The following is a 57671-nucleotide window of genomic DNA, read 5'->3' on the forward strand; positions in this document are numbered from 1 at the left end:
GATATCACCGCTGAAGAAATTGCCAACATGTATAAGTCACGTTGGGCGATTGAAAGTTTTTTCCGTTGGATTAAACAAAACTTGAACGTACCTGTTCTATTCGGGACAACAAAAAATGCTGTATTCAATCAGCTATTCGCAGCCCTTATTGCCTATGTTTGTTTGAAATTTCTTCATACTCAAGGGATTAAGAAAAATAATATCAAACCCTTATCATTCGTAGGTTTTACACGGATGTTTCTTTGTGCTGCCCTGCCAATAGAATGGCGAATCAGGGTGAAAGAAATCCTGGTGTTTCATTGGAACATAAATCATTCAATACTGTATAATTTTGGTTAATCAACACGCGTGATCTAGTTTTTTAGAATATTATCAACTAAAGTTTACAATAGGTCCTTTTCTCTTGTAGCTCTATACAACAATGTTCCACTACCATGCCATTACTTACTTGTGATCTATCTGCTTTCATATGACGAATGTAAATTTTTCCTATAAAATGAAATTGTATGGCTTTTCACTATAACGTGTGGTTGATTTCCGTTCCGGCTAAGCGCTTTTCCTGGGAGCATCCAGCCGGAACGAAAATCAACCTATATGGTATACGTTATAACAAATGTCATCCACAACTTTTGGTGATGAGCCAATTATATAAATCTTTCATAGAGATTTAAGAAAATTGTATATAGCTATATGGAGGCAGAGATGGATAATCAAAAAATCAAAGATATTTGTAGTCACTACAACGTTATCCCCAAAGATATAGAGATTTTAAGAATGGGTGAAAGGGTTTTAGCAAAAATTGAAGCGGAGTATACATATTTCTTAAAAGGAGAGCAAGCTAATAAAACCTATTGGGAACAATGTTGTCATTTTGCTAATACTCTGTCGCGAAAAGGGATGAATGTATCTCAATATGTAAAATCTAAAAGTGGTTATTATGTTGTAGAAATTGAGGATAAAGTATATTCATTAGAAAGAGAAGTAAAGGGCGAAATTATTGAGACTATAACAGATACAGAACTTGTTGAAATTGGCAGTTTGCTAGGTGTTCAGCATTATATCTCTCAACAACTATCAACTCCATTCAACACAGCTACATCGTGGAGTTTATTTGGTGGAAATCAAACTGATAACCTTGGGGATTACGATGAAAATGAGTTAAGCTTTTTAGACTTTAAAACTCATTTTAAAGCCTACTCTATCTTTTCTAAAATTGAATTTTTATATAATGAATATCGTCAAAGTTTAAAACAAGTCTGGAGTAGTTTACCTCAAGGGGCTGTTCAAGGCGATTTTTGTTATTACAACATGCTAAAACAACCCAATGGAAAATTAGCGATTTATGATTTTAATTTAGCTGGTAATGAAGTCTATTTAAATGAATGTATTGCAGTTGGTGTGTATCATGCATGGCATGTACCATACAAAGGAAACTTAAATGCGATAGAACGGTTTAAATTATTTTTTGAATCATATATTACCGAACGCCCATTAAACTCATTAGAACAAACTTATGCTGCTAAAACAAAAAGCATTATTCGAGCATTTCGTTTTGACCGTGTAGAAGACGGTATTTTATTAGAAAATAAAGAAGAACTAGATTTATTTTTACAAGAAACCCTTCATATACTTGAGGAAAAGGAACTTTACTAATATCAAATGTAAAATACTAAATCTTAATGCAGATCTGCAATTACTGAAGACCGCTATGTCCATTTAACTCAGAAGATGATAAGACATGCTTCTGATATTTTTGATAGCATTGCTGAGTATTTTTAAATTGGAGAGGAATATCTGATTTCCATGACGTTGTATTCCCTCTTTATTCCCTTAAATTGCTGAATTAATTCGTATCGTTCATCTTGACGAATTGCAATATTCAGGTGTATCTATTCGTATTTTAATATAGCCGATAAACCTTTGATATATTAAGGGTTTGTCGGTTATTTTCTTTAGTTTTATTCAGAGATTATTTGATTTTATCGAGCTATATTTTCTGGCTCATCACCAAAAGTTGTGGATGACATTTTTATAAATATATGCGCTGTATATTAGTTGATTGGAGTGAAGGCTGGGCGACTCCTTGGGGATCAGCGTCACAGATGAGACCCTGGAGCGAGCAACGCGAGTGAAGCGGCTCATCGGACGCCCCCAGGAAGCTCTGCTCTGCGCGAAAGCGAAGCGTCAGCGGCAAAGCGCCCAGTCGGAACGGAAATCAACCACACGTTTTGGTGAAGAGCCTATTTAAATGGTGGGATATGATGTGAAATTTAAAACAGGCAGACCCCCATAACTGGTCTTCTAAGAGCAACTCTACATTGTACAACTACTATATTAAAAATCACTCAACTAATTCTACAGAAAGTGTAGTAACCGTAAGTGGTGCTGTACCTTGAACTGTACCATCATATCCAACTTTCACCTTATCACCAACCTGAAATGTTTCGTCTAGATTCTTTGCAAGGTTTACATAAATTATTCCATAAACTGGACTGTCTTCTGTTTTATTTACATAAACAAAAGCTTCCCGATCATTTATCATCTCTTCAATCACCCCTATAAAAGTTGCTTTAACTTTACTATTTGAGTTACATGTAATTAATAAACCGCAGCATAGTAAAAATGTAATTATCAAACTATATTTCTTTTTCAAAATAGTCCCCCCTTGTAAATCTACTTCACAGACTACAACCTTCTTCTTTAGATTAACATTATCTCAAATTAACATTTATTGATATATTTATTTCATTTACCATTCCAGCCAATTCTCAAATTACAAGGTCTATTACTTATTCAAAAAAACCCAGGCTCAAAATTAATTGAGTACCTGGGTTTTACTATTATTATTTAGTTGTACCTGTTACCGTTGCACAAGAAATAACTGAAGTGGAAGCATCAGGGATATTACTTGCATCTTCTGAATCTCCTTTGATACCTGGGTCTTCTTTATCACCTTTAGGACCTTTTGATTGCTACTTTTTCTTATTATAGCGTTTGTTCTTATACTCCCAAATGTTTAAAACAAATCTTCGTTATGCATATATTAATTGTTATTAATTCTATCTAGTAATGCTGCGTGAATTAAATTTGTTTTTCGAACCTTTTAAGTGCCTCAGACATTCTGTTAATAATCTCTTCAACCTGTTGGCTTGTAATAATAAGCGGTGGAGCAAGAGCAACCGTATTTGTTCCCTTCCAATCGAAGTAACGCAATTGCAGCCCTAAGTCCATGCATATATCTGTATACAAAGCCGCGGCGTGTACCGACGGATCAAATGAGATGCCGTTTTCAGGATCTTTAACTAGCTCAATACCGGCAAGTAGACCAAGACCTCTTACATTCGTTATATATTTATGATTGCTTTCGAGATACTTAAGTCCTGTTAATAATTCTTCACCGCGAAGTCTACTATTCTCAACAATTTGATCTCTCTCTAATATCTCAAGTGTCTTCAAGCCAACTGCGCAAGCCATTGGATGTCCACTATATGTGAATCCATGGAACATCATTTCATCTGATTGAATAAATGCTTCTCTTACATGTTCTCTCATAATTACGGCACCCAGGTGAGCGTAGCCACTTGAGATTCCTTTTGCAACACATAGAAGATCCGGAACAATGTTCCAATTATCAACACCAAATGTCTTTCCGGTTCTCCCAAACCCACAAATCACCTCATCTGCAATAAGCAAAATGTTGTGTTCATCGCAAAGTTCGCGAACAGCTTGAAGATATCCGTCAGGTGGGAACCTTACCCCGCCTGCACCTTGGATTGGCTCCAGAATGACAGCGGCTATGGTGTCGGAGCCTTCTGATTCAATTATCCCACGAATAGAACGTGAGTAATTTGGATCAGTTTTGTCACCAAGTTCTGCATTCAAATCATGCGCTGCAGCTGTAAGGAAGTTAGGAGCATTGGAAGTCGTAAATTTGTTGAATCCCTCGATTCCGGTAGCACTTGTGGCTCCTACTGTAACCCCATGGAAAGATTGTTCAAGAGAAATAATTTTAGTTTTCTCTGGCTGACCTTTTACTTTCCAATAAAAACGGGCTAATTTAAAGGCTGTATCATTAGATTCCGAACCTCCCGATGTGAAGAAGCAAACATTCAAATCACCAGGTGCTAATGAGGCCACTTTCTGTGCTAAAAGGATAGCGGGTTCATTGGATTGTCCGCTGAATGAAGAGCTGTAAGAAAGTTTTAACATCTGCTGTTTTGCTACCTCAGCAAGCTCTTCATTCCCATAGCCAAGGTTAACATTCCAAAGCATCGAAACCCCATCAATACGCTCTTTCCCCTCTATGTCTTTCAGATAAATTCCTTTGCCTTCTGTAAAGATTGTTGATGGCCCTGATAAATAATGAGCTCTTGGTGGTGTAGTTGGATGCAAATAATGTTTTTTATCAAGTTCTGATAATTCCAATTTACTTAGGTTCTTCCGCTTTGTAACGTATTGCATATTTATTCCTCCTTTAATATTTAATAGACAAATATAATTAAGCATTGTTATTTTATTTAACTAATATTCCGCCCTTCTATATCTGTTAAGAGTTTCTTGGATTCTTTTGAATACAGGGATTGAATTGCGAAATAACAAACACCAACTCCCATCCAGGTAAATCCAACTATTTTTCCGGCTGTTGAAAGCCCCCACAAGATATAAAGACAAATTAACATTCCGATTAATGGAATAATCAAATATTTAACGATATTTTTTTGCTTATTTTTCAAATAGTAATGATTAATTACACAAATATTCACGAAGGCAAATCCTAATAATCCACCAAATGCAACTAAGTCGGATACAATTTGCAGATTCAAAGATACCGCACCGTTAATTCCAATTATTGACATTAGTAAAATATTATTAATCGGTGTTTTATACTTTGGATGGATATAGCTAAAAAATTTTTGAGGAACGACATTGTCACGTCCCATCCCCAAGAGCAGACGACTTGAAGCTGATTGGCTAGCTAAGGCGCTTGCAATTCCAGATGCGATAATCGTAAGTGTAATATAAGTCTGAAGAAACCCGCCCCCTATAGTCTCTAACACGTTGAAGAAGGCTGTGTCGGGATTATCAATAGCTAAATAATTTCCTACAAGAATCACTGCTAAATAAGTGACGGAAACATAAAATACCGTTTGAATGACACATGTAAACAAAATGGCCAAACCAATTTTATTCCCCCCTACGTTCGTCTCTTCAGCCAAGGTTGTAATAGCATCAAAACCTAGGTAAGCGACAATAACAATAGCTGCCCCGCCAATAACAGCTCCTATTGAAAATGAATCACCATCATAAATTGCCTTATAGTTTAGTAAATTTAAATCGCCCGTTATAATATAGTGACTTGCGCTGGAAACGAAGGCAATCACCGCGATAATCATGAGGAGCACTAAAACTGAATTCAACTTAGCTGCTATATCAATTCCAATTATATTTACAATCGTGATTGGGATAGCGAAAATGAGAACCCACCCCCAAACTGGAATGCTTGGTACAAGGGCGTTTGCAAAATTTGCACTGATCAAAAAAGTTAACATGGGTATCAACAGATAATCAAGGAGCATTCCCCATCCAGCTATAAATCCTATTTTAGGGTGTAACGCTTTATGGGCGTAGGTATAGGTTGAGCCTGCAACTGGGTAAGCTTCAACCATTTTACCGAAACTGTACGCCGTAAATAACATTGCAACAAAACCAAGAACATATGAGAGGACAGAATGGCCCTGCGATACCAATGTGATAATTCCAAACATTGACATCGCTGCAACTGGTGCCATAAAGCCAAGACCAAAAATAACTAAATCTCGCATCTTTAAACTTCTCTTTAGACTTTGCCCATCTGATAAAGTTTGAATGTTCTCTATTGATTTTTGTGTTTCTATATTCCCTACCCCCATTGGTGTTATTATCATTTTGTTATTTATAAAAAGCGTTACCCTTCTAAAGTTCTCCCCCTGAAAAGGTCCACATCTTCCGGTCCGGCCTCGGATAATATGGCGTTCACTTTCCAGTTCTAGAATTAACAGACTCAAATGTTCTGCCTGACACAGCCTCAACCCAATTACCATTAAACAGTTGGTATTTCGTCATTCATCTGACTCCCCCTCTTTTGTTTTGTTGATGTCAACTTTTTCTTTAAACTGTAGTAGGAAAAAGAAGCATTCTTTTATATTAATTACAGATTATCAAATTATGATAATTTGATATTGTAAAAATCGGAACATTCTAAATTTTCATTCATAAACTCTTCTAATATACGCATGCCAGGCGCACTTAAAAAAGCAATTACTCAAATAAGTAATTGCTTTAGCTATACAAACATTATTTTGCAGGTTTTTAGGCTACTCTTTTGCCCTGTTAATTGATAAGGTGTCATGCATCCAAAATTCCGAAACTCATGAATCAAATGGGCTTGGTCATAATAACCATTCTCATAAATAACATCATTTAACGTAAAGTGAGTTGCCCTCAGAAGCATATTTAGTGATGATTGAAATCTTACTATTTGGCTAAAAAATTTTGGGGAAATTCCAATATGGTCTTCAAATTGTTTTCTTAAATATCTAGTTGAATATCCTACTTCTTCTGCAAGTTGAGTTATGGTAATATTACCTCTTGTCGCGTATATATTATATAATGCTTGTTTTATTAGTTTTGTTGATTTATCAATCTCAAAAATTTGACTTTCCAATATTTCGTTGAATATATTGACTTTCTCCATAAAACTTTCTTCGGTTACTACCCTTTCTAAGATATTCGTATTTACAGGAAACATTTCATTTAAGGAAACTTCTTTATCTGTAAGGTCTTTTATATCGAATTTTATTTTCTTAATATCTAGGCATGGTAGAAAACGAATACCAAAGTATCTACTGTTTGGGAGAAGGTTAATCACTCTACTTTTAGTAACGCTTCCACAAATATTACCGTAATGCTGATCACAATTAATGAGAATATCGATACACCCATCCGGGATAACAGAAATTTAACTACTTCCCCCTCCCATTTTAAATTGGTAAAACAGAATAGGTGGTTGATTTGGTTTAATTCTAACTTTTTGTTCAGTATAGTACTCTGTCTGAAATTCAAAGGCAGGCTGAGACGGCAAGTAACTAATTATTTTCGAATTTAAAGGACTAATCAACTTTATACCCCCTGTAATACAAATTAGTAAACGCTTACAAATTAATACTTAATATGTGATTATTTCCTAGGTTAATTTAATAACAGCTAAATCAACGGTTTACTATTTTTCTTTACAGATTTTCCGAATGAGAAAGCCCATGCAGTGTGTAGCCCTTATTTAGACATGAGATGATGAAAGTAAGGTCAGACAAGAGATAGCTTTTGCTACCTTAATTGTCTGAAAGGGTGTTGTACTTCATGCATAGACAGTAAAAGTCTTAATGAAACTTTTAGAAAATTCTAATAATCAACCTTCTTCCCTCTGTGCTACTAATTTTTTATTTGATAAAGATGGTTATTTCTTTATTTTAGATCGAAAAAAGATGTAGGTAGACTCACTATTTATCCAAGGGAAATTAAAGAAGTTCTATATTCATATCCCAAGTTATTTGAAGCAAGTGTCATTGTAGTTCCTGATCCAATCATGGGCAAAGAATTAATGGCCTTAAAATCCAATAGATCCTATTGGTGAAGAAGAATTAAGAAACTATTGTAAATTACATTTGACTCCATATAAAATTCCTAAATTCTTTGAAAAAGTAGACGAGTTACTAAAAACGAAAAGTGGGAAAATTTGAAAACAGCAATTAAGAGCTCTTTCACATTCATAAACATTATCGGTAGCTATGTTTAAAGCCTGTATCCCTTGCCAACTCAAGGTTACAGGCTTTTCTAACAACAGGTTTATTAACGGTTCAATGTTTTATTGAGAAATATCTTCAAATCTATTAATATCCTCTTAATCGTATCAAGCTATAGTTACTTGAATTTCGCTGTAATCCTAAAACGGATAATCTAATTTACTCGTCTGTACAGATACCCATTTCGTAACAGTAAACTCATCTACAATCCATTCATATCCAAAACGCCCAATTCCACTTTGTTTCACTCCACCAAATGGAACATTTCCTTCTAGCACTGCAGGCATATCATTTATATGTGTTGTACCAGATTCAATCTCAAGAGCTAATTTTTCCCCTCTTTCTACGTCACTAGTTATAATAGCAGAGGATAATCCATATTCCGTATCATTGGCAAAACGAATGGCCTCTTCATCACTTTCAGCCTGAATAATTTGTGCAACAGGACCGAAGATTTCAAAAGATGCAAGACTTGAATCATTAGGTACATCAACAAATACAAATGGAGAAATAACATTCCCTGTACGTTCACCTTCTACAGCAACTGTTAATCCACTTTCCTTTGCTTTATTAACTAAATCCATGATTTTATCAGCTTGTTTTTCATTTATAACAGGTCCAATAATTGTGTTAGGATCCTTTGGGTCTCCTACTGTTAATCCCTTTACTTTTTCTACGTATCTAGCAATAAATTCATCATAAATATCTCTATTAACAATAATTCGGTTTGTAATCGCACAGATTTGGCCACTATGCAAAAATTTCCCGAAGATGGCGACTTTCACTGCTTGTTCAACGTCGGCATCTCTTAAAACTAATAAAGGATTATTGCCTCCAAGTTCTAATGCCATTTGTTTTAATGTTCCGCCTGTTACCTTATTAATATGTTTTCCTACTGCAGTTGATCCTGTAAAACTGATAAACGAAGAATTCGTATTTAACAGGAATTCATCTCCTGATTCTTGAAGATCGGTTAAAATGGAATTAAACACTCCAGCAGGAAGTCCAGCTTCTTCGAAAGCCTTTGCAAAAATTTGTCCACCAACTATTCCAACTTGGAGATCTGGTTTATGAACAACACTGTTCCCGAGAGCAATGGCAGGGAAAATTGTTCTTGTTGCCATGTTAAATGGAAAGTTAAAAGGTGTGATGGACGTAATAACACCTAAAGGTAATCGATATACACGGCTAACCTTTCCAGGTGTAGTAGATGCATAATTTTTGGGTGTGTATATTTCATCAACCATTTTAATCGAATCTTTTATGTCACTAACCCCAAAGCCAAACTCAATATGAGCTTTAAGTAGTGTTCCACCTGTTTCTCGTGTAATTAATTCCAAAATATGATCTTTATTTTCCTCTAAATAGTCTAATGCTCTCGTTAAAACTTCTCTTCTTTGTTCTGGCGTAGATTTAGCCCATTCCTTTTGTGCTGCTTTTGCTTTGTGATAAGCGTCTTTTATTTGCTCTACATTCGCTAATTCTACAGATGTAATAGTTGATTGATCATATGGATCCTTTATTGAATAAGTTCTTTTACTGCCACCATCTACCCATTGACCTCCAATATAACTTTTGTTTATTTTACTTGCCCATTCAATGCAGTTCACATCTACAGCCAGATTCTTTGTCATTTAAAGTCCCCTTCCTGAAATGAAAATCTATCTTTAACACGATGTAACCTAAATTGTAAGCGGAATTAATTATTTTTTATTGTAAAAAGCGGAACTATGCAAAAGTTCTAATCAATAACATAAATAGTGTTTATATAACTTCTGTTTTTGCTTTTGTTTCTGTTTCATTACAATCAATCTATTACCTTGAACGCAGATTGACTTTCAGCCCTCTTACTTTTTAAAACGCTTATGAATATTGTTATACTTGTAAGTACCTTCCTCACTGAATTCAATCAATTCCATAGATAATGCCAGATATCGCCTAGTAAATAGATCAGCAAAATGATCCTTGATTACTTCGAATAGTTCGTCACAAGTTTCTTTCTTATTTTCAGCCGATCTCCCCGCCCCTATTTTTAATATAGCATGAACAAATGCATCATCTTCCGCTCCATCTGCTACTCGGTAATCTTGAAGTTCAACTGCTCTTGATCGAATTCCTCCAGTCGGAAAAAGATTACTACGGCTAATCAAAACATCATTCACTTTTTTAAGCAAATTCGGAATGTCTGCTTCTTTCTTTATGTTTTCGGTATACTCAACAATAAAATGCGGCATGTTTTCATCCCTTTCACTAACTAAAAATGGCGTTATCACTTTCCGTTCTTAAGAAATATTTTTCACTAATAACGGTATTTACTAGTCGTCCCACTCCTTCAATTTCAGTAATGACTTCATCTCCTTCCTTTGTATCAACTAAGCCCTCAGGCGTACCAGTAAGGATAATATCGTTTTTATTTAATGTCATAAAACTACTTAAATACTCAATTAATTGCGGAATACTAAAAATCATATCTTTCGTTGTGCCTTCCTGCGTAATTTTTCCATTTACATAAGTACGCAATGTAAGATTCATAGGATCTTCAATATCTTTTGCATCGACTAGCCATGGACCGATCGGTGTGCAAGTATCTCTATTCTTTACTTTTAAGTTCGGACGATAATAGTTTTCTAAATAATCACGGATGGCATAGTCATTTGCAACGGTATATCCTGCTACATAATCATAAGCATCTTCTCGTTTAATGTTAGTCCCTGAACGCCCAATGACAACTGCAAGTTCACATTCATAATGCATATTGGTAGCCTCAGCCGGTCGGTAAGTCTGACCTCGATGACCAATAAAAGTATTAGGACCTTTTAGAAATACTAAAGGTTCTGTTGGTGCTTCAAAAGCAAGTTCCTTTGCATGATCTGCATAATTTAGTCCTAAAGCAAAAACGGTTCTAGGTTGGACAGGCGGTAGCCAGACCACTTCCTCCTCAGAAACAATTTGTCCATTATCTAGTTTCAGGTGACCATCAGTTGTTTCAATTGCGTGATGAATGACATCCTGAAATACTACACGTGCATGTTTCATAATAATCGCTCTCCTTTACAAAACAATGAGATTCTCATTTAACTGTATTTTCTAAATAACCGATTCCATCGATTTCAATTCGTACTCGATCTCCCTCTTTCACAAGGGGAGGATTTTCAGGTACCCCAACCAGTAAAACATCTCCCTCATACAACGTCATAAATTCAGAAATTTCAGAAATCAGTCGTGATACAGGACGAATTAAATTAGCCGTTGTATTCTTTTGTTTTAATTCATCGTTAACGAATACAGTAATCGTCAACTTATTAGGGTCAGAGATTGCATCGCGTTCAATAATCCATGGACCTACAGGGCAAAAGTTATCTCTTGCTTTTTGTTTAATAGCTGGTCGATAAAAATTTTCATGTGGAATACTCACATCATTTACAATGGTGTATCCTAATACATAATCTAAAGCTTTTTCTTCTGTTACACGAGTAGCATTTTTCCCAATGACGATGCCTAATGAGGCACCTACTTGCAGATGAGATGTATCCTCAGGTAATGGAATTGAAGATTTAAATCCAGTAATGGTGTTCACCGGTTTTATATATAAGACAGGCGCTTTCGGGGGCTGTTTATAAGGTTCATTAGTTAACGATGAACCTAATGCTTTAAGCTCGCCACTATAATTTAATAAAGCCCCATATACTGTACCCCAAATTGGCGCCTCCAAAGAGGACTGCTCTACTGTTAAATTTCTATCACCGAGAATAATTGTATTGCTTTTAAGATCTACTTCCACTTCTTTTGTATGAAGGGTTTCACTAAATTTAATAATTGCCTTACTCATAACTATTCACTCCTCTCATAAACTCTCGTAAATTCTTCTGATGATTACTTAATCATATTGAGTTAGCAAAACTATTACTAATGATTAACTACACCTTTAACATCATTACCTATATTTGACTTAACGATAATTTCTGAAAAATTATCCTCTACATTTTTTGACTTACGGGCCCCTATAAATGTGCCAATATAGCAACCTAAGAAACCTAATGGTATAGAAACAATTCCTGGTGATGCAAGAGGGAAAATAGGATTCCCAGTAAATAAGGCTACACCTGGTTCTGGATTCCAAACGTTTGGACTTAACATAACCAGACCAATCGTGCTAATCAATCCTATAAGCATCCCAAAGATTGCTCCAGCTTTATTGAATTTTCTCCAAAAAATAGTTAATAAAATAACTGGTAAATTCGAACTCGCTGCTAATGTTAGAGCGATTGAAGATAAAAAGGCCACATTAAAATTTTGAAGAAATAGTGATAAGGCTATGGCTATTGCAGTGATGAGAATCGATGCAAGACGTACCATAAACATTTGCTGTTTTTCGGTTGCTTTCCCGTCTTTTAAAATTTCGTTATAAAAGTCATGGGAAAATGCTGTTGCTCCCGTAACCACAATACCAGCAACAACTGCGAGAATAGTAGCAAAAGAAACCGCAGAAATGAAAGCAAACATAAGGTCTCCGCCAATATACTTTGCTAATAATGGCGCTGCCATATTTCCTGCTGGATTTGCCTCTATAATATTCGAAGTTCCAACTAGTTTTGCTGCTCCAAACCCGAGGAAGATGACCACAATGTGGAAGAGTCCCATGATCCACATAAGCCAAACAACTGACTTTCTGGCAACCCGAGCATTAGGTACAGTTAAAAAGCGAACTAATACATGGGGTAGACCCGCTGTCCCAAGAATGAGCCCAAGTGTTAAAGAAGCTGCATCCCAACCGTTTTTATATTTTAAACCAGGATTTAAGTAATCAATTCCAAAAGGAGTGGCTGTTTTCATATCAGTAAAAATGCCAATAAAATTAAAATTAAATTTCCACATAACCATTACAAACATAATAAAGGTTCCACCTACTAAAAGAACGGCTTTAATAATTTGAACCCAGCTTGTTGCGGTCATTCCTCCAAACAAAACAAAAGCTAACATAGCAACACCAACAATAAGGACTGAAGTATTATACGGAATACCTAATAATAATTTGAATAAAGCTCCTGCAGCAACAAGCTGTCCAAGCATATAAAAAACTGAGATGATTATTGTATTGAAGGCAGTTACACCTCGTACTTGTTTAAACTTAAATCGAGCAGTAATCATATCACCTAACGTATATTTCCCAAGATTCCTTAATGGTTCTGCAACTAAAAATAAAATGACAAGAAAAGAAACAAGGGCACCGTACATGAGGAAAAATCCGTCATATCCCGTTAAAGAAAAGGCCCCAATTAACCCTAAAAAGGTAGATGCAGACATAAAGTCTCCAGCTAAAGCAAGACCATTTTGCCTAGCAGTCAGACCACCTCCAGCTGTATAAAAAGAACCTGCCGTTTTTGTTTTTTTGGAAGCATAGTACGTAATGAAAAGTACCCCTATTGACATGAGTACAAAAAGAAGAATAATATCCCATCCCATATGTCTACAGCCCCTCTTTTACTAAGATTTTCTTTACCTTTTCGTCAAATTCAGCAGACTTCTTTACATAAACACTGCACACCCCAAATGACATAAAGATAATTGAAATACCATAAATCCACGCCAACGTAATGTCTCCTATTACTTGGACATTTAATATATTTGTAAACAAGGCTAGGAATGGTAAAGCTAGTGAATAAGCCAAATAAAAAATTGTATATGGAATAATAAACTTTTTCTTATATAAAAGTAGTTGTTTAAAATCCTCCGAAGTGGCAATTTTGTCATAATCTATTTGTTTGTTGTCTTGTTGTTCGATGCATTTTTTTACACTACTCTGTTCTTTTACTAGTTCCAAATTGATAGCACCTCTTTCCTAATAATTTAATAGGGTTCTTAAATGCTTCTAATTCTTCGATTTTTAATTTCTATTAAAAACCACTAGCTTTAGCTCTGTCATTTCCTCTACAGCATATTTTATTCCTTCTCTTCCAACTCCACTTTCCTTCACACCTCCATAAGGCATGTTATCTACACGAAACGTTGGAATGTCATTAATCATTACGCCACCAACATGAAGGTTCTCAGCTGCAGTTAACGCTGTATGAACATTATCCGTGTAGATTCCCGCTTGGAGACCATATCGCGAATCATTTACTTGCTCAATTGCTTCCTCTACTGCTTGAACTTTATTGATGATAACAATTGGAGCAAACACTTCTTGACACGAAACTTTTAAAGAAGACTCTGCATTTAATAATACCGTTGGCAATAGAATATTCCCTTTTGCAATTCCCCCAGTTGCTACTTCTGCTCCATGTTGTTTCGCATCATGAATCCAATCTAAAGTACGTTCCACATCTCCTTTTGAAATAAGCGCTGAAACATCCGTACTTGGATCTAAAGGGTCACCAATTTTGAGTTGTTGAGTTGCTTCAACGAATTTTTGCACAAAAGTTTCGTACAAACTTTCATGAATATAAATTCGTTGTAATGATATACATACTTGTCCTTGGAATGAAAAGGCTCCCTTTACACAACGATTAATAATTGAATCAATATCGATCCCTTTATCAATAATAACGGCTGCATTTGAACCCAGTTCTAATGTCACGCGCTTCAGTCCTGCTTTGTTTCGAATACCAATCCCAACAGCTGGGCTTCCCGTAAATGTAATAGCTGCAATTCTATCATCGGTCACGATTTTATCCCCCACGACTCTTCCGCTTCCAGTAATAATATTAAGAGCTCCATTAGGTAAACCAGCCTCCTGTAACAACTCTGCTAAAAAGAAAGAAGATAGTGGAGTTTGAGATGCTGGTTTTAATACAATTGTATTTCCTGCTGCAATGGCAGGACCTACTTTATGGGCAACTAAATTCATCGGGAAATTAAATGGAGTAATCGCTCCAATAACCCCAATAGGTTCACGCACCGTATATGCTACTCGTTTTTCTCCACCTGGTGCAGCATCCAATGGAAGTGTTTCCCCATGAATTCGCTTTGCTTCTTCAGCTGCAAACTTATACGTTTGTATTGTACGTTTCACTTCATCGATTGCAGTAGCAATTGGTTTAGCTGCCTCTAACGCGATAATTTCTGCAGCTTCATCTAAACGCTGCTCAAACAAAGCTACCAAACGTTCCAAAATTGCAGCACGTTCGTGAGCTGGCATTTTCGCCATTACTGTTTTTGCACGACATGCAGCTTCAATTGCCTCATTCACTTCTTTTTCATTAGCCTTAGGAATATACGCAATAACATCTCCAGAGTATGGAGATGTTAGAGATGCATGTTCAGTGACTTCTTTCCATTGACCATCAATGTATAAGTTTTTCTTTCTTGCCTGCACTTTTAAATTCATAGTCTACTCCTTTCTGTTATAGCTTACTATTCATTAGATCACTAGCTCATCTTTTTTCATGTATTCATTCATTCCGTATGACTCATTCTGCTTGCCATATTTATAATTTAGCCACTTTATCTTAATCCGCTTCTTGTATGGGTATACAGAACAATCTTTTAATTGTATTAATAATGAAGGGTGTTGCTCATTTATAGATATTTGGTGGCAGGTTCCATCATAATTATTACCATCTATTTCAACTTGAATATGGTAAATACCAGGTTTAGGCATTCGGTATTTCTTTTCTACTATTAATTTAAGAAACTGATGTTTTTTGTAAAAAAGGGAACTTTGATTTACTTCTCCATTAATTTCATAAAAATCGCCCAAATACATAGGAATCTTTTGCACATGACCTTCATCGAGCAATTTTCGGATTGCTGTTGAACTAATTTTTTCATCTTCATGTTGGATCTTTGGAACAGTCGTTACTTCCAAACTTCCGGGATTATACTCTGATAACGTTTTCATACTACCGAGTCCTTTATAGCCATAATGATAATCAAAGCCTGCTACAACATGTATACATCCAAGTCCTATAATGTATTGTGCAACAAAATCGTTAGGAGAAAGACGGGCAAACTCAGGGCTAAACTCAACAACAAATAATTTCTCAACACCCAGCTTTTCAAATCGATCTTCTTTCAAAGGAAGCGGAGTTAAATAAGTCATTGGCTCCATATGAGGAAAGAGTATATCTTTTGGGTGCGGATAAAACGTCATAACACCAAAAGCGCATTGTTTTTGCACAGCAATTCGTTTTGCTGTTTCAAGAATTCTTTGATGACCGATGTGAACGCCATCAAAAAAACCAAGGGCCAAAACACAAGTTTCCTTTTCAGTGAACTTTGATTTATCAATTGAACTTTTGCTTTTGATATAAATTGTCTCCATCGTTTGCCCTCTCCTTTTATGTTAAGTTAACTGCGGTGCAGCGATCTGGCCATATTTCCCTGTAAAGAATGTCAGAGGATTTCCTTCACGAAGGACAATCTCTTCTACTTCTCCAATGAACAGCGTATGGTCACCAGCTACTTGCTTTCCATATACATTGCATACAATATTTGCTAGCGCATCCTTTACTACCGAGATTTCGTTTAGGCGGTCAAATTCCGGTTCACGCTTTTCTTTGATCTGGCCGGCAAATAACATAGAAACTTCTTGCTGGTCTTCCGATAAAATATTTACCGCAAATTTACCGGAGCGGTTGATTTTATCCAGCATTTTTGCATTTTCTTTAATCGATATTAGTACGAGTTTCGGGTTTAGCGACACTGACATGAAGGCATTTGCCGTCATGCCATGAGGCTCTCCATCAATGTCCGTTGTAATAACTGTTACACCGGTTGCAAATTTACCCATCGCATCTCGAAATGTACGATCATCCATTGAAATTCCTCCATTCTTTTTATTTAAATAACAAGTTCTGGTTTGCGCTGTGCAAGGGTTGGTGCCGTCGATTGAATTTGTTCGTTGGTTTCAATATCTAAAAACGGAGATGTTTCATTAAACCAACTGTCCGGTGCTTTTGCACCCCATAATGTTTGACGCCGTGGGTCATTTAAATCCCATCGAATTGGCTCGAAATCATTGTCACTTGTTAAGTAATCTCCGTTATACAGCTCTATGCGATATCCATCTGGATCTCTTAAATACAAGAAGAACGCATTGGATAAGCCGTGGCGTGCTGGACCTCTTTCAATGTTCTCTGAATAGCCAAGAGAAGCTAAAACATCGCAGCAGTGAATTAGAGCAAGTGGATCCGGTAGCCAGTAAGCAAAGTGATGAAGACGCGGACCATCACCGTTCATAAAGGCTTGATCATGCACGGTCTGTTTGCGGTGAAGCCACGCAGCCCAGATATTCCCATCTTCTATAGTTGTATATTCAGAACATGCAAAGCCTAGCTCGTTGATAAAGAAGTTGTAAGCTTTTTCTACATCCGGTACAGCACAGTTTACGTGATCAATCCGCTGAATTCGGGCACCGCTGTATAAGTCGTAGCGCTGAAGTAAGCGCTCTGCTTTTTCAATCTTGCAGAAAAATTCAAGGGGCATCCCTGAAATATCATGTACATGCAGTGCACGCCCAAGAGCATGCTGAGTACCTTCCTTAAGCCACTTTGTTTTTAAGCCTTTTGATTGAAACAATTCAGCCAGACGGTCAAGATCTTCTTCTTTTTCTACTTTGTAACCGAGTGCGTGTACCCCTAACGTCTCGGACTTTTTAAGAACCAAGCTGTGGTGTGTGTGTTCTTCAAGCCCTCTCAAATAAACACAGTCGTCCTTTGTTTCCGTTTCAATCATGCCGAGCGCTTTTACATAAAAATCTTTTGAACGCTCTAAATCCTTCACATTTATAACAGTTCTGGCAATGCGAATGATATTGAAATCCATACTCCTCATCTCCCTTAGTCGATTAATTAGTTATTTTTAACTAACGCTTCTGATCGATTCAAAAATTCTTTTACACGATCAACATATTCCTGTTTGTCATACCCGTTATAAAGCGTACTTGCCATTCTAATTGGATCGCCGAAGAAGAAGCGCTCATAAAGTGTTTGTCGAGAACCGAATGAACTTACACATACATCCCATGCCAAACGATAAAGTTTCACACGATCATAGGCATCTCCAGTGGCTGATTGTAAATACTTATCAAGATCCGGACGAATCGCAGAATTGAAGTCTGATTCTGATGGAATCGCCATTAGGCCACTTGCACCCATTAATTGCATAATTTCTGTAAAGCGAGGGTAAATTTTCGGGAAGTAATGACGTGCTGCATTTAACGGTGAAAATTCTGGTGTCATAGTTCCCCATCTATCCACTTTTGCATTTGCTTCGGAAGCAACGACATATGCTTTCATCGTTTCAAGTGCAATAATTACCTCAGAGATTTTCTCCTGTATATGTTGGTATTGGCCAATATTAATTGTCTCTGCCATTAATTGAAGGATACCAAGTACAAACTCTGTTTTTGCGATATTTTTTGATACAACTTGATGTGTCATATGAACAACTGCATTACTTTCATTGTAGGCCTGGTTGCACACATTAACATCACCAAGGGCAAAGACCCGATTCCACGGAACGACAACATCATCAAACACAACAATAGTATCCATTTCTTCAAAGCGAGATCCTAGCGGATGGTCGAAATGAGACTTACCATAATCAAAAGATTCTCGACAAATAAATTTTAAGCCCGGTGTGTTATTAGGAATAGAAAATGCAAATGCATATGGATTTTCTTCAGCAGATTGTTTCAACAAAGTAGATGGGAATACCATGATTTCATCGGTAATACCACCTTGAGTAGCAAGCAATCTTGCCCCTTTAATAACGACCCCTTCAGATGTTTTCTCTTTAATCCGTGCAGCAATATACGGATCTGGAAGCTGTGCTGAATTTACTCCCCTATTGACTTGAGGCTGAATCAACGTATGTGTTAAAGATAAATCATTTTCACGGCAATACTCGTAGTAGTTGGCCATATTTTCGGCATAGATGGAGTCCTGTTTTCCAAACATTTCTGCAGCTGAACCATACGCCATCATCCCGACATTAATGTAATCAGGGGAACGTCCCATCATGCCACCGTTATATTTCGCCCATTCTTGCATCATTTTGCGACGTGTCACCAATTCTTCTTTTGTTTTTGGCTGTATAAAAGATGTACCTACCCGTTCACCAGTTGTTGGAGACTCATATGTCATGTAATCCTTTTTGTCTGGATCATGTTGCAAATCGTAAAGTTCTGCCTGAGTTTTCATAACTCCTTTAAAAGCTGGATGTTCAGAAATCTTCCCTTCTACTTGTTTTCCATCAATCCATATATTTGCCTGTGCATTATCAACTCTTTCAATATATTGCTTTCCTGTTTTTGCTGGCATTATTGTTTCCCCCTTAAAAAGTAGTTTTTACTTCCCAAATTGCGGAATATGATGATCACCTATAGCTACATGGATGACTTTTGGTTCTGTATAGAATTCAAACATTGCGTAATGACCGCCCTCTCTTCCAATTCCACTATCCTTCATACCACCAAATGGAATTCGAAGATCTCGTACGTTTTGAGCGTTAATCCAAAGCATACCTGCTTCAATAGCATCCGCCATACGATGTGCTCGTTTTAAATCTTTTGTCCATACAAAACCAGCTAGTCCATAAGATACGTCATTTGCCATATGAAGTACTTCTTCATCTGTTTCAAATTCGATTACGGCCATAACGGGACCAAAGATTTCTTCCTGACATACTCTCATGTCATTTTTTGCATTTAATAAAAGTGTCGGTGGTACAAAATTACCTGCCTTTACCTTCTCCGGAACCACTCCCTGAACTACTTCACAACCTTCTTGTTTAGCGATTTCTATATATTTTTTTACTTTGTTGTAGTGACCTTTTTCAATTAGCGGTCCAAGCTCAGTTGATGAATCCATTGGGTCCCCGATTTTAATGTTTGCGACACGTGCTTTTAATTTTTCAACAAATTGATCTTTAATATTTTTATGCAAGAATACTCGAGAATTGGATGTGCAACGTTCCCCATTAAAAGAGAAAATCCCCCATATTGCTGCATCTAGAGCTCGTTCAAGATCTGCATCATCAAATATAATTAAAGGTGACTTCCCACCTAGTTCCATCGATGTTTTCTTTAACGTATCTGCAGAGTTTTTAATAATAGTGGAACCTGTAGTCGTTTCACCTGTAAATGAAATCGCTTTCACATTTGGGTGAGCAACAAGAGCAGCCCCTGCTGTTTCTCCAAAACCATGAACGACATTAAAGACGCCATCCGGAACTTCAGCTTTATGAATAATTTCAGCTAATTTATTTGCAGTCAATGGTGAAAGTTCAGCTGGTTTTAAAACAACAGTATTTCCAGTTGCTAATGCAGGCGCTACTTTCCAAGTCTCTAACATGAATGGGGCATTCCATGGCGTAATTAACCCTATAACTCCTAAAGGTTTATAAACTGTATAATTAATGAATTCATCATCCATTGGGTAAGATTCGCCATGCAATTTCGTCTCAACCATTCGTGCGTAGAAACGGAAATTTTCTGCAGCACGTGCGGTTTGGTTTCTTGTTTGGCTAATTGGCAGACCTGTATCTAATGATTCTAAGAAAGCAATTTCTTCAATCTCCTCATCGATAAGATCTGCAATTCTATTAATATATTCCATTCTTTCTTTCAATTTCATCTTGCTCCACGGGCCATTCTCAAACGCTTCTTTTGCTGAAAGAACAGCTTGATTTATATCCGCTTCACGGCCCTCAGCGATATAGTTATTTATTTCATTGGTAAATGGATTTTTATTTTCAAAAGTAGCACCTGATTTACTGTCGACAAACTGTCCATTAATATAGAGTTTTATATTTTCTACTTGCGTGTGTTCGTGATTTTTTTTAGTCTCAGTTACTTGAACTTGCATGTGATTACACTCCTCATTCTTCTCTTACTCCTATAATAAGGAGTAAGAGAATTTTTTAGATTTTGAATGATCATTTAGTTACAATTTCATTTGATAAAATGCCATATTGATGTAAAACTTCACGAATTTCGTTTTGCAGTGCCTCAGATGGTAAATCCATTGGCTTACGTAAAACTGGCGTAATTTTACCCATCATACCCAGCGCTGCTTTTACTGGTCCAGGATTAGTCTCTTTGAATAACACATCATTTAATGTCATTAATTCAAAATGAAGATCTAACGCTTTTTCAGTGTCGCCTTCCTCCCAAGCATTGTGCATTTCTGCTACTTTCGCTGGTGCAACGTTTGCTGTAGCGCTAATAGAACCTTTTCCACCGATTGTTAACATTGGGTAGCAAAGAAGTTCAATCCCCGAGAATAGACTAAAATCTCTCCCACAATTTAATAACACTCGATTGACATGTTCAAAATCTTTATTTGACTCCTTGGCACCAATAATATTCGGGCAATCTTCAACAAGTCGAGCCATTGTTGTTACTTCCATATTCACCCCTGTTCTTCCAGGAATGTTATATATAATAATTGGAATATCTACGGCATCTGCAATAGTTTTATAGTGTTTATATAATGCTTGCTGGGAAGGCTTGTTATAATATGGAACTATGACCATCGCAGCATCTGCTTCCATTTCTTGAGCAGCCTTTGTTAGCCGAAGCGCTTCATTATGATTTACTGATCCCGTTGCTGGTATAAATGGAACTCGTCCGTTAATCGTTTTACTTGCTGTTTCCATCACAAGCTCTCTCTCTTCGATCGTTAGAGAACTAGGTTCCCCAGAAGTCCCGGTTACCGAAATACCATGGCTCCCACTTTCTATTTGCCAGTTAATTAAACTTTTAAATGTCTGTAAATCTAAACTTTCATCTTCCTTGAATGGTGTAATAACTGGTGCAATCGAACCTTTTAAACTTTCTTTAGCTTTTCGAATTCTAGACATTTTATCTTCTCCTTTTCTACCTTTTCATGGAATCGTTTTCAAGATTAATGTATCATTAAGTTTGAAATATTTAAAATATTTAAAATGTTCGCAATGCATATAAAATAAATATGCTTTCTAAGGAGGAATTTCGTGGATATAAGACAATTGCGATACTTTGCCACTATTGTTGAAGAAGGCCAAATCACTAGAGCAGCAAAAAAATTACATATGGCCCAGCCCCCTCTTAGTCAACAGCTAAAAGCGCTGGAAGAAGAACTTAGTACTCTTTTGATAGTACGAAATGGAAAGAATATAGAATTAACAGCAGCAGGAAAAGTTTTGTATAAGAGAGCTACCCATCTTTTAAGTCAGATTGAAGAAACAATTATGGAAGTGAAAGAAGTAGGGGAAGGTCTTAAGGGTACCTTATCAATCGGATCTGTAAAAACATGCTTTTCTTACCTACCTGAACGCATTCGTTTTTTCAGAGAAAAGTATTCAAACGTTACATTTCGTTTATACGAAGGGGATACCTATCGATTATTGCAAGATTTAAGAAATAGACATATTGAGGTTGCTATCGTCCGGTTACCTTTAGAATCAGAATCAGATGACTTATCCTCACTGCCATTACCTCCGGACCATTTTGTAGCCGTTATCCCTGAGACGTGGAATTATGAAAATACAATAAGACTAGATGAACTTTCAAGTATGCCACTAATGTTGCTACAACGAATTAAGGGTGTTGGCCAATACGAGCTGGTAATAGAAGCTTGTAGAAAATATCACTATGAACCAAATATTGTCTGTCAATGTTCAGACGCTGCTATGATTATGTCCCTAGTTAGAGAAGGTGTCGGTGCTTCCTTACTTCCAAAGTCTGTCTTACGTTCATTTTCTATGAATGGCCTGAAAATATTGGAGCTTGAAGAACTTAGTATTCAATCAGATTCCGCCGTTATCTGGTTGAAGGACCGTTACCTTTCAAAAAGTGCTGTTAAATTTATTGAAACTTTTAAAAGCGAATACAATTTAAATATTTCACAAGTAGAATGACTCAAATAATTTCATGATTCTATAAATCATAGGTGTTGTCGATTAATATTGGGTACATTTCTACCAAAGTAAAAAATACCCGCCTAAGATTCCTCTTAGACGGGTACTATTTAAAATTTTGCTTGTATATTTTCATTTATAAATTGCTGGCACAATTTTAAAGCGGTGGCAATCCCCACCCTACTGATATAAAAACACACAATTCAAATCCTTATAAACGGTATATCAATGTTACTTCGAATCATCCATCTTCAGAACAGCCATGAATGCTTCTTATAGAAATGTTATATTCAGGCGTATCTATTCGTATTTATGTTTAGCCGTCAAACCTTTTATATATAAGGGTTTGACAGCTGTTTTTTTATTTAATTTTATTCATGGATAATTTGATTTATCGAGCTTTATTTTCTGCAAATGGTGGGGATATGATGGGGAATTTAAATAGACCACTCAGCAATATGGTTTAATAATAAAAAAAGAAACAGAGGAAGAGAAAGCTGCACGTGAAGCAAAAGAAAAAGCATTAGCTGAACAAAAAGCTAAAGAGGAAGCTGAAGCTAAGGCTAAAGCAGAGGCTAAGGCTAAAATAGAAAATGCACCACGTGAACATAAATTAGCATTACAAAAAGCTGAACAGTATGCTTCAACTATGAAAATGTCAAAAGCAGGTATTTATGACCAATTGGTTTCTGAACATGGAGAAAAGTTCCCTGCGGATGCTGCACAATTCGCAATAGATAACATTGTATTTGATTGGAAAGCAAATGCATTAGCAAAAGCTGAACAGTATGCTGAAATAATGAGTATGTCAAACCAAGCTATTTATGAACAACTGATATCGCAACATGGAGAAAAATTCACAGCAGAAGAAGCACAATATGCTATTGATAATTTAAAGTAAATATAATGCCTTCCACAGTTTTTTTATATATAAAATTATAGTCACTCAAACGAGTCGCTTTTTAGATAAGGAGGATTAAATGATTAAAATACATACATTAAAAAACTTACAACAACGTGATGTTTTTGAATTCATGCGCGGCGATTATAAAAATGAACATTGGCATGAATCTTCATTTTTTTTAACAGAAGAAGCATTTACTTTTTTACATCTACATATAGATGAAGTTTTACCGAATTTTAATTACTTTGGCCCAAATTCAGTTAACCTTGAACAATGGAATCAAATCGCTTTCATTGCATGTACTTTAAACAATTCAATGGACATCGATTTCATCCGGTTTTTTAACAAAATAGATGATTGGGTGCAAAAAAATTTCAAAGAACACACTCGTTTCTCGATTTGTGGTCCATAGCAATTTCATAAAAATCTTTAATATTAATCTATGAAAAAAAAGCCCAGGCTCAAAATTAATTGAGTACCTGGGCTTTATAGATTTTTTTATGGCTATTAATGCTAAGTATTATTTAACAAAAAACGTTTTGATTTTTGAATTATTCTAGCTGGAAGTAAGATATTAATATCCTCTGTTGGTTTCCCCACTAATACAAACCTAATACTTTCCACATCTGTAACTTTATTAAGATCGACAGGCAATATTACTTCTGAATTCGCTGGTACGATTATTTGATCTAACTCCTCTACCTTATAGTCTGCAATCAATTTTAAATGCGATTCTAATTTATAATCACTCGGATTATTAATAGCTAAATAATAGTTTTTTTTCTCAATAGAATTAACTTCATTTGATAAATTTAAATCTTCATATAATTCTAAAGAAAGCCTATTCATTTCTTTAGAAATTCCTACTTTATCAACTTCTTTATAATTCACATCAACTATCGAAGGTTTAATATTACTATTCAAAACCTCTAGAGAAAAATAGTTATGTGATACTACTTCTTGTGTCTGTTTTATTTCTAACTCTTCTTCGATATCTTTTTCAAGATACTTTTCGCCTAATAAATAAATAATATGTTCCCCAGCTGGTAATCCCGTTAAAGTTAAATCAACTTTCTTCTCCCCATTTTTCGGAACAACAATTTCGTGATACTGTGCTTTTTTACCATTTATATCAATTATAATCGGGTTATTATCATTTTCTAAAAAGGAATAAATTATTATTTTTTCGTCTTTTTGAGTGCTGTGAGTAAGTATATAAGAAGCTTGTATTTCTCCATTGCTATCTGTTTTAAAAGCCAACTTATTTCTATCAATTTCAAATTGTTTCTCGATATCAACCTCAACTCGCCTTCTCTCAACAGTTTTCTCAACAATTTCCTTTTTAGATGAATCTACTCTCTCCTCATCTCTACCTTTCATAAGTATTATTATTAACAACATGACAATTAGGATTGAACAAAAATATATTATCGCTTTTTTTTCCCTTCTCATCTCAAACTCCCTAGTTTTACAATTTTTTATTTAATAGCAAAACAACCACAAAGAATTACACTTTGCGGTTGAATAAAAATTTTATTTTACTTCCTTTTTCTCAGTTGTTACCTTAGTATCATTTACTAATCCCAAATCAACATAATGAACACCTTCAGCAATCATTGTAGACCCAACTACCCCTGTATTCCCTGTAGTTTGAGAAACAACCATCCCTTTAGAAAAATATGCAATATCAGAATCAGTATCTAATTTCACAAGTTTACTTGACCCTTTATCTTGTCTATATAGTACCCCATGAACTGAATAACTAGCCGCAACTTCATCAAGTGTTGTAGCACTAGTTCCATCCCAAGTCAAACCATCTTTATTTAAATAAGTATGTCCCTCTCCACCTACAATAGGCTTAATAGCCTTTGGATTATTGTCTTGATCTTCAAAAAGTATTGCATGTGAGGGAGGTAAATTATCTAAATCGGGGTTATCAGGATCAATCCTACCAGGTACTGTCAACAACCATTCCGGCGTGTTTACTTCTAGATTATTTACATTTATTTCTTCTGCGAAACTATTAGTTGAAAAATAAGGCGTAACAGTGATTCATATTGCTGCAAGTAATATAACAATTTTTTTCATTTTTATCCTCTTTTCATATTTATATTACGAGCCATAGCATCACTTACCCTCGAGTTAACTACATACTATCATTACCAATATAACCATTTCAATGGTAATTTACCGCCATTTTTTGGCGGTATTAACAACACTTTTTTGGCGGTATAATTATAAATTACAATAAATCACGCCACACCCCGCCATATACAACGCCTATTTTCGGGCGCGATATTCTCTTTTTCACAGTTCAAAAGTTTTATTTATTTCATGTTTAACACAGAATGTTTGACATTTATATTTAAACTACTCTTTTCTTATTCATTATTTTTGAATGATAATTTCACAAATCTGTCATTTTTATTCTATTAATATTCATCAAAAAAAGACCAGCTCTGCTAAATTTGCTTTGCTGGTCATTGATAATTATATGATTAAATTCAATAGGTACCGTACTGATTTTGACTATTTTTTATTATTTCTGCGTTGCTGAATCGTAATATTCAACCCTAATAAACGATCAGTTGTCATTGCTCCACTTTGAAAATCCTTCAAATGTGAAGCTTGGATAATACCATCCTTTACAGCCTGTGCAATATAATTTTCCGTTTCAGTCTTCATAGCCACCTCACTGAGAAAATGGCCAGAGATGCTGCAAACATCTTTGATTCATTCGCTCAAGATATATAAGAATTGCTAACGTATTTTTTTATGGTGGGGAATTGGTGGGGAACCCCACCATTTGACCCTAATATAAATTAACTAAATACGTCACAAAACCTTATCATTACTGAATTACTTCGAATCATCCATCTTCAGAACAGCCATGAATGCTTCTTGTGGTACTTCGACTGAACCTACTTGTTTCATACGTTTTTTACCTTCTTTTTGTTTATCAAGAAGTTTTCGTTTACGGGAAATATCCCCACCGTAACATTTTGCTAAAACGTTCTTACGCATCGCTTTAATTGTTGAGCGCGCCACAATTTTTTGGCCAACTGCTGCTTGAATTGGCACTTCAAATTGTTGACGTGGGATTAATTCTTTTAATTTTTCAACGATGACTTTACCGCGCTCGTACGCAAAGTCACGGTGTACGATAAAGCTTAGTGCATCGACTTGCTCACCATTTAATAAGATATCCATCTTCACTAGTTTTGAAGTCTGATAACCAATGAGTTCATAGTCAAATGACGCATAGCCCTTCGTATTTGACTTTAAATAATCAAAGAAATCATAAACGATTTCTGATAACGGCATTTCATAAATAATGCTGACACGTGTAGTATCGATATAATCCATTGTCATGAAGTTACCGCGTTTTAGTTGACAAAGCTCCATAACAGCTCCTACATAATCGTTCGGTACCATGATTGTAGCTTTTACATATGGTTCTTCCACTCGATCAATTTTTTGAGGATCCGGCATAAATGACGGGTTGTCAACCTTAACTGTAGATTCATCTGTCATGTGAACATTATAAATTACAGAAGGCGCTGTTGTGATTAGATCAATGTTAAACTCACGCTCAATACGCTCTTGAATGATTTCCATGTGTAAAAGCCCTAAGAAGCCACAGCGGAAACCAAATCCTAGTGCTTGTGATGTCTCTGGCTCATATTGAAGAGCAGAGTCATTAAGCTCTAACTTTTCTAACGCTTCACGTAAATCATTATATCTCGCTGTATCAATTGGATATAATCCGCAGTATACCATTGGATTTAAACGACGATAACCTGCTAATGGCTCAGTTGCTGGGCGATTAGCAAATGTAACTGTATCCCCCACACGAGTATCACCTACATTTTTAATCGATGCTGTTAAATACCCTACGTCACCAACTGTTAATTCAGACTGTGCTACAACTTTCGGTGTGTGTACACCAACTTCAATAACTTCAAATTCTGCTCCAGTAGCCATCATACGAATTTTATCGCCAGCTTTTACTGTACCTTGCATAATTCGAATGGAAATAATAACACCTTTATAAGCATCATAAACAGAGTCAAAAATAAGGGCTTGTAACGGTGCATCTGGATCACCCGTTGGTGCAGGCACTTTCTCTACAATTTGCTCTAAAATATCTTCAATTCCGATACCGGCTTTGGCAGATGCTAAAACCGCTTCAGAAGCGTCTAACCCGATTACGTCTTCAACTTCTTGACGTACACGCTCTGGATCTGCTGCTGGTAAATCGATTTTATTGATAACTGGTAAAATTTCTAAGTCGTTATCAAGCGCTAAGTAAACGTTTGCCAGTGTTTGCGCTTCAATGCCTTGTGCTGCATCGACAACTAAAATTGCGCCCTCACAAGCAGCTAGACTACGTGATACTTCATATGTGAAATCGACGTGTCCTGGTGTGTCGATTAAATGGAATGTATACACTTCGCCATCTTTAGCTTCATACTTTAATTGTACTGCATTTAATTTAATCGTTATGCCTCGCTCACGTTCTAAATCCATTGAGTCGAGGAGCTGTGCCTTCATTTCACGAGATGTTAATGATTTCGTTTGCTCTAAAATACGGTCAGCAAGCGTTGATTTCCCGTGGTCAATATGTGCAATAATAGAGAAATTTCGTATATTCTCTTGTCTTTTTAAACGTGCTTCTCGGTTCATCTTTTCCACTCCTAATTAAACTATAATGAATTATACTATGAAAGATATGCAAAGTACAACAACAACTAAACTAGAAAGCCTATTACATCAATACTTGTAAGGGTTTTATGTGGTTTTTAGATTTTGCAAGTTAATGTATATTACAGCATGATTTTGGGGCTATTTGGGGCAAGTTTGGGGCTAATAAAATACGGCGAGCGTGTGTAAAGAAATGCGTGAGTAAGAAAGATTGAGGCTAATTGTTTCGACCTTTTTTAAAATTATAAGAATATCTCACTTACATAAAAAATAGCACTGTACATATTTGTCCAAGGAATATGTTCAGAACATCTTTCGCATTTATCTACGTATTTATCACGTAAAATACCATTTTCTAAAAGACATGCCATTGTTTATCCGATTAAACTTTACGAGTATAATTCAAAACATTTCCCGAAGATTTACGAGGTAGTTATCAAGAAATCGACCGCTTCCTCACAGATGAAAATGATCAAATCCAGGGCGGCATATTAGGAGAAATTTGTTGGAATTGGTTAGAGATCCATACACTGATGATTGATGAAAATATTCGTGGATTATGTTACGGTTCCTAACTTATTAGTAGAAATCGAACAAATTACTTTAAGTAACAAATGTTATGCCTCTCCGTTTGTCAGAATTGTTTTCTAAGTTATGTCTAGGCCAGCTGTTAAACCGCTTGGCGCTTTAATAATGCACTTCAAGACCCCACAAAAAGCTGATTGGCCATTTTACAACGGGCAATCAGCTTTTTTGTCGTTTAGAGATAATTAATATACGTTGAATTGAAAACTACTCGCCACTTAGCTAACGCTTGAAGTGGGCGTCTTCTGTTGGGATCTGATAAAAAATCCTACCGACAACGCTCGGCGCTTGGGGATACCACCCGCAATAAACTAGACAGAAAACTACTGTCATTATTTTCGCCTATCACAGTAGGCGCCTTCGCTGAATGATAGAATAGATCTTTTCCAATATATCCAGTAAAGCAATAGTTGCTTACCCGAATTGCCACGGACGATTTGTGCCCGCTTTTTTCCTTGGCTTATTGGTCCCTAATTCTTCTCGACTCATTAATTGCGGTTCCATTCCCTTTTCGATTTGCGAACTAAGTGCTCTCGAAAGTGTATACACATTAGGTGCAAAATAGACCCGATTTGACTCTAATTGGCAAATAGGACAAGTTGATTTGTCTTTATTCCCTGCCATTGATTTAAAAAATAACGTAAAATCTCCACAATCATTGCAACGAAATGTGTAACTAGGCAAGAATAAACCTCCTTATCCTATCATTTTGGCATAATATTTTTATCGAATATTTTTGTAGGGATTGCAATGGTACAACAAGCATTTGGAACATCGACTATGCCATTGATTCGACTTTCAACTGGTGCTGTACTCAGCAACATATAGGCTTGTTCACCTGTATAACCCAGCGTTTTTAAATACTCAATGGCATTCAAGCATGCCCGACGAAACGCAAGAGTAGCATCTAAATAATGTTGTTTCCCATCCTTATTATCTACTGAAATCCCTTGGAAAACGAGGAAATCATTATAGTTTGGATCTACTGGGCCGGGTTGGAATACAGGATTTTCGTAAATTTTATAGGTTTCCATGCCACCTTTAATGACATCCACCTTTAGATCAATCCATCCTGCCATCTCGATACCACCACAAAATGTGATTTCTCCATCCCCTTGTGAAAAATGAAGATCTCCTACCGATAACTTCGCTCCCTCCACAAATACCGGGAAGAAGATTTTCGTCCCTTTAGATAGATTTTTAATATCACAGTTCCCTCCATTTTCCCTTGGTGGTACTGTTCGAGCTCCTTCCTTAGCTACTCGATCAAACTCAGCCCCTTTTAATGTGCCGAGCACTGCCCTCTCCGGAGTCGGTGCATTGGCCAACGTTGGAACCCGGTCTGGGTTGGTCATGATGAGTTCTTTTTCTCGTTCATTCCATTTTTGCAAAAGTTCCATAGAGGGAGCAACGCCTATTAAGCCAGGATGAATAATCCCAGCAAACTTTACACCAGGTACATGTCTCGAAGTCGTATAAATGCCTTCAAAATCCCAGATTGATTTAGCTGCTTCTGGAAATTCTTCAACTAAGAAACTTCCCCCATTCTCTCTTGCGAAAATGCCGTTAAACCCCCACGCCGAATCTTGAAAAGTACCAATATCTAAAATATCTACGACAAGTAAATCTCCAGGTTCAACGCCGTTCACATAGACCGGTCCACTCAACACATGAACACGTGCAAGATTCACATCCCGAATATCATTTGGACTATCATCATTTTTAATTTGTCCATCTGTCCAGTCTTTACATTCCATTCTAAAAGAAGTGCCTGGATCTACTGAAAATGCTGCTGGTATGTCAGGGTGCCATCGATTGTGACCAGGATGCGCCTGTTCTTCCATTGATTTGCTTAAATCTAGTTTGTACAGAGTTTTCACCATTTGATTTACTCCCCCCAGTTTCTATGTAAGAAATGTATGCGTTTTCATATTATCAAAGATAAATAGTAGTGTCAAATTATTCCGAATATTCCATCTTCCAATTAAGAAACAAACTAGAATGAATTGAGGGCAGTCAAATGTATTATTTCTTTTTAAAAACCTCACACATTCAGTATCCCCCTCAACTCATCACAATTCCCCAAACGTTCTGATTGTTTACTAGAAAAATGGATGCAAACAACTATTTATATAAAGTTGTATTATTTAATTTCTTTGTCATTTATTGTGCATCTAAAAATGGTTTGTAACTAGGCTCATTAATCTTTTTTTATGCAAATATGGATTGACAATAAAGTACAGTATATTGGAACGCCAATGTAGAATGAAAATCTCGTATCTGGATTGGAGGCTGTGTCTATCAGATTTACGGCCATGTATTGAAGGAATTAGAGGAGCAGTCTGTAACACTGTTTAGTCAAAGTTTTATTGGCAAGTGGGGCAAATTTTAGGGCTAACAACTAGTCCTACACGTTCTGAACCCTTGATATAAAGGGATTTCTTGAAACTTCAAACTAATATGAATTATATTATGAACCTTATATAAACCACAACATTTGAACGGTATAAAGGCAGTCAAATCAATCGTTATTCTGATGGATGTGCCATTTCCTCTGGAAAACATTACGAAAAGCGATAAGAAGGTGGCTGCAAAAGGTGGTTCCTGTACCCTTAACAAAAAATAGCCAGCTACACCTAAAACATGGTGCATGCTGGCTACTTTATTACTTAATGATTATCTATCGATTGTTGAATAAGGTTTGTTAACGTATCAATACCTTTTTGTTCTAAATGTACGCCGTCTGGAGCAAAGAACTCTGGATGGTTGATTGCAGCCGAATGCCAATCAATCAATGTAATATTATCATGCTCTTGAGCTTTTTGTTGTAATGAATAATTCACTTTACCTTCCCAAGGTCGCGGTACCCGAGCATTCACTAAATAAATATCGGCATTTGAGAAAGCTCCAAGTAGTGCATCAATCTGATCATTCGAGAAGAAACCATTTGTACCAAGTTGAATAATAACTGCTTTATCTGGTTGATTAAAACTAGCATAATTTGGTGCCAGTTTGACAGCTTGTGAAACTTGGCGACCAATTTTTGCATCAATTGTAATGTTAGGATAGACCTGATGTAAGCTTTTAGCAATATCTATCATGACAGAATCTCCAATGGCTAATATTCCAGTATAAGATTCATCGATAGCGTTAGCAGCTGTATCATCTTCCTCCTGTTCAGGCTCTTTTATGTCCGGTTGAGTACTAGTTTCAACTTTCTCATCCTCGACATTCGATGAATCACTTTCTGCTGTTTCTTTTTTCGTTACGGTATCGTCCTGCTTAGCAGCTGATTCTGCACCATTAATTTTAACTTCTGTTATCTGGGATTCTTTTGATTCCGTTTGTTCTTTTCCTACGACACCTGTCATTCCAGTCAAAAATACTAAAAGGCATAGAGGAATGAGCACCGTTGAAATTTTTCTAGTTACCGAAAAGCTTCCCCATTTATTTTTATTAAATTTAAGGTACTGTCGGTAATAAGAACGGAATCCTTCCTTACGTATGGGCATTTCGATAAAACGATACGATAATTCAGCAATTATCAAAATAAGAACTAACTGTAAAGCAACTCGCCAGTACGAAGGATTGCCTATTTCGTGGACTGGCGTACCTAATACGATAATCGGATAATGCCATAAATAAATTCCATACGATCTTGAACCAAGCCAACGTAGAGGCTTCAAAGAAAGTATTTTCCCTAAAAAGCTAATAGGATGACAAACACATGCTATTAATACAGCTGCATTCAAACAAAATAGGAACATACCTCCTCTATATAAGAAAGTTTGATATTCATCTACAAAAATAATACTTAAAATGAAAATAGTAAAAGCAACCACGCTGATAATATTTAGTTTATTGACATGGTCAGTAGATAGTTTTTGTGACGATAGTCTTTTCATCGGCCAAACGAGAGCTAACCAACAGCCTATTAGTAATTCAAAGCAACGCGTATCTGTCCCGTAATAGACACGACTCGGATCAGCTCCAGGCTCATACAGTATGCCCATTAACGTAGCTGAACATAATGCACCGATAAAGATGAAAATGGCTAATTTACTCTGCTTTTTAACAATATAAAGCCCAATCATTAACAGAATCGGCCAAATAATATAGAATTGTTCCTCAATAGCTAAAGACCATAAATTTTTTAAAGGTGAAGGGGATCCGAAACTATCAAAATAAGAGAGTTTATGAAAAATGAACCACCAATTACTTGAGTAAAAAATAGAGGATATTGCATCTCCGCGCAATGTATTGAGAAGTTCCTGATGAAACAGGGTCGCCCAAGCGAATGAAGTAATAATCATTACGTATGCAGCAGGTAGTAAGCGTCGAAATCGACCCAGCCAAAATTTCCCTAATCCTACTGTTAACTGATTTCCTTTTAAAGGTAATATGGTAGAGGTTATTAAGTAACCTGATAAAACAAAAAAGATATCTACTCCTAGGAACCCACCACTGGCCCAGCTGAAGTTAAAATGATATGCAATAACAGCTAGTACTGCTAAAGCTCGAATCCCATCAAGCCCAGGGATATAACGATGATTAAACGTCTTGCCTGACATAATATTCCTTCCTCTTCTTCCAATAATATACAAAACCTATTAAGTAAACTTTACTAAAGCCAAACATCGTCCCCTTTTAAATAACATTCAGTACACTCACTTATATGATTGACGGGTGAGTAACTATAAAAGTTTATATAAAATGATAGCTTAGAAAATTTTTATCAAGCTTGTTGATTTACTATATTTCACTAGCATATTGAAGATGAAGTTGAATTCCGCTCCAAATGGCTCGCTTTCCTCGAGCACCTTCCGCTACAAAACTAAAAAGTCTCTTTCAGACAGCTAGTAGTTCTAGAGAAACAACACCCCGATATTTTTCAATCAATTCGCATGAATTTTTATATTTAAATTTCCCTTTTATCACATAAACAACACAATTAATCTCTTCATATGTATAGTTGTGCTTTATCCTTTTGGAATACTCTCTAATTTTTTCTATAATCTTGCCGTCAAAAAAGCATCTCCAAAAATGGTAGATGCTTTAAAAGCGTATTTCGCCTATTGCATATGCCGTTACAAAACTTCCACAACTCAAATCTTTATGATCCGACTTGAAAATTATAAGACAAGAAATGAACAATTTAAAGGTCTAACCACTATTTTTTCTAAAAAAAATTCTTGGTAATTTTGCTAACAATAGGATTCATCACTTAAAAGTAAGGGATAACAAATGTATGCCAAGGATAGAAGTTGATTGGAGTAGCGTCTGAGCGACTTCTTACGTCTTGTGATAACGCCTTCGTGACGTGACCACACAGCTAATCGGACGCCCCCAGAAAGCTCTGTGCGAAAGCGAAGCGTCAGCCCAGCTAGAACGGAAATCAATCACGTTATAGTGTGTCTACTTGTCCAAGATTGTTAAGTAAGACGTTCTTACAAAAATCGGCAAAAAGGATGTCATCTTAAACAATCCATCTTTTTGCCAATTCCAATATATAAATTATAGTAATCTTATACTAGTTTTAAAATAAGATGCGTATTAATTTTGTTTTCCTGTAACAAAGGATTTTGCAATAGCTTTTCCTATAACGGCAATTGTACGATTCAATTCTTCTTCTGTATTATCAATTCCACCTAGTTCGATTAAAATCATTTCTTTTGTTAAATCCTGATTATAGCGTCCATCTACATTGTCACCACTTTTAGAGATAACACCTCTAGAAATTTCTGGCACAATTTCATTCATAGAAGCAGATAGACTTTCTGCATAAGCAGTATTCCATCTATAATTCTTATGCTCTGCACCCACGACAATTGCAATACGTGCATAGGATTCATTGTTATGTGTAATCGTTGTTGCTTTTCTCTTAGCAGAATCTCTATGCAAATCAATAACTAAGTCATAGGACTGCTCTTGTAAACGTTTTGATAAGTAAGGACGCACCGTGTTGTAGGAAGCCGGAAAAGTTTTTCCCTTACGTTTCAATTCCTTCATAACATCAACCTCTAAAACGTCCGTCTGTATACCGTTCATGCTAAAATGCTTGGAAATAGTATCTTGTAAATTATAAATATTTGTTTTTTCATCATAAACGGCAGCTTTCCCACTAACAGCTTTTACCATCGGTTGATATGATTCTTGCGAATGCGTAAATAATAATAATACTTTAAACGGATCTTTTGCCTGCTCTTGTGTCTGCTCTTTTGTCTCCTCTTTTGTCTGCTCAAGCGCACTTTGTTCAGCTATATTAGTAGCAGCATACACGACTTGTTGATCCTCTGGTTCTTTAATCGGAGTCGATGCTTGCTTGTTGAACGGAAGTTGCCCAGCAATGACAGGTAATACGAAGAAGAACAATAATAAACCAAATGACCACTGTAGTTTTTTTAGCAAAGTCACACCCTCCTCCCCTTAACGTATGGAGGGGATGTGCCTTTTAGAACGAAAAAAACTATAGATTATTTGCCCATTTCATAAGCATAGATGACACGAGTTTCGCATACTTATCTATCCAGTAATCGGCTTCCTTTGGCGTAACCATCAGTTGTGTATGAGAGCCTGAAAATGTCTCAGCAAACAATTGCTGACGCTCTTCTTTGGTCCAAGTAGCCCATTCACCGAAAATTGGTTTTACTAAAGACATATCTAGCTCTTTATCGGTATCTGGTTGCCAAGATGCTAATGACAATTTTGATGAAGGTTTACTCCGTTCTGCAACTCGTGCAGCTATAGAGCGTAGCATTAACTCTACAGCATCTGCAATTAATACAGGTGCATCAACGACTGTTGGGATACCAATTGCGGTAACAGGAATGCCAAGCATTTCATATGAAATTTCCTTACGCTGATTTCCTACGCCTGAACCAGGATGTATTCCTGTATTCGTTAATTGAATTGTTTTACATAAGCGATTACTAGCTCTTGTTGCAAGAGCATCTACGACAATAATCAATTTTGGTTTTAGTCGTTCAGCCACTGCCGCTACAAATTCACCTGTTTCATAACCCGTTTGCCCTGTAACACCTGGCGCGTACATGACAAACTTTTCATCTATAACCTCTAGACTATGCAAGTGATCAATAAGATAGGGTCCTATAGCATCGGGTGTAATGGTACGATTACCTAGGCCAATAATTAAAATTTTGTCAGCTTCATTCCATGACATTTCTTCATGCATTTTTTTAAAATTCACAAGCAATTCTTTTTCAAGCTGCTCAAATCCATCCTGATCATCAAGCGTCAAAGTAGGTACGGAAAGTGTAATGTACTGTCCTTTCTTCTTACCAATTTGCTTCTCACCATCTGCATTAACGAGCACATCAGTAATTTTTACCCGACCGGTATTCCGATCTTCTATTTGGACACCACGCTTTTCCTCAAGCGTTTCTTTTTGTTCTTTCGTTTGATGTAAAACGACCTCTTCCGACTCATCAATTAAATCCGTACGTTGCCAATTTAAATTTTGCATACAGTTCACCTCAACCGTAGTTTGTTCAAACTGTCAAGTAAATATTCTTTGCATTTATCTATTGCAATTTAGCCTAGCGTTTGTTAAAATGATTTTTGTTGTATTGACACAAGAAATCAATGAGAAGATATCATCTCGTACCTAATTTAGGAGGTGAAAGATATGCCAAACATTAAATCTGCGATTAAACGCGTAAAAGTTAACGCTAAAGCTAACGCTGCTAACACTCAAGCTAAATCTGCAATGCGTACTACAGTGAAAAAAGCTGAAAACGCTGTTGCTGCTAATGCTGAGAACGCACAAGAACTTTTACAAGCAGCTTACAAATCTTTAGATAAAGCAGCTTCAAAAGGACTTATCCACAAAAACGCGGCGGCTCGTAAGAAGTCTCGCCTTGCTAAAAAAGCGTAATTGTTATAAAGATCAGTATACTCTATTCAGAGTAACTGATCTTTTTAATTTTTATAGATAATTAATTACATCTAAGCCGAAATTGTCTTTGACGCTTACTTTCGCTCAAAAACATTTGCTGTATGAAAATAAAGAGCTGCCCATATTGCTTAGGACAGCTCGCTGATATGTGTTTTCTCTCTAAACAATCGCTGTAGCTTAAAGTTGGCGCAGTAAAAAGAGTTCTAAATAACGCTCACGATTACCCCCCGCTGTTTTCAGCTGTAAATCGACCTCTGCTAACTGATATAATGCTTTCAATAAACTTTCCTCTGACGGACGATTACGCTGCTCAACCATAAGTTTGACACGATAAGGATGTATTTTTAAATTTTTTGCAATTTGCTGTGGGTGATAGCCTTTTTTTAATAAGTAAAATACATTGGACATCGTACGTACATTTGATGCAAGTAATCCAACAAGCATGATGGGTTCTTGCTTTTGACGTAGTAAATCATGATAAATAGACAATGCCCCTACTGAGTCATTGGCAAAATATGCATTTAACATTTTAAAGGCATCCTGCTCTAACGTTTTTGCCACTAAATCCTCGACTAACGTAGCAGTAATTTCACCACTATCTCCTAAATACAAAGTTAGCTTCTCAATTTCCATTTGCAACTGTAGCATGTTCGGTCCTACCATTGCGACAAGCTGCTCAATCGCATTTTGTGTTATGCTGTTCCCTTCTGCTTTGACTCTACTTTGAATCCACACAGCTAAGTCCTGCTCCTTTGGTGTTTCAGCTTGAACTAAAAAAGCATGCTCCTTCATCATTTTAGTCACTTTTTTTCGTTCATCCAATTTCTCATAAGGTGCGATAAAAACTGTGACTGAAAAATCGGAAGGGTTAGCTAGCCATGTTTCTAAGCGCTTTACATCATGGTCAATTTTTTCTTTTCCTTTTTCAGTTGCCTTTAAAAAGGATGCATTTTTGGCAATTATTAACTTGCGCTCAGAGAAAAATGGAATTGTATCTGCTTCATCTATCACGACATCCACTGGCATTTCTTCCAAATCAAATGTTGACATCTCGATCTCTTCTTCGGGCCCTACTGCTTCTTTTAACCGTTTAACTGTTTCGTCTATAAAATAGCTTTCTTCACCAACAAGTAAATAAACTGGTGAAAGCTGTCCTTTTTTAATATTATTCCAAACCGTTGAAATCATAATTTTCCCTCCATGTAGCAATACTACTAGTATACATGATTTCTATTCCTTTGTGACTTTGACCGAATTGTGTCGATTCCATGCCATATGGCAAATTCTCCGTTTCTTTATAGCTTTTATGAAATTGATGTCTTATAATAAATAACAGAATTGGAGGGATAACAATGAATCCATTTGAAGGAAAAAACATACAATGTCGCCGTAACGATGCAATCGATTCTGGTGTTGGTTTCGGTGTATCATTTGGAGCTTTCACAGTTATGTTTTTCGTCGCAATCATAGTAGAATTCGTATCTAGATAATTGAACTTTATTTACGTAGGAAAAGACCTTGCTCATTGGACAAGGTCTTTTTCCTTTTTCACGGACCAACTATTTCCCCGAATTCGTACTTCAATCGTCCCATCTATTCCGGTTGTTAAAGTAGATAAATTTCGACTTGTAAAACGCTCTACTACTTCATCATGTGGATGACGATAGCGATTATTGAGTCCAGCGCTAAAAATGGTTAATTCAGGCTGTAACAGCTCTACAAATGGCTCAATACTAGATGTTTTACTACCATGATGTCCAGCCTTCAACAACGTCATGCCCGCTAATTGCGTGTTGTAAAGATTAATAAGCTGCCGTTCACCATGCTCCTCTAAGTCACCCGTTAACAATGCTCGAAATGATCCCTGTTGCAAATACAAAACAATTGAATCATCATTCCCCTCATAATGGGTGTCACGGGGCCATAAATATTGAAAGCTAGTATTTCCTATGCGCCAAGTTGTTCCATCCATCTTTTCTTTCACGGGAACCTTGTGCTTTTTGGCTTCCAGCAGTAAATCTCGCATCATAGGCTTATCCATTGAACCAGGAGTGAGGTGAATTTCATGCATATTAATCTCTTGCAAAACCTCCTCAGCCCCCTCCATATGATCCGCATGAGCATGAGTGACGATAAAGATATCAATGTTTCGTATCCCTTTTCCTTTTAAAAACGGTACAACAACCTGTCTCCCAACCTCATATAAGCTATCTGAAGCCTTCCATAGGTCCTGCTCCATGCGCAGTAAGCCTCCTGAATCAATAACATATACAGCTCTTCTAAACGGTAATTCAATAACTATACAATCACCTTGACCAACGTTTAAAAACGTAAGTTTCGTTTCATTAAAAAGCATCGGCAATAAATGAATACATAATGCAGGAATGAAAATCACAACTGCAAATTTACCATAATGCTTTTTTTCTAAAAAATAGAAGCCTACTAACACACTGATTAATGCCACGCAAATAAGCCAAATAGCAGGTTTTCCTGGCGACCACAGCTGAAACGGCAATTCCTGAATATATAAAATAAACTTCGTTAACCAAACACGGAGCGGCTCGTACCCAATAAATAAAACTTTTGCTACCGGCATCGAAATAATCGTTACAACAAACAATACAATATTCATAGGTAAAATAACAAAGGAAAACAATGGTACGAAAATAATATTTGCTAAAAATGAAGAAATAGAAATTTCATAAAAATGATGAAGTAATAATGGATAAACAAGAAGCTGACAAACAAATGTAATGAAAAATGAGCGGATTAGCCAATTCGTAGACTGCTTAAAAATGACACCCGAATAGACGAGACTAGCCGTTGCTAAATATGACAATTGAAAGCCAATCTGATAAATGACACCTGGTTCAAGTAGCACAAAGCATATAAAGCTAATGGCTAGAGCATCATCAATAGATATTCGCCACCTAGCGTAGCGCACCAGCATGATTAATTCAACGACAGATACTGCGCGCCATACGGAAGGAGCACCACCCGCTATCACCCCGTATATAGGTAAAATGATGAGCAGAACTAAAGTCGCTATTTCTTTTCGTATGCCTACACGTAGAAGACCTTCAAAAAACAACCATGAGACGAGTGCCACATGCAGACCAGAAATGGCAAATAGATGTGTGATGCCAAGCTTTTGATAGGCTCGTTGAAGCTCATGATCGACTTGATCCTGTAATCCTATTAGCAGTGCTTGTGCCTCTGCAACTAATGACTTGGGAAATGTAGTTTCAATATGTTTTTTCATAAAGTGTCTCTGTTTAGCAAGAAACGAACGAATGGATTTTTTCTCTTCTTTAAAGGTCCAGCTTGAAACTTCAAATATTCCACTAGCACCTTTACTTATTAAATATTTTTCCATAGAAAATGCATACGCATGTGCAGGCGGAGAAGGTGCTATAAGTTCTCCTTGAACAAGGTAAGTCCTGCCTGTTAATGACGTATTTTCATAAAAGCTTTTCTCTTGTTCTGAGGAGAATGTATACACGATATACAACTTCTCACCTGTTTCAGTTTTTACAAAGCCTCTGAGTTTTTGACCATTTATTTTATATTCACTCGACCAAGTTATTTGGAATGTTGACGGTAGAGGGGAAGTTTCCGTCAGTTGAAATGTAACAATGAAGAAATAGGAAAGAAATCCAATGACTATAACAAGAGCTGAAATTAAACGGGTTTCCCCTTTCATCTTAAGCCATAACGCGAAAAGGAGAAGAATAGCTAGTAGCCAAGCTGACTTGTGTGCCGCTATTGAAGCTACAAGTACAGCTAGCGCTACGTAAACCCATTTATGTTTTAGAGCTTTTTGCCAAATAATGCACTCACCTTCTGTTCATATGGGAGCAATTTTTCTGCAGGCATACCACTCTCACGAAGCTCGTTTAGCATGTCTATGTACAAGGCTAATTTTTCGTCGCTTAAAAAGTCGATTTTACGTTCATCAAATGGAACGTGAACAACTTCTACACCTGCTTTTTCAAATAATTCCTGTGCATAAGGGTTATTTTTATAATCAGTAGCGTAATAGACGCGTTCAATACCTGCTTGAATAATAGATTTCGTACATGGTAGACACGGGAAATGTGTCACATATAAGTCTGCACCTTTTGTGGGCGTACCATATTTAGCACATTGTAGAAGTGCATTCATCTCAGCATGCACTGTACGCACACAATGATTATCAACAACATAGCAACCTTCTTCAATACAATGTTCGTCACCTGTAATTGAACCGTTATAGCCACCTGCAATAATTCGCTTATCTCGAACGACGGTTGCTCCTACTGCCAGTCTTGTACATGTGCTACGTAATGCGAGTAAATGGCTTTGCGCCATGAAAAATTGATCCCAAGTAATTCGCTCCATATGACTACCTCCAAAATTTTACATACATTATTAATCAATTTCGCCTTAGCGTAATTGCGTCCGGATTTTGAATTGTGTCTGTACAATTCATTCCTTTGAAAATCCGTGACATCCGACTGTATCAGTCACTATGCTCTATAGTGTAGCCCGTTTTGAAAAGAATCGTCAATATCTCAAATCTTACTGCCGTTACTTAACTGTAATGAAATCCTTTAACTTCTCAAACGTTTTTTCGCCAATACCACTCACTTTTTTTAAATCCTCAATGGTTTTAAAGTCACCATTCTCCTCACGATAGGAGATAATACTTTGAGCCTTTGATGGACCAATACCTGTCAATGTCGTAAGTGTTGCTTCATCTGCTTTATTTAAATTAACCTTTTGATCTTTCATACCGTTATCGCCTTGTGATGTTCCGCTAGTAGGCATCGTCAGGATATTTGAGGTTATTTCGTCTAGCTTTTCCCCTTTTACAGGAATATAAATAACCATCTCATCCTGAACTTTTTGGGCATGATTAATGAGTTGCGTATCAGCATCCTGGGTATACCCCCCTGCAAGCTGTACGACATCTATAATTCGTTGGTCGGGCTGTAGCTCATAAACGCCTGGATACATAACAGCGCCCTTTATATCAACAAATACCTGCTGTATGACCGCTTCATCCACAGGCTCTTCTATTTCATGTTGTTTCATAGGTTGGATTGTTTCGATGAGCTCTTCTTGGGGAGGTGAAGAGTCAGAACTCGAAAAAAAGAAGTAACAAAGTCCACCGATTACAAGTATGCCAGGGAATAACATACTTTTTTTATACTTTTGCCAAAAAGATTGGATCATCTATAACATCCTTTCCTTTGCAAAAGGTAATCATATGGAGTCTCTTTCATCTTACAATATCATTCATGCGTTGAAAAGATATATTATCTATTAAGACAAAAACGAAGGCATCCTTGACCTTTGCTTATTATGATACTGACATGATGATGTAAAATTATGTTATGCTTTGAATAATAGTCCGTCACCGTAATGTGGCGTTGATTTCCGTTCCGACTGGGGTCGTCCGATGATCCCCAGTCGGAACGAAGATCAACTTAGATACAAGGTATACTTCTAAACAAATGTCATCCACAACTTTTGGTGATGAGCCATAATAAGAAAACACATTATGCCTTTGCGTACAGAATGGAGGAAGAATATGCAGCTAACAATACAGGCAAAGGGAGAAAATGTGAAAGCTATCTCCTACTTACTATCAAAAAATCCGAATAATTTATATGAACGGCGTGTAAAAGATCATTTAGTTCGACTTGTCTATCATGAGCTTTCTGAAACAAACCTTGCTGTGACAATATTTGTTACGCCAAATGCACTCGCACTTGTTCAAAATGACAACGCGCTTGATATTACACATTATATTAATGACCGCGAATTCGCCGCTAGTAGTATTTTTTTATCCATGATCCGTTCTGCTTTAGGTACTTCAATCAATTATGCCTCGGCATAATTGTGTCCGGATTCGGCTTTGTGCTTGCACAAAGAACTCCTTTCCGATTCCGTGATATCCGCCGGAGGCTTAACTTATTTCAGCGGATGTTTGAACATCCGCTGAAATAAGTTAAATGGCAAACCAAAAGAACAATATATGGAATGGGTAACTCAAGCATTTTCATTTGAATTTGAATTCGGTCCAATCGCTTCAGCTATGACAAATGAAGAGATAAATGAATTGTTTCAGCCTCTTGGCTACACTGTCAACATCGAGGCTTTGAATAACAACCATCGTGCGCGTTTTCTCACATTATCTGCGGACATTACGCTACAACAAGCACTACAACATCTCTTTGTACTCATCCCCGTTTTAGATGATTATAAGCACTACTTTATCAATGAGTTGGAAGTGGATAAGCTTAAACGTTACGGAGAAGGCTGGTTAGATACACATCCAATGAAAGAATTTATTTATAAAAAAGCTCTACGCTTCTCCCATTTATATGATGGTAACACAACACCATAAAATGTAACGCGGTCACTCAATACATTACGCTACGAAAAAATTGTTGAAACTATTAAAAATCTACCTCGAAAATCATCAATCGTTGACTTTGGTTCTGGCGAAGGAAAGCTTTCTAGTTTACTTGCCTACGTTAAAGGAATTGACGAGTTGCTTGCGGTTGAACCAAGTGAAGCTGCAATGAAAAAAGCAATCAAGCGTTTTGAAGGCTTAGAGGATGCATTTGTAACCCCAAAACCTACATGGGGCTCGCTATTTTATTACGATGCACGATTACAACATAAAGACGTCATCGTTTTATGCGAAGTCATTGAACATATTAATGAGGAACGATTACCTAAAATAATGGCGTTGCTTTTAACACAATATAGTCCTCAAACATTAATTGTGACAACGCCAAATGCTGAATACAATGCTGTTTACGAATTAGATGAAATGCGTCATGATGATCACCGATTTGAATGGACACGCAAACAATTTCAAGAGTGGTGTCATGCGATGAATCGTAATGAACAATATGAGCTTTCATTTACTGGCATCGGCAATCAACATGATAGTTACGGACAACCTACCCAAATGTGCATCTATACGAAAAAGGAGGAGAATGTATGAACATCAAGATTCCACATGCAGGGATTGTTCTGCTAATTGGTCCATCCAATAGTGGAAAATCTACTCTTTTACAACAATGGGTTAATACAGGTATGCTTTCTCCTTCTGAAATTATTAGCTCTGATACTTATCGGACACTTGTTTCAGATACGGATTATATCGATTTTCAACATCATTCAAAGGAAGAAGCAGATTTATTATATGATGAATATTTCGCTATTTCAGCACAAGCCTTTGCTGTTATGGAACGCGTATTAGAGGCTAGAAGCTCATTAAATAAATGTACCTTTGTTGATGCTACACATTTACAATCAGAGGAACGTCAAAAATACATCTTGCTAGGAAAAAAACTACATGTTCCAGTAAGTGCAATTGTCTTGGACATTCCACTTGAAGAATTGATACATCGAGATACTTTGCGCCAAGACCCAAGAGGAAGTAAACGTATTAAACAGCAGGCACGCTTATTAAAAGCAGAAAAACGATTTATTAAAAAAGAGTCGTTTACTAAAACTTATTTTGTGACAGAGACGGACGGACTAACATTATCAAGACAAAAGTCGCCACTACTGTTAAATGTAGAGGCTGGGCTTGATATTATTGGTGATATTCATGCATGTTTTGATGAATTTAAAGAATTACTTGGTAAGCTAGGCTACGAAGAAAATGAGGAAGGTTACTATATTCATCCACAAGGTCGTCGCTTTGTTTCAGTTGGTGATATTATGAGCCGTGGACCAAAATCGATCGCAACGATGGACTTTTTTGATCGCCATATAGAGCGTGGGCTTGCCTATATGACTGATAGTAATCATGGCTGGAAAATCGCTCGTTGGTTAGATGGACGCAAAGTAACATTACATCATGGGGATGAGCTAGTTGAAGCTGAATTTAACGCTTATGAAAAAGATTACGGAGCGGAGCAAACAAAGGCCTTAAAAGCTCGTCTCGCGAAATGTTTACTTGCTGCTCCCTCTCACTATGTGTTAGTGAATAATGGCATTTCTTCCGCTGTTGTTACACACGCAGGTATCCGTGACCGTTATATAGGCAAACAATCGGCAAGAATTTCTGATTTCTGTCGTTACGGTGATGTGCAGGGTCAAGATAAATCTGGAAAACCTATTCGTAATGATTGGTTTATAGAGCATCAAACATCACAGCTTATTGTTTGGGGGCATGATCCTAAAATTCATCCGTTAAAGCAAAATAATACGTTGAATATTGATCAAGGAGTTGTTTTTGGCGGTCAGCTAACTGCTTTTCGCTACCCTGAAAAGACAATTGAGTTTGTGAAGGCGTATAAAAACTATGCCGGTATCGAACGAAATCCTCTACTTGAGGCAAAAGCTATACGTTTTGACCCACCAAATATCGGGGCATTTTTAGAAGGATTCACAGTGGAAACTGCCTACTTTAACAATGTACAAATAGGCGGTGCTCATGCAAAGGCAGCGATCGACAGTGTTTCTCATTATGCACTGCCGTTAGAACAGCTAGTTTATATTCCACCAACGATGAGCCCAACGCCACAAACTTCTGCATTAGCAGATACGTTAGAACATCCTTCTGAGGCATTTGCCTATTATAAAAAGCATGGTGTCCAGACAATGATTGCCGAGAAAAAACATATGGGCAGTCGCGCTGTTCTCTTACTGTTTAAAGATGCGCTTATTGCAAAGGAATATGTCGATATAGAAACACTTGGTATTATTACAACTAGAGCAGGAAGACGGTTTTTCGATAAAGAGACGGAACAACAAATTTTGCAACAACTTCATACAGAATTAATAGAGAAAAACTATTTCGAACAGTTTAATACAAATTTCGTACTACTCGATGCAGAAATTTTACCTTGGAACTTAAAAGCGCAAAAACTAATCGATCAACAGTATGCACATGTAGCTGAGCAAGCTCTAATGGACCGCACAAAGCTTATGGAGAAACTACGTGACACAGTACAAATCGATGTTTCAGAATGGCTTCAGGAGTATAAGGGGTTACTTGAAAATGCACAACGATTTTCAACTGTTTACCAAAATTATTGTTGGGATGTCCAGGATGCTTCAGCTATTCAAATTGCACCCTTCCATGTATTAGCACATAGTTCGGAAACGTTTTTCCATAAACCACATATATGGCATATGGAAATGAATCGACTTTATGCAAAAAATTCAAAGCTATTCATTGAAACAGAGTTTAAAGTCATTACGGATGAAGCTTCTGAACAGGAGATCATTACTTGGTGGGAGGAAATGACTGCTGCTGGTCATGAAGGAATTGTTATTAAACCTGAAATATTTGTCACAAAATATAATGGCAAGCTTATTCAGCCCGCAATTAAAGTACGTGGTCGTGAATATTTACGAATTATTTATGGTATGGACTATTTAGAGCCTTCAAATTTAGCGAAACTGAAGGAACGTAATCCAAGTAAAAAAATGAAGCATGCATTGCGTGAATTCGCACTCGGACTAGAAGGAATAGAACGTTTTGTAAAAGGCGAATCGACTGCCCGTATTCATGAATGTGTACTCGGCACATTAGCACTCGAAAGTGATCCTGTCGACCCTAGACTTTAGTAAGGCGGGGAACACAATGTGTTACTACCTTAAACATTTTGGTGAAGAACTCTCTTTCTGAATGGTCATAATGTGAAAAGTGCCACACTGCCTATTGGACAGTGTGGCACTTTTCTACATTACTTTCTACAAGCTTTAGTCTTCTAAGATGTCTTTAAATTTCGCTTGAAGCTCAGTCGTTAAAATTCCCTCATTGTAAAAATGGCGAATAAATACATTTTGCATCATATCATCCTCTTGAGCGGGATTCATCTGCATTAATATTTGATTAATCTTCTCCGCGAGCTGTACGGGATTAGCATACATCGTATTCCATGCACGAACCTTTAACTCTAAATCTTTACCGAGAGCCGCTTCCTCCAAGTCCTGTGCTGGTACTGGCTCACTAAAATGCGCATATGGGTCTTCATATATGTCTGTATGTAAAAAATGAATACAATCGTCTAATTTGTCTGCCACACGTATTGTATCTACAAAAACGCCTTGATCATTTTCATATAGATGGCTATTTTCTAAAACTAAAAACGGTGCGTGTTGCTGAATCCCGATTACTCGTTTTTTTAATTGAGGTGTAATCAAGATTAAACCATGCTCTAGCTGCAATGTTTGAACGTATGTAGAAAAATTACCATTTTCAGCAAAATCACTATATGTTTTTGGGCGATAATAAAATTCAGCGTCTAACTCCTCTGCTTCAATCGTCCATTCTACCTCTGGGCAATCAAAAATAACACGAAGTGCAATGCCATTCGCGGTTTTTCTAAGCTCATCATAAATATAAAACTGCGCTGGTTCTACTTGACCTAACTCACTTATAATATTGTTAAACTTTAGATAAATGATTGATTTTGCAGTAAAGCCCCCTGCCATATCAAATGTTAATTCAACTTGAGTAGCATTACGTTGAATACTAACTATTGTTGCATCATGAAGACTTTGCTCAAAGACCTCTCTCGCCTTCGGTTCCATATAAGCTAACGTTTTCTGCTTTTCCTCATATGTGGCATCGAGAATATTTTCAAATAGCTGCTCCTGTTCATTTCTCCATCCTAAAAAATCTTCTCGTATATGTTTAGGAACATCTGGTGTATTCAACGTACCATCTAAAACATATGGTTGAAATCGCAGTGGTAAATAGTTCATTAAACTATCGCGTATTTCGTCTAACTCCTGCTTTTTTTCCTTATATGGATCAATATCATTTTCCTTTGCATAGGAAAGGTAATCTGTCCACTCCTCATCAGATTCATAAATAAATAGTTTCATCGCATTTTCATACGCTTTTTTCTCTTGCATTGTTAAGTGCCACATAATTTCAGCTCCTATATTTTTTTCGGTTTTCTGTTCGCTCTCGTGACAATCTCAATTGTATGTAGTCAGCATATTTATTAAAGAACTTATTGGTAGCTCTTTCGGTTATAGCATTATTAAAAGAAGCGGTTGTATACATAGACACGAACCGCTTCTTAACATTTTCTTTATTTTTAAAACGCTGATTACAACATCTTACTATCGTATGGTTTATTTTCACGAATAAACTCTTCCACAACGGTTAACACGCTCTCTAAATCTCTTATTGTCCAATTATCCTGCAACTGTGCTCTATCCCCTGGTACATGATGATGATGGTGTGGGTCACTTTTGAGCTCTTCTGGTAGCATGTGGTGCGGAACAAAATGATACTCATTTTCTCAAGCACTGATATGGCCAGGTTTCTTTCTATTCTTTTCCCATGAATAGCGGTATTGTATTTTATTGTCATTTTTATCAAACCATTCACGAACCCTAAGTTGGGTTTCGCCATAAAAACCGCTATCAAAGTAGAATGTAATTTTAATTACTGTATTGTCTGGATTAATAGGATCGTCTTCAATTAATAAATCTGTAGGTTGACGTAGGATTGAATTAAAGCGAGTCAATAATGCTGCATAATCAGTTAATTTAGGCATTAGTACCTTTATTAGCCTGTAATTGCTTTAACAAAGCATTTTTCTGCACTATATAACCCTTCCAATCAAAAACGTCTACAGCTTCATCTAATCCGTCAATTAGGCTATCACTTTTATTTCCATACAGATGTTCAAACTCTCCGCCATATTCAATTTCATATTCAGTTATTCTACCTTGGATAACCTCCAACTTTTCTTCCAGTGTTTGGGTTCTACGTTTTTTCTCTTGGTGTATCCATTGCATTTCAAACGATGTAGCTGGGTCTGACCATAATTTAAGTGCAACTCTAGGAATTTTTTTAACGTTGTTAATTAATTTATGCTCTAGACCATTATTTAGATACTTATAAATAGTTGGCTTTGAAACCCCTAAATATTCTGCTGCTTGCTCAGTAGAGACTAACTCGGCTATATCATAATCATAATCTATATATCCACAATCTGTCGTTTCTAAAAACAGTTTTTCAAATGCCAATTTAACAGCACCTAATTCATTTTTTTTCTGATTTTTTTCATCCAATAGTTCTAATGCTTGATCAAAAAACAGTTTAATTGTGTCCGACATGAGTTTTTCAGCTGGCTTTAATTTTGTTTCTCTTAATTGAATATAACGAACTGATTCTGAAAATGTATCAGGGATAAAATCCCCAAGAGAGTATAAAAGGAATTGTGTTTCTTTTTCTAATAGATCTGCGTCTTTGGTTTGAAATGCTAAGTCAATTGATTCTTGTGTTTTTTGGATTACTGCTAAACTCATTTTCATCACCTCTCACCTCCATACTATATCTTTTTTTACAAAAAACACAATTTTATATGTTTACAATATCCCCTTTTTGTAAAAATATATGCGAATTATCTGAAAATAATTTGTGCTATTAAACATTCTTTTCCGCTTTATTCACCACTTCAAAATCAATACTGTACAATTCTGTTTTCTTAGCAACGAATTTGTTCACAAAACAAAAACAGCTCGCTGGTCAGTTTACCAGCAAGCTGTTCTTCTATTTCACCGCACGGATAAAAATGCGTTCACTTTCATATTCAGGACCTTCATCTGTAAAATCTGCTGTTACTTCTACATGACTAAAGCCAATCGTACGAAGCCATGTCATATATTGCTCAATTGAGAATGTGCGCTGGACATGCTCTTCATCGAAGCGTTCATACAGATTACTTTCAGCATCGCGCACATAAAACGTCATTTGATGAACAATGGAATGGTCAAAATCGCCAGGTTCCGTATGCCATACATAGCTAATATCGCCATCGTCATACGTAAACGGTCCGTCTAAAAAAATATCATTCATTTTATACAAAGAATGTACGTCAAAAAACAGCTGGCCTCCATCACGTAAAGCTTCAAAAATACGTTCTAATGTTGAGTAAACTGCTTTTTCCTCTACTACATAATTCAGTGAATCAATAGCAATCGTTACAACGTCAAGCGCCTCAAAGCCTTCTAATTCATCCATCGACATACAATAGAGAGGCACATGTAATCCTGCATCAGCAAAGCGCTCTGCGGCAATCGAGAGCATATCTTCAGATAAATCAATTCCACTCACCTTGTAACCAGCCTGTGCAAACAGTAGGCCAAGCACACCTGTACCACAGCCGATGTCTAAAAGATTTGAGAATTGACTGCTCGGTGCATGCTGTATAACCCATTCCACATAAAGATTATATGGGATATCGGTTTGTAGCTCATCATACACGTGTGCAAATCTTTCGTAACTACTCACTTAAGCCTCTGGCATGTCTAGTTGCGGTGCATCGCCCCATAGACGCTCTAAGTTATAGTAAGCACGTTCATCTTTATGGAATACATGCGCTACAACATCTCCAAGGTCTACTAGAACCCAGCGAGCTCCATCGAAGCCTTCTACACGACGAATTTCAAACCCCTCTTTTACTGCTACCTCTTGTAATTCACGTGCGATTGCTTGCACTTGGCGATCAGAATTACCATGGGCAATAATAAAGTAATCCGCTAAAAGTGAAATGCCTTGCATATTTAAAACGACAATATCCTCACCGTGTTTGTCGTCAATTGCTTTGTAAGCTGCTTGTAATAAAGTTGAAGTCATCCTTCACTGTCCTCTCTTTTCATCATATCGTTATAACATTCTATAGATAATGGATAAACTGGCTGTTTTGTGTCAATTAAAAATGCCAATGTATGACGCACACAAGCGCTCATCGCTTTATCCAAATTTTTCACTGCTTTTTTTCGCAGACGATCAACTCCATCAAATTTACGATTTGGTTCAATCATATCTGCAACAAAAATTATTTTTTCTAAACGACTCATGCCAACGCGCCCTGTTGTATGAAAACGAATAGCATTTAACATATCCTCATCCGTAATGCCAAATTCACTTTCCGCAATACAAGCACCAACTGGCCCATGCAGTAATTCACTGCCCCAGCCAATTAGGCGAGCATCTAATTGTTCATCACGGACGATTTGCTCCATCCACCCAATATCTGCATATTTCGCAATATCATGAAGAATGGCTGCTGTCTCAGCTTTTTTCTCGTCCTCACCATATAATTTTGCTAATTCAATGGCGGTTTCCATTACGCCAATGGTATGAATATAGCGCTTCTCAGGCATACGTGGCTTAATCGCCGTTAAGTACTGTTCGCGTTCCATAAAGACCTTCCTCCCTTATGAACGTCTCTACCGCTTCTGGCAGTAAAAAAGTAACCGTTCCTCCAGTAGCAAGGCGTTCACGAATCAGTGTGGACGATAAATCGATTTGGGGAGCTTCCACCATTACTATAGGGTACTCTGTTATGGCCTCTGTTCCTGGACGCTTTACTCCTACAAATTGTACAAGCTTCACTAATTCATCAATACAGTACCATGTATGAAGCGAATCAATCATATCGCCACCAATGATAAAGTAAAATTTCACATTAGGTTCTCTGCTACACATCGAAGTAAGTGTCTTATATGAATAGGATACGCCACCCTTCTCTACCTCATACGACTCCACAGAAAAATGCGGATATGGACTTATTGCACGCTTTACCATTTCAAGGCGCTCCACGACGCTCGCATCATGACGTGCAAACTTGTGTGGTGGTAACGCATTTGGCATAAAGCGAACTTCATCTAAATCTAATGCATGAAGTACTTCATTAGCCATCATTAAATGTCCATTATGTGGTGGATTAAATGTGCCTCCCAGTAAACCGATCTTTTTCATCGTCTCACCTTATTTCGCTGCTTTTGGTAATACAATCTTTTTATGATTGCGTGATTCTTTATATAAAACAACTGTCAGTCCAATTAATTGCACTAGCTCTGCATGGGCACCTTTTGCAAGTGCTTCTGCCACTTCATGCTTGTCCTCCTCACAGTTATCTAAAATACGTACCTTAATCAGCTCTCGTACTTCTAATGCTTCACGAATTTGCTTTGTCATTTCGTCATTAACGCCGCCTTTTCCTACTTGGAAAATTGGTGATAAATGATGTGCTTCTGCACGTAAAAAACGTTTTTGTTTACCTGTTAACATAAAAATTAATATCCTCCTAATTGCGCCTTCAATTGCGCAATCATTGAATTTGTATTTGGGTATTCATCAAGCCAGTGCTCAAAAGCAATAGCCCCTTGATGAACGAACATACCAAGACCCGTAACGACGGTTGCTCCTTTTTCTTCAGCCGCTATTAAAAAAGGCGTCATTAATGGATTATACACAATATCGGCAACAATTGCGCCTTTTGTAAGTCGTTCCAGTGAAAATGGCATTGAAAAATTGCCCGTAGCTAGTCCAGCTGAAGTCATTTGCACTAAAATGCCGAAATCAGCTAATGTTTCCTCAGCCTTCGTTAAAGAAATAGCTTTACCTATCCCCATTTCATCGACAATTGCTTGAGCATTTGCCACTGTGCGATTTGCAATCGTTAAATTCGTGTAACCTTGCTGCTGCATGGCAAAGGCAATACCACGAGCAGCACCGCCCGCACCGATAAGAAGGACTGGCTTATTTTTATGTAACTTGCCAACCGCTTCTTCTAGTGAACGAACAAAACCAACACCGTCTGTATTGTAGCCTTTTAATTTTCCTTCTTTTGTTCGGACAACCGTATTGACAGCTCCCATTTTTTCTGCCAACTCATCTAGCTCATCTAAATAAGGAATGATCGCTGTTTTATGTGGGATTGTAATGTTCCAGCCACTTGCACCTAATGTTTTCAAGCCAACAACTGCTGACTCCAAATTTTCAGAAGATACGTGCACCGGAATATACGTCGCATCTATCGACAGTTCCTCGAACCAAGCATTATGCATTGCTGGTGATTTTGAGTGCTCAATCGGATCTCCAATAACTGCAAACCATTTCTTCATTTCCTCGTCCCTCTTCTCTACTAATACATCCTAAATAAGTGATGGGCGAATTGAAACTTGTACACCTTTTGGGGCATAAGCTGCTACGACTACATTTGCATGCTGCACAGTAATCCATCCAAGACCAGAGAATACTACGTCTGTTTTTGCTTCTTTGATGGAGAACTCATGGCGCACTAATGGCGGTAGCTGTTCAATAAACTCGGCAGTTGGAGGTGCAAGTAATTCACCCTTATGCTCTGCATATAATGTATCTGCCTTCTCAAGCTTTGTACGGTGAATTGGTAAGTCATTTGCCACATGTACCGTAAATGCCGATCGCTCTCCTTGAATAAAATCAAAACGTGCAAGTGCGCCAATAAATAGCGTTTGTCCAGCATTTTGCTGATAAACTTTCGGCTTTATTTCTTTTTTAGGCATAATATATTTTAATTCGCTAGCGTCAATATGGTGTGCCATCTGATGATGATTAATAATTCCTGGTGTGTCATATAATGCACTACCATCATCTAATGGAATTTCAATCATATCTAAAGTAGTACCTGGGAAGTGAGAAGTTGTAATAACCTCACCTTCACCTGTAGCCTGCTTGATAATACGATTAATGAACGTGGATTTCCCAACATTTGTACAACCTACAACGTAAACATTTTGTCCATTACGGTACTCATCAATGGCTTCCATTGCTTCAGCCATTCCTTTACCTTTATGGGCACTCACTAAAAGTACATCGACAGGTTGTAGACCAAGAGCCTTTGCTTCACGTTTTAGCCAATTAATCACTTTTTTCGGTTTCACAGATTTCGGTAATAAATCAGCTTTATTCGCGATTAATAACACAGGATTTTTCCCAACGAAACGGTGAAGTCCTGGTAACCAGCTCCCATTGAAGTCAAAAATATCAACAATTTTCACGATTAAGCCTTGCTGTGTTCCAAGACCGTTTAATATGCGTAAAAAGTCGTCATCTGTTAATGACACTGGTTGAATTTCATTATAATTTTTCAAACGGAAGCAACGTTGGCAAATGACCACGTCTTTTTCTAATGATGATGGGGGTGCATACCCAACTGCTGTTTTCTCTTCTGTTTGAATTGTTGTACCACAGCCAATACAATTTGGCATTTCGTTCATTCTTTTTCCTCCCAAGTAATGATTCCTTTTCGTTTTAAATCATTGAATACACGGCGTTCAATGAATCGATTGAATTTTGTTACGAATCCATCTGATTGCGCAACTGGTTTTACTAGTACCGTGTGTAAGCCTAAGCGATTTGCGCCCATTACATCCGTTAATAGTTGGTCTCCTACCATAACTACTTCCTGTGGTCGTAGCCCTAATTGAATAACTGCACTATAAAAGGCGTTACGAAGTGGCTTTCTAGCCTTATGAATATACGGGATACCTAGTGGATCGGCAAAATGCTTTACACGCTCTTCTTTGTTATTCGACGCAATAATAACACGAATACCTGATTCTTTCATAATACGAAGCCAAATAATAAGCTCTTCCGTTGCATCTGCACGGTCCCATTCCACAAGCGTATTATCTAAATCCGTAATGATTCCTTTAATACCTAAGTCTTTAAGCTTTTCAGGTGTAATTTCAAAAATACTCGTTACAAATTCATCTGGTAATAAAAAATTATACAAAATAGCGACCCCTAATCTAAACGTATTATTCGACCATTATAGCATATTTGCGAAGGCTTCACCCATTCGAATTGGGCTTCCTTGCACAACATTATCCGTAAAGTCTACTGCATCCTTTTCAAATAACATGACTACTGTTGAGCCGAATGAAAAATATCCAACTTCTTCACCCTTACGCCATTGTGTTGTGGTATTAGTGAGTATGATTGAGTTAACAAAAGTAGCCCCAACTTTAATAAACGCTACCTGTTGATCATTTGCCACTTTCAGCTCCGTTACTGCACGATAATTGTGTGAAATTGGTTTTTTGCCGTATGAAAGACCGAGCTGATTAACAGGATAGGATTTTTGACCAAGCGTATATTGTCTTAGTACTTGCCCATCAATTGGGCTATGAATACGGTGATAATCTGCAGGACTCAAGTAAAACACGATAAAATGACCATCTGTATATTGCGCAGCACGCTCTGTATTGCCAAGTAAATCTTGTAATGCATAAGGCTTACCCTTTACAAGAAACGTCATATCCCATTCGATACGTCCAAATGATTCCACTTTCGCATCCACTGGACTAACAAAGGTAGTGGGATTTTGTTCAATTGGACGTGCATCTTCTAATAGCTCTCTTGTAAAAAAATCATGTAAACTTGAAAATTGTTGTCGGTTTTTTGAAACCTCTTCAAGCTTAATATCGTATACCTTCATATAACTAGGGATAATACGTTTACTCCACTTTGCTTTTGCAATAGTTTGCAAAAGATGGGAGGACTGCTTGCCATTGGTTAATTCAATCAAGCGTTGATATATTTTTTCTTTCATAAAACAAAACCCCTATCGATTAATTTAGACTGTCAATTTTTTCGCATTCGAAGTATAATGGTACAATATCTTAAGTGCAAAGGAGTGATCCCCCTTGTTTTTTTATCACAAGTTGGTGGATACCACGGTTAAGAAAATGAAATCGCAAGCAGCAAACTTTATTACAATCAGCAATATGTCCTTTGGTGGCGCGGCCATAATGGCTACACTACATGAATATTATAGCTACAGTGTCTTGTTTATCTTTATTGCAGCCCTTCTTGATCGCTATGATGGAAAGGTAGCTAGAGCTCTCGGACAAGTGTCTGATTTAGGTAAACAATTAGACTCTATGAGTGATATTATATCATTTGGTGTGGCACCTGCATTATTAATGTACAAAGTTGTCTTAGTTGACTTTGGTTTTGTCGGCATGACAATGACAGTACTGTATATCGTCTGTGGTGCAATGAGATTAGCTCGCTTCAATATTAGTGAAGCAAACGGCTATTTCACAGGGTTACCAATCACAGCGGCAGGTACGCTCTTAACTTTAACGTATTTTGCATCTAATACGTTCCACCCAGCATTTTATCTTTTCCTATTTCCAATACTAGCATTACTAATGATTAGTACATTTACGTTAAAAAAAGTGTAACAGCGCATTTGCTGTTGCACTTTTTTTCATTTAACGCAGTTTCTTTACATATACTGTCGAAAAATGGGGAAAGGATGAAATCATTCAATGAGCGGAATTTTTACATCTATGTTGCAGTTATGGCTTGAGATCCCGGCATTACTTGGTTATTTAAAGGGGCAAACATTCCATAAACCCTTTTCAAAAGAAGAGGAAGCTGCTTGTATTGAACGATTTTTAGGCGGTGATGAGCAAGCGCGTCTTGATTTAATTGAGCGCAATATGCGACTCGTTGCACATGTTGTAAAAAAATTTCACCCAAAACATGAACAACTAGACGATTATATTTCCATTGGTACTATAGGACTTATGAAAGCCGTAGAAAGTTACACTCCTGACAAAAAAACACGCCTTGCCACTTACGCTGCCCGCTGTATCGAAAATGAAATTTTAATGCATCTGCGTACTCAGAAAAAAGTGCAAAAAGATGTTTCCTTATTCGAGCCAATCGGTACAGATAAAGATGGTAATGCTCTGCAAATTCGGGATCTCTTACAATGTGATGAAGAGAGCGCAACAGAAAAAATTGAACATAAAGAACACGTTGCACAACTATATCATTATTTGCATATGCTTGACGATCGTGAACTCGAAATAGTAACCCTTCGCTATGGTTTAAATCAACATGACGCCCTTACGCAAAAAGAAATCGCTGCACGTTTAAATATTTCTCGTAGTTATGTATCTCGCATTGAAAAGCGAGCGCTTATTAAACTTTATCAATTATATAAACGAGATCAAAAGTCTATTGAGTAATATAGTTTAAATTGATAATTGTAAAATTACAATAAATCCATTCCAAATTACTCTTGTATTTTTTGTTACACACGTAACCCTAAGAAAGAATTCTCGTTCATCGAAATGGGTAGGGCTTTATTAGGAACAGCGGGAAGGAAGCTATAAAAAAGCTCCCTTGTGACATTAAAATGTCACAAGAGAGCTTTTTCCTCAATGAAATTCTACAGATTCTGAAAGTTCTGCTGAAATAAGTGTACCGAGTAACGTCGTTATAATGACTACACCTGCTGTTAAAAATAGCATCATGAATGCCTCCCATCCAAATATGAAGAGATTTAAGTAAGAACAGTTTAGCATTAGTAAGACTTTTAAACTGTGATGTTCCTCACACTACAGACCACTCATTTTGACCATTCTGTGTACTTTAATCCTATATTAATGGGCGATTGGTGAAACTAATAATCAGCGGGGGATAAAAAAACTCCCCCACTGATTAAAGTTTAACTTTATAACGTTTCAATAGCTTTTAGTACAATTTGCGTCGAATGCTTTGCAGCTACTGGTAAAAACTCGTCGAAGCTAATATTCGATTCTTTTCCAGCAATATCTGATAATGCACGAATAACAACAAACGGAGTACCAAATTGATAGCAAACTTGTGCAACAGCTGCTGCTTCCATCTCAACTGCCTTCATTTGTGGGAAATGCTGACGGACAGCTTCTACACGAACAGGATCATTCATAAAAGCATCTCCTGAGCAAATTAAACCAATACCATATTGGTGCTCTCCAACTGCCTTTACTGCCTCTTCAGCCACTTTCATAAGTCTTTCATCTGATTTGTAAGCTGCTGGCATACCAGCCATCTGACCAATTTCATAACCGAAAATCGTTACATCTACATCATGATGACGGACTTCATCTGAAATAACAACTGCTCCTACTTCAAGTGTTTCGTCATAACCTCCGGCAGAGCCCGTATTAATGACTACATCAGGCTTAAATTCATGTAATAGAATGGTAGTTGACATTGCAGCATTCACTTTACCAATACCACTTTTTAATAAAACTACCTCTTTCCCTTCATAAGTTCCAGTTG

At 36.9% G+C, this 57671-nt stretch carries 57 protein-coding genes and 2 pseudogenes (1 of these 59 running past the window's edge); 15 read left to right on the plus strand and 44 right to left on the minus strand.

What is annotated here, in order from left to right; genetic code table 11:
* The 3 genes from QRN68_RS02410 to QRN68_RS02420 form a co-directional block, all read left to right on the plus strand.
* On the plus strand, nucleotides 1–339 hold a 339-nt coding region (locus tag QRN68_RS02410), incomplete at its 5' end, for a transposase (RefSeq protein WP_285395070.1).
* A 363-nt stretch (nucleotides 340–702) separates the two neighbouring features.
* On the plus strand, nucleotides 703–1653 hold the full coding sequence (locus tag QRN68_RS02415; protein ID WP_285395071.1) for a protein kinase family protein: 951 nt from the start codon (nucleotides 703–705) through the stop codon (nucleotides 1651–1653).
* A 430-nt stretch (nucleotides 1654–2083) separates the two neighbouring features.
* The gene (locus QRN68_RS02420) at nucleotides 2084–2248 is read left to right on the plus strand and encodes a hypothetical protein (RefSeq protein ID WP_285395072.1); all 165 of its coding nucleotides are present in this window, start codon (nucleotides 2084–2086) and stop codon (nucleotides 2246–2248) included.
* Nucleotides 2249–2341: 93 nt separating this feature from the next.
* Here the strand turns inward: QRN68_RS02420 and QRN68_RS02425 are convergent, their stop codons facing one another.
* The 4 genes from QRN68_RS02425 to QRN68_RS02440 all read right to left on the minus strand — a co-directional run bounded on the left by QRN68_RS02425 (nucleotide 2342) and on the right by QRN68_RS02440 (nucleotide 6997).
* Nucleotides 2342–2653 (minus strand): hypothetical protein, encoded by a 312-nt coding sequence (locus tag QRN68_RS02425; RefSeq protein ID WP_285395073.1) that lies wholly within the window; start codon nucleotides 2651–2653, stop codon nucleotides 2342–2344.
* Between the two features lie 428 nt (nucleotides 2654–3081).
* Nucleotides 3082–4461: an aminotransferase family protein gene (locus QRN68_RS02430; protein WP_285395074.1), complete on the minus strand. Its 1380-nt coding sequence runs from the start codon at nucleotides 4459–4461 to the stop codon at nucleotides 3082–3084.
* Nucleotides 4462–4517: 56 nt separating this feature from the next.
* Nucleotides 4518–5909 carry an APC family permease gene (locus QRN68_RS02435; protein ID WP_285395075.1) on the minus strand — a complete coding sequence of 464 codons (1392 nt, stop codon included), beginning with the start codon at nucleotides 5907–5909 and terminating at the stop codon, nucleotides 4518–4520.
* 413 nt (nucleotides 5910–6322) lie between these two features.
* Nucleotides 6323–6997 carry a helix-turn-helix domain-containing protein gene (locus QRN68_RS02440; RefSeq protein WP_350224333.1) on the minus strand — a complete coding sequence of 225 codons (675 nt, stop codon included), beginning with the start codon at nucleotides 6995–6997 and terminating at the stop codon, nucleotides 6323–6325.
* A gap of 664 nt (nucleotides 6998–7661) precedes the next feature.
* Here QRN68_RS02440 and QRN68_RS26900 point away from each other — a divergent pair.
* The gene (locus QRN68_RS26900; RefSeq protein WP_350224334.1) at nucleotides 7662–7775 is read left to right on the plus strand and encodes an AMP-binding enzyme; all 114 of its coding nucleotides are present in this window, start codon (nucleotides 7662–7664) and stop codon (nucleotides 7773–7775) included.
* A 203-nt stretch (nucleotides 7776–7978) separates the two neighbouring features.
* On the opposite strand, the gene QRN68_RS02445 is transcribed toward QRN68_RS26900, so the two are convergent.
* The 13 genes from QRN68_RS02445 to hpaI form a co-directional block, all read right to left on the minus strand.
* On the minus strand, nucleotides 7979–9472 hold the full coding sequence (locus QRN68_RS02445; RefSeq protein ID WP_285395079.1) for an aldehyde dehydrogenase family protein: 1494 nt from the start codon (nucleotides 9470–9472) through the stop codon (nucleotides 7979–7981).
* 213 nt (nucleotides 9473–9685) lie between these two features.
* A complete protein-coding gene (locus tag QRN68_RS02450) occupies nucleotides 9686–10072 on the minus strand; it encodes a 5-carboxymethyl-2-hydroxymuconate Delta-isomerase (RefSeq protein WP_285395080.1) in 387 nt (128 codons plus the stop codon).
* A 16-nt stretch (nucleotides 10073–10088) separates the two neighbouring features.
* A complete protein-coding gene (locus QRN68_RS02455; protein WP_285395081.1) occupies nucleotides 10089–10874 on the minus strand; it encodes a fumarylacetoacetate hydrolase family protein in 786 nt (261 codons plus the stop codon).
* A 34-nt stretch (nucleotides 10875–10908) separates the two neighbouring features.
* Nucleotides 10909–11667 (minus strand): fumarylacetoacetate hydrolase family protein, encoded by a 759-nt coding sequence (locus QRN68_RS02460; RefSeq protein WP_285395082.1) that lies wholly within the window; start codon nucleotides 11665–11667, stop codon nucleotides 10909–10911.
* Nucleotides 11668–11744: 77 nt separating this feature from the next.
* Entirely contained in the window at nucleotides 11745–13301 is a 1557-nt protein-coding gene (locus QRN68_RS02465) for a solute symporter family protein (protein WP_285395083.1), read from the minus strand.
* A 4-nt stretch (nucleotides 13302–13305) separates the two neighbouring features.
* Nucleotides 13306–13659, minus strand: a complete 354-nt coding sequence (locus QRN68_RS02470) for a DUF485 domain-containing protein (protein WP_285395084.1) — start codon at nucleotides 13657–13659, stop codon at nucleotides 13306–13308.
* 63 nt (nucleotides 13660–13722) lie between these two features.
* A complete protein-coding gene (locus QRN68_RS02475; protein WP_285395085.1) occupies nucleotides 13723–15165 on the minus strand; it encodes an aldehyde dehydrogenase family protein in 1443 nt (480 codons plus the stop codon).
* 33 nt (nucleotides 15166–15198) lie between these two features.
* A complete protein-coding gene (locus QRN68_RS02480; RefSeq protein WP_285395086.1) occupies nucleotides 15199–16101 on the minus strand; it encodes an FAD synthetase family protein in 903 nt (300 codons plus the stop codon).
* Nucleotides 16102–16122: 21 nt separating this feature from the next.
* Nucleotides 16123–16596 (minus strand): flavin reductase family protein, encoded by a 474-nt coding sequence (locus QRN68_RS02485; RefSeq protein ID WP_285395087.1) that lies wholly within the window; start codon nucleotides 16594–16596, stop codon nucleotides 16123–16125.
* 23 nt (nucleotides 16597–16619) lie between these two features.
* The gene (gene hpaD / locus QRN68_RS02490; protein WP_285395089.1) at nucleotides 16620–17603 is read right to left on the minus strand and encodes a 3,4-dihydroxyphenylacetate 2,3-dioxygenase; all 984 of its coding nucleotides are present in this window, start codon (nucleotides 17601–17603) and stop codon (nucleotides 16620–16622) included.
* A gap of 26 nt (nucleotides 17604–17629) precedes the next feature.
* Nucleotides 17630–19102 (minus strand): 4-hydroxyphenylacetate 3-monooxygenase, oxygenase component, encoded by a 1473-nt coding sequence (hpaB, locus tag QRN68_RS02495; RefSeq protein ID WP_285395090.1) that lies wholly within the window; start codon nucleotides 19100–19102, stop codon nucleotides 17630–17632.
* Nucleotides 19103–19129: 27 nt separating this feature from the next.
* Nucleotides 19130–20647 (minus strand): 5-carboxymethyl-2-hydroxymuconate semialdehyde dehydrogenase, encoded by a 1518-nt coding sequence (gene hpaE, locus QRN68_RS02500; protein ID WP_285395092.1) that lies wholly within the window; start codon nucleotides 20645–20647, stop codon nucleotides 19130–19132.
* A 70-nt stretch (nucleotides 20648–20717) separates the two neighbouring features.
* Nucleotides 20718–21644, minus strand: a complete 927-nt coding sequence (hpaI, locus tag QRN68_RS02505; protein ID WP_285395093.1) for a 2,4-dihydroxyhept-2-ene-1,7-dioic acid aldolase — start codon at nucleotides 21642–21644, stop codon at nucleotides 20718–20720.
* 132 nt (nucleotides 21645–21776) lie between these two features.
* On the opposite strand from hpaI, the gene QRN68_RS02510 reads away from it, so the two are divergent.
* From QRN68_RS02510 to QRN68_RS02520, 3 genes are all read left to right on the plus strand, one after another.
* Entirely contained in the window at nucleotides 21777–22682 is a 906-nt protein-coding gene (locus QRN68_RS02510; protein WP_285395094.1) for a LysR family transcriptional regulator, read from the plus strand.
* Nucleotides 22683–23268: 586 nt separating this feature from the next.
* On the plus strand, nucleotides 23269–23583 hold the full coding sequence (locus QRN68_RS02515) for an Ltp family lipoprotein (RefSeq protein WP_350224335.1): 315 nt from the start codon (nucleotides 23269–23271) through the stop codon (nucleotides 23581–23583).
* Nucleotides 23584–23662: 79 nt separating this feature from the next.
* The gene (locus tag QRN68_RS02520) at nucleotides 23663–23998 is read left to right on the plus strand and encodes a hypothetical protein (RefSeq protein ID WP_285395095.1); all 336 of its coding nucleotides are present in this window, start codon (nucleotides 23663–23665) and stop codon (nucleotides 23996–23998) included.
* 101 nt (nucleotides 23999–24099) lie between these two features.
* Here QRN68_RS02520 and QRN68_RS02525 read toward each other — a convergent pair whose 3' ends face one another.
* The 4 genes from QRN68_RS02525 to lepA all read right to left on the minus strand — a co-directional run bounded on the left by QRN68_RS02525 (nucleotide 24100) and on the right by lepA (nucleotide 28272).
* Nucleotides 24100–25038, minus strand: a complete 939-nt coding sequence (locus tag QRN68_RS02525; protein WP_285395096.1) for a hypothetical protein — start codon at nucleotides 25036–25038, stop codon at nucleotides 24100–24102.
* Nucleotides 25039–25119: 81 nt separating this feature from the next.
* A complete protein-coding gene (locus QRN68_RS02530) occupies nucleotides 25120–25551 on the minus strand; it encodes a hypothetical protein (protein ID WP_285395097.1) in 432 nt (143 codons plus the stop codon).
* A gap of 564 nt (nucleotides 25552–26115) precedes the next feature.
* Nucleotides 26116–26271, minus strand: a complete 156-nt coding sequence (locus tag QRN68_RS02535) for a hypothetical protein (protein WP_285395098.1) — start codon at nucleotides 26269–26271, stop codon at nucleotides 26116–26118.
* A 174-nt stretch (nucleotides 26272–26445) separates the two neighbouring features.
* Nucleotides 26446–28272 carry a translation elongation factor 4 gene (gene lepA, locus QRN68_RS02540; RefSeq protein ID WP_285395099.1) on the minus strand — a complete coding sequence of 609 codons (1827 nt, stop codon included), beginning with the start codon at nucleotides 28270–28272 and terminating at the stop codon, nucleotides 26446–26448.
* Nucleotides 28273–28635: 363 nt separating this feature from the next.
* Between lepA and QRN68_RS27020 the strand changes: the two are divergent.
* Nucleotides 28636–28908, plus strand: a pseudogene (locus tag QRN68_RS27020) (hypothetical protein); the annotation flags it as partial.
* 381 nt (nucleotides 28909–29289) lie between these two features.
* Here QRN68_RS27020 and QRN68_RS02545 read toward each other — a convergent pair.
* The 5 genes from QRN68_RS02545 to gpr all read right to left on the minus strand — a co-directional run bounded on the left by QRN68_RS02545 (nucleotide 29290) and on the right by gpr (nucleotide 36358).
* Nucleotides 29290–29559: an FmdB family zinc ribbon protein gene (locus QRN68_RS02545; protein ID WP_285395100.1), complete on the minus strand. Its 270-nt coding sequence runs from the start codon at nucleotides 29557–29559 to the stop codon at nucleotides 29290–29292.
* A gap of 20 nt (nucleotides 29560–29579) precedes the next feature.
* On the minus strand, nucleotides 29580–30758 hold the full coding sequence (gene fmdA, locus QRN68_RS02550) for a formamidase (RefSeq protein WP_285395102.1): 1179 nt from the start codon (nucleotides 30756–30758) through the stop codon (nucleotides 29580–29582).
* A gap of 786 nt (nucleotides 30759–31544) precedes the next feature.
* Entirely contained in the window at nucleotides 31545–33446 is a 1902-nt protein-coding gene (locus QRN68_RS02555; RefSeq protein WP_285395103.1) for an acyltransferase family protein, read from the minus strand.
* A 982-nt stretch (nucleotides 33447–34428) separates the two neighbouring features.
* The gene (gene spoIIP, locus QRN68_RS02560; protein ID WP_285395105.1) at nucleotides 34429–35289 is read right to left on the minus strand and encodes a stage II sporulation protein P; all 861 of its coding nucleotides are present in this window, start codon (nucleotides 35287–35289) and stop codon (nucleotides 34429–34431) included.
* A gap of 52 nt (nucleotides 35290–35341) precedes the next feature.
* A complete protein-coding gene (gene gpr / locus QRN68_RS02565; RefSeq protein ID WP_285395107.1) occupies nucleotides 35342–36358 on the minus strand; it encodes a GPR endopeptidase in 1017 nt (338 codons plus the stop codon).
* A 162-nt stretch (nucleotides 36359–36520) separates the two neighbouring features.
* Here gpr and rpsT point away from each other — a divergent pair, with 162 nt between their 5' ends.
* Entirely contained in the window at nucleotides 36521–36769 is a 249-nt protein-coding gene (rpsT, locus tag QRN68_RS02570) for a 30S ribosomal protein S20 (protein ID WP_285395108.1), read from the plus strand.
* 198 nt (nucleotides 36770–36967) lie between these two features.
* On the opposite strand, the gene holA is transcribed toward rpsT, so the two are convergent.
* Nucleotides 36968–37978 (minus strand): DNA polymerase III subunit delta, encoded by a 1011-nt coding sequence (gene holA / locus QRN68_RS02575; protein WP_285395109.1) that lies wholly within the window; start codon nucleotides 37976–37978, stop codon nucleotides 36968–36970.
* Nucleotides 37979–38142: 164 nt separating this feature from the next.
* Here holA and QRN68_RS02580 point away from each other — a divergent pair, with 164 nt between their 5' ends.
* On the plus strand, nucleotides 38143–38280 hold the full coding sequence (locus tag QRN68_RS02580; protein ID WP_285395110.1) for a YqzM family protein: 138 nt from the start codon (nucleotides 38143–38145) through the stop codon (nucleotides 38278–38280).
* Between the two features lie 32 nt (nucleotides 38281–38312).
* Here the strand turns inward: QRN68_RS02580 and QRN68_RS02585 are convergent, their stop codons facing one another.
* The 3 genes from QRN68_RS02585 to QRN68_RS02595 form a co-directional block, all read right to left on the minus strand.
* Complete coding sequence (locus tag QRN68_RS02585; protein WP_285395111.1) at nucleotides 38313–40493, minus strand: DNA internalization-related competence protein ComEC/Rec2; 2181 nt, start codon at nucleotides 40491–40493, stop codon at nucleotides 38313–38315.
* Nucleotides 40494–40600: 107 nt separating this feature from the next.
* Complete coding sequence (locus QRN68_RS02590; RefSeq protein WP_285395112.1) at nucleotides 40601–41170, minus strand: ComE operon protein 2; 570 nt, start codon at nucleotides 41168–41170, stop codon at nucleotides 40601–40603.
* 189 nt (nucleotides 41171–41359) lie between these two features.
* Nucleotides 41360–42007: a helix-hairpin-helix domain-containing protein gene (locus tag QRN68_RS02595; protein ID WP_285395113.1), complete on the minus strand. Its 648-nt coding sequence runs from the start codon at nucleotides 42005–42007 to the stop codon at nucleotides 41360–41362.
* Between the two features lie 358 nt (nucleotides 42008–42365).
* Between QRN68_RS02595 and QRN68_RS02600 the strand changes: the two are divergent.
* The 3 genes and pseudogenes from QRN68_RS02600 (at nucleotide 42366) to QRN68_RS02610 (ending at nucleotide 46375) form a co-directional block, all read left to right on the plus strand.
* Nucleotides 42366–43184, plus strand: a pseudogene (locus tag QRN68_RS02600) (hypothetical protein).
* 51 nt (nucleotides 43185–43235) lie between these two features.
* Nucleotides 43236–43793, plus strand: coding sequence for a methyltransferase domain-containing protein (locus QRN68_RS02605; protein WP_350224336.1), 558 nt, complete (start codon nucleotides 43236–43238; stop codon nucleotides 43791–43793).
* Entirely contained in the window at nucleotides 43790–46375 is a 2586-nt protein-coding gene (locus tag QRN68_RS02610) for a polynucleotide kinase-phosphatase (protein ID WP_285395114.1), read from the plus strand. Before QRN68_RS02605 ends, QRN68_RS02610 begins: the two co-directional genes overlap by 4 nt.
* A gap of 135 nt (nucleotides 46376–46510) precedes the next feature.
* On the opposite strand, the gene QRN68_RS02615 is transcribed toward QRN68_RS02610, so the two are convergent.
* The 13 genes from QRN68_RS02615 to QRN68_RS02675 all read right to left on the minus strand — a co-directional run bounded on the left by QRN68_RS02615 (nucleotide 46511) and on the right by QRN68_RS02675 (nucleotide 55158).
* Entirely contained in the window at nucleotides 46511–47686 is a 1176-nt protein-coding gene (locus QRN68_RS02615) for a DUF4085 family protein (RefSeq protein ID WP_285395115.1), read from the minus strand.
* Nucleotides 47687–47871: 185 nt separating this feature from the next.
* Entirely contained in the window at nucleotides 47872–48036 is a 165-nt protein-coding gene (locus QRN68_RS02620; protein ID WP_285395116.1) for a hypothetical protein, read from the minus strand.
* Between the two features lie 30 nt (nucleotides 48037–48066).
* Complete coding sequence (locus QRN68_RS02625) at nucleotides 48067–48324, minus strand: hypothetical protein (RefSeq protein WP_285395117.1); 258 nt, start codon at nucleotides 48322–48324, stop codon at nucleotides 48067–48069.
* Entirely contained in the window at nucleotides 48317–49087 is a 771-nt protein-coding gene (locus tag QRN68_RS02630; RefSeq protein ID WP_285395118.1) for a helix-turn-helix domain-containing protein, read from the minus strand. The genes QRN68_RS02625 and QRN68_RS02630 overlap by 8 nt, the downstream gene beginning before the upstream one ends.
* A 238-nt stretch (nucleotides 49088–49325) precedes the next feature.
* Nucleotides 49326–50066, minus strand: coding sequence for a class I SAM-dependent DNA methyltransferase (locus tag QRN68_RS02635; protein ID WP_285395119.1), 741 nt, complete (start codon nucleotides 50064–50066; stop codon nucleotides 49326–49328).
* Nucleotides 50067–50411, minus strand: coding sequence for a ribosome silencing factor (rsfS, locus tag QRN68_RS02640; protein WP_285395120.1), 345 nt, complete (start codon nucleotides 50409–50411; stop codon nucleotides 50067–50069). It lies immediately after the preceding gene.
* Complete coding sequence (gene yqeK / locus QRN68_RS02645; protein WP_285395121.1) at nucleotides 50408–50980, minus strand: bis(5'-nucleosyl)-tetraphosphatase (symmetrical) YqeK; 573 nt, start codon at nucleotides 50978–50980, stop codon at nucleotides 50408–50410. Before yqeK ends, rsfS begins: the two co-directional genes overlap by 4 nt.
* Nucleotides 50949–51539, minus strand: a complete 591-nt coding sequence (locus QRN68_RS02650) for a nicotinate-nucleotide adenylyltransferase (protein WP_285395122.1) — start codon at nucleotides 51537–51539, stop codon at nucleotides 50949–50951. Before QRN68_RS02650 ends, yqeK begins: the two co-directional genes overlap by 32 nt.
* A 9-nt stretch (nucleotides 51540–51548) precedes the next feature.
* A complete protein-coding gene (gene yhbY / locus QRN68_RS02655; RefSeq protein ID WP_285395124.1) occupies nucleotides 51549–51851 on the minus strand; it encodes a ribosome assembly RNA-binding protein YhbY in 303 nt (100 codons plus the stop codon).
* 5 nt (nucleotides 51852–51856) lie between these two features.
* Entirely contained in the window at nucleotides 51857–52687 is an 831-nt protein-coding gene (gene aroE, locus QRN68_RS02660) for a shikimate dehydrogenase (RefSeq protein WP_285395125.1), read from the minus strand.
* A 30-nt stretch (nucleotides 52688–52717) separates the two neighbouring features.
* Entirely contained in the window at nucleotides 52718–53821 is a 1104-nt protein-coding gene (yqeH, locus tag QRN68_RS02665) for a ribosome biogenesis GTPase YqeH (RefSeq protein WP_285395126.1), read from the minus strand.
* Nucleotides 53818–54339, minus strand: coding sequence for a YqeG family HAD IIIA-type phosphatase (locus tag QRN68_RS02670; protein WP_285395127.1), 522 nt, complete (start codon nucleotides 54337–54339; stop codon nucleotides 53818–53820). The genes yqeH and QRN68_RS02670 overlap by 4 nt, the downstream gene beginning before the upstream one ends.
* 36 nt (nucleotides 54340–54375) lie before the next feature.
* Complete coding sequence (locus tag QRN68_RS02675) at nucleotides 54376–55158, minus strand: phosphatidylserine decarboxylase (RefSeq protein WP_285395128.1); 783 nt, start codon at nucleotides 55156–55158, stop codon at nucleotides 54376–54378.
* Nucleotides 55159–55294: 136 nt separating this feature from the next.
* Between QRN68_RS02675 and pssA the strand changes: the two genes are divergently transcribed.
* Both pssA and sigK read left to right on the plus strand, forming a co-directional pair.
* Nucleotides 55295–55795, plus strand: coding sequence for a CDP-diacylglycerol--serine O-phosphatidyltransferase (gene pssA / locus QRN68_RS02680; protein WP_285395129.1), 501 nt, complete (start codon nucleotides 55295–55297; stop codon nucleotides 55793–55795).
* Nucleotides 55796–55882: 87 nt separating this feature from the next.
* Nucleotides 55883–56590: an RNA polymerase sporulation sigma factor SigK gene (gene sigK / locus QRN68_RS02685; protein WP_285395130.1), complete on the plus strand. Its 708-nt coding sequence runs from the start codon at nucleotides 55883–55885 to the stop codon at nucleotides 56588–56590.
* A gap of 488 nt (nucleotides 56591–57078) precedes the next feature.
* Here the strand turns inward: sigK and mtnN are convergent, their stop codons facing one another.
* Nucleotides 57079–57671, minus strand: the 3' portion of a protein-coding gene (mtnN, locus tag QRN68_RS02690; protein WP_285395131.1) for a 5'-methylthioadenosine/S-adenosylhomocysteine nucleosidase. It continues 100 nt past the right edge of the window; only the last 593 of its 693 coding nucleotides appear in the window; its start codon lies beyond the right edge, outside the window — the gene reads right to left on this strand; it ends in the stop codon at nucleotides 57079–57081.

It is taken from the genome of Lysinibacillus sp. fls2-241-R2A-57, from assembly GCF_030209535.1.
Classification (GTDB): Bacteria; Bacillota; Bacilli; order Bacillales_A; family Planococcaceae; genus Lysinibacillus.

What these genes read in the sequence shown, in the direction of transcription:
- QRN68_RS02460 (WP_285395082.1), bottom strand. Translation starts at nt 11,667, where the DNA reads ATGAGTAAGGCAATTATTAAATTTAGTGAAACCCTTCATACAAAAGAA.
- yqeH (WP_285395126.1), bottom strand. Translation starts at nt 53,821, where the DNA reads ATGAACGAAATGCCAAATTGTATTGGCTGTGGTACAACAATTCAAACA.
- QRN68_RS02675 (WP_285395128.1), bottom strand. Translation starts at nt 55,158, where the DNA reads ATGAAAGAAAAAATATATCAACGCTTGATTGAATTAACCAATGGCAAG.
- QRN68_RS02455 (WP_285395081.1), bottom strand. Translation starts at nt 10,874, where the DNA reads ATGAAACATGCACGTGTAGTATTTCAGGATGTCATTCATCACGCAATT.
- QRN68_RS02590 (WP_285395112.1), bottom strand. Translation starts at nt 41,170, where the DNA reads ATGGAGCGAATTACTTGGGATCAATTTTTCATGGCGCAAAGCCATTTA.
- hpaB (WP_285395090.1), bottom strand. Translation starts at nt 19,102, where the DNA reads ATGCCAGCAAAAACAGGAAAGCAATATATTGAAAGAGTTGATAATGCA.
- yhbY (WP_285395124.1), bottom strand. Translation starts at nt 51,851, where the DNA reads ATGTTAACAGGTAAACAAAAACGTTTTTTACGTGCAGAAGCACATCAT.
- hpaD (WP_285395089.1), bottom strand. Translation starts at nt 17,603, where the DNA reads ATGGATTTCAATATCATTCGCATTGCCAGAACTGTTATAAATGTGAAG.
- QRN68_RS02555 (WP_285395103.1), bottom strand. Translation starts at nt 33,446, where the DNA reads ATGTCAGGCAAGACGTTTAATCATCGTTATATCCCTGGGCTTGATGGG.
- QRN68_RS02465 (WP_285395083.1), bottom strand. Translation starts at nt 13,301, where the DNA reads ATGGGATGGGATATTATTCTTCTTTTTGTACTCATGTCAATAGGGGTA.
- aroE (WP_285395125.1), bottom strand. Translation starts at nt 52,687, where the DNA reads ATGAAGAAATGGTTTGCAGTTATTGGAGATCCGATTGAGCACTCAAAA.
- QRN68_RS02415 (WP_285395071.1), top strand. Translation starts at nt 703, where the DNA reads ATGGATAATCAAAAAATCAAAGATATTTGTAGTCACTACAACGTTATC.
- sigK (WP_285395130.1), top strand. Translation starts at nt 55,883, where the DNA reads ATGAGCGGAATTTTTACATCTATGTTGCAGTTATGGCTTGAGATCCCG.
- QRN68_RS02445 (WP_285395079.1), bottom strand. Translation starts at nt 9,472, where the DNA reads ATGACAAAGAATCTGGCTGTAGATGTGAACTGCATTGAATGGGCAAGT.
- QRN68_RS02580 (WP_285395110.1), top strand. Translation starts at nt 38,143, where the DNA reads ATGAATCCATTTGAAGGAAAAAACATACAATGTCGCCGTAACGATGCA.
- QRN68_RS02630 (WP_285395118.1), bottom strand. Translation starts at nt 49,087, where the DNA reads ATGAAAATGAGTTTAGCAGTAATCCAAAAAACACAAGAATCAATTGAC.
- QRN68_RS02620 (WP_285395116.1), bottom strand. Translation starts at nt 48,036, where the DNA reads ATGCTACCAGAAGAGCTCAAAAGTGACCCACACCATCATCATCATGTA.
- QRN68_RS02520 (WP_285395095.1), top strand. Translation starts at nt 23,663, where the DNA reads ATGATTAAAATACATACATTAAAAAACTTACAACAACGTGATGTTTTT.
- hpaI (WP_285395093.1), bottom strand. Translation starts at nt 21,644, where the DNA reads ATGTCTAGAATTCGAAAAGCTAAAGAAAGTTTAAAAGGTTCGATTGCA.
- QRN68_RS02650 (WP_285395122.1), bottom strand. Translation starts at nt 51,539, where the DNA reads ATGAAAAAGATCGGTTTACTGGGAGGCACATTTAATCCACCACATAAT.
- fmdA (WP_285395102.1), bottom strand. Translation starts at nt 30,758, where the DNA reads ATGGTGAAAACTCTGTACAAACTAGATTTAAGCAAATCAATGGAAGAA.
- holA (WP_285395109.1), bottom strand. Translation starts at nt 37,978, where the DNA reads ATGATTTCAACGGTTTGGAATAATATTAAAAAAGGACAGCTTTCACCA.
- QRN68_RS02475 (WP_285395085.1), bottom strand. Translation starts at nt 15,165, where the DNA reads ATGAATTTAAAAGTGCAGGCAAGAAAGAAAAACTTATACATTGATGGT.
- QRN68_RS02430 (WP_285395074.1), bottom strand. Translation starts at nt 4,461, where the DNA reads ATGCAATACGTTACAAAGCGGAAGAACCTAAGTAAATTGGAATTATCA.
- gpr (WP_285395107.1), bottom strand. Translation starts at nt 36,358, where the DNA reads ATGCAAAATTTAAATTGGCAACGTACGGATTTAATTGATGAGTCGGAA.
- QRN68_RS02595 (WP_285395113.1), bottom strand. Translation starts at nt 42,007, where the DNA reads ATGATCCAATCTTTTTGGCAAAAGTATAAAAAAAGTATGTTATTCCCT.
- QRN68_RS02610 (WP_285395114.1), top strand. Translation starts at nt 43,790, where the DNA reads ATGAACATCAAGATTCCACATGCAGGGATTGTTCTGCTAATTGGTCCA.
- QRN68_RS02525 (WP_285395096.1), bottom strand. Translation starts at nt 25,038, where the DNA reads ATGAGAAGGGAAAAAAAAGCGATAATATATTTTTGTTCAATCCTAATT.
- QRN68_RS02485 (WP_285395087.1), bottom strand. Translation starts at nt 16,596, where the DNA reads ATGGATGATCGTACATTTCGAGATGCGATGGGTAAATTTGCAACCGGT.
- rpsT (WP_285395108.1), top strand. Translation starts at nt 36,521, where the DNA reads ATGCCAAACATTAAATCTGCGATTAAACGCGTAAAAGTTAACGCTAAA.
- hpaE (WP_285395092.1), bottom strand. Translation starts at nt 20,647, where the DNA reads ATGCAAGTTCAAGTAACTGAGACTAAAAAAAATCACGAACACACGCAA.
- pssA (WP_285395129.1), top strand. Translation starts at nt 55,295, where the DNA reads ATGAAATCGCAAGCAGCAAACTTTATTACAATCAGCAATATGTCCTTT.
- rsfS (WP_285395120.1), bottom strand. Translation starts at nt 50,411, where the DNA reads ATGACTTCAACTTTATTACAAGCAGCTTACAAAGCAATTGACGACAAA.
- QRN68_RS02435 (WP_285395075.1), bottom strand. Translation starts at nt 5,909, where the DNA reads ATGGGGGTAGGGAATATAGAAACACAAAAATCAATAGAGAACATTCAA.
- QRN68_RS02535 (WP_285395098.1), bottom strand. Translation starts at nt 26,271, where the DNA reads ATGAAGACTGAAACGGAAAATTATATTGCACAGGCTGTAAAGGATGGT.
- QRN68_RS02480 (WP_285395086.1), bottom strand. Translation starts at nt 16,101, where the DNA reads ATGGAGACAATTTATATCAAAAGCAAAAGTTCAATTGATAAATCAAAG.
- QRN68_RS02625 (WP_285395117.1), bottom strand. Translation starts at nt 48,324, where the DNA reads ATGCCTAAATTAACTGATTATGCAGCATTATTGACTCGCTTTAATTCA.
- QRN68_RS02615 (WP_285395115.1), bottom strand. Translation starts at nt 47,686, where the DNA reads ATGTGGCACTTAACAATGCAAGAGAAAAAAGCGTATGAAAATGCGATG.
- lepA (WP_285395099.1), bottom strand. Translation starts at nt 28,272, where the DNA reads ATGAACCGAGAAGCACGTTTAAAAAGACAAGAGAATATACGAAATTTC.
- QRN68_RS02585 (WP_285395111.1), bottom strand. Translation starts at nt 40,493, where the DNA reads ATGAAAGGGGAAACCCGTTTAATTTCAGCTCTTGTTATAGTCATTGGA.
- yqeK (WP_285395121.1), bottom strand. Translation starts at nt 50,980, where the DNA reads ATGGAACGCGAACAGTACTTAACGGCGATTAAGCCACGTATGCCTGAG.
- QRN68_RS02450 (WP_285395080.1), bottom strand. Translation starts at nt 10,072, where the DNA reads ATGCCGCATTTTATTGTTGAGTATACCGAAAACATAAAGAAAGAAGCA.